The organism is Stenotrophomonas sp. G106K1 (assembly GCF_037969685.1).
Taxonomy (GTDB): Bacteria; Pseudomonadota; Gammaproteobacteria; order Xanthomonadales; family Xanthomonadaceae; genus Stenotrophomonas; species Stenotrophomonas lactitubi.
The window spans coordinates 1-57,140 of the sequence record NZ_JBBPFR010000012.1 but is presented as its reverse complement, the minus strand read 5'-3'; the positions used below and the strand labels follow the sequence as shown (position 1 = coordinate 57,140).

At 66.5% G+C, this 57,140-nt stretch carries 48 protein-coding genes, 1 pseudogene and 1 riboswitch (1 of these 50 running past the window's edge); of the genes and pseudogenes, 16 read left to right on the top strand and 33 right to left on the bottom strand.

Annotated elements, in window-relative coordinates:
• From WKB25_RS12235 to WKB25_RS12200, 8 genes are all read right to left on the bottom strand, one after another.
• Positions 1–238, bottom strand: the start of a protein-coding gene (locus WKB25_RS12235; protein ID WP_340570958.1) for a sensor histidine kinase. Its footprint begins 1,187 nt before the window's first position; 238 of the gene's 1,425 nt are visible here — the first part of the coding sequence; its start codon is at positions 236–238; its stop codon lies off the left edge, out of view.
• A gap of 22 nt (positions 239–260) precedes the next feature.
• Positions 261–944, bottom strand: a complete 684-nt coding sequence (locus WKB25_RS12230) for a response regulator transcription factor (protein ID WP_004136763.1) — start codon at positions 942–944, stop codon at positions 261–263.
• A 72-nt stretch (positions 945–1,016) separates the two neighbouring features.
• The gene (locus WKB25_RS12225; protein WP_340570956.1) at positions 1,017–1,385 is read right to left on the bottom strand and encodes a hypothetical protein; all 369 of its coding nucleotides are present in this window, start codon (positions 1,383–1,385) and stop codon (positions 1,017–1,019) included.
• A 212-nt stretch (positions 1,386–1,597) separates the two neighbouring features.
• A complete protein-coding gene (dusA, locus tag WKB25_RS12220; protein ID WP_340570954.1) occupies positions 1,598–2,629 on the bottom strand; it encodes a tRNA dihydrouridine(20/20a) synthase DusA in 1,032 nt (343 codons plus the stop codon).
• A gap of 109 nt (positions 2,630–2,738) precedes the next feature.
• Positions 2,739–5,507 (bottom strand): peptidoglycan-binding protein, encoded by a 2,769-nt coding sequence (locus WKB25_RS12215; RefSeq protein ID WP_340570952.1) that lies wholly within the window; start codon positions 5,505–5,507, stop codon positions 2,739–2,741.
• A 41-nt stretch (positions 5,508–5,548) separates the two neighbouring features.
• On the bottom strand, positions 5,549–5,953 hold the full coding sequence (locus tag WKB25_RS12210; RefSeq protein WP_340570950.1) for a lysozyme inhibitor LprI family protein: 405 nt from the start codon (positions 5,951–5,953) through the stop codon (positions 5,549–5,551).
• Positions 5,954–6,006: 53 nt separating this feature from the next.
• Complete coding sequence (locus tag WKB25_RS12205) at positions 6,007–6,876, bottom strand: lysozyme inhibitor LprI family protein (protein ID WP_340570948.1); 870 nt, start codon at positions 6,874–6,876, stop codon at positions 6,007–6,009.
• Positions 6,877–7,081: 205 nt separating this feature from the next.
• Positions 7,082–8,536: a SulP family inorganic anion transporter gene (locus tag WKB25_RS12200; protein ID WP_340570946.1), complete on the bottom strand. Its 1,455-nt coding sequence runs from the start codon at positions 8,534–8,536 to the stop codon at positions 7,082–7,084.
• A gap of 208 nt (positions 8,537–8,744) precedes the next feature.
• On the opposite strand from WKB25_RS12200, the gene WKB25_RS12195 reads away from it, so the two are divergent.
• Both WKB25_RS12195 and WKB25_RS12190 read left to right on the top strand, forming a co-directional pair.
• Positions 8,745–9,725 (top strand): cation transporter, encoded by a 981-nt coding sequence (locus WKB25_RS12195; RefSeq protein WP_340570945.1) that lies wholly within the window; start codon positions 8,745–8,747, stop codon positions 9,723–9,725.
• A gap of 111 nt (positions 9,726–9,836) precedes the next feature.
• A complete protein-coding gene (locus tag WKB25_RS12190) occupies positions 9,837–10,262 on the top strand; it encodes an organic hydroperoxide resistance protein (protein ID WP_004153735.1) in 426 nt (141 codons plus the stop codon).
• A gap of 152 nt (positions 10,263–10,414) precedes the next feature.
• Here the strand turns inward: WKB25_RS12190 and mmsB are convergent, their stop codons facing one another.
• From mmsB to WKB25_RS12165, 5 genes are read right to left on the bottom strand one after another with little or no spacing between them, the layout of a single operon-like run.
• A complete protein-coding gene (gene mmsB / locus WKB25_RS12185) occupies positions 10,415–11,305 on the bottom strand; it encodes a 3-hydroxyisobutyrate dehydrogenase (RefSeq protein ID WP_089241468.1) in 891 nt (296 codons plus the stop codon).
• Positions 11,302–12,480, bottom strand: a complete 1,179-nt coding sequence (locus WKB25_RS12180; protein ID WP_340570944.1) for an enoyl-CoA hydratase/isomerase family protein — start codon at positions 12,478–12,480, stop codon at positions 11,302–11,304. The genes mmsB and WKB25_RS12180 overlap by 4 nt, the downstream gene beginning before the upstream one ends.
• Complete coding sequence (locus tag WKB25_RS12175) at positions 12,477–13,274, bottom strand: enoyl-CoA hydratase (protein ID WP_340570942.1); 798 nt, start codon at positions 13,272–13,274, stop codon at positions 12,477–12,479. Before WKB25_RS12175 ends, WKB25_RS12180 begins: the two co-directional genes overlap by 4 nt.
• On the bottom strand, positions 13,271–14,437 hold the full coding sequence (locus tag WKB25_RS12170) for an acyl-CoA dehydrogenase family protein (protein ID WP_099819603.1): 1,167 nt from the start codon (positions 14,435–14,437) through the stop codon (positions 13,271–13,273). The genes WKB25_RS12175 and WKB25_RS12170 overlap by 4 nt, the downstream gene beginning before the upstream one ends.
• A 15-nt stretch (positions 14,438–14,452) precedes the next feature.
• Positions 14,453–15,958, bottom strand: a complete 1,506-nt coding sequence (locus WKB25_RS12165; protein WP_025875748.1) for a CoA-acylating methylmalonate-semialdehyde dehydrogenase — start codon at positions 15,956–15,958, stop codon at positions 14,453–14,455.
• 114 nt (positions 15,959–16,072) lie between these two features.
• On the opposite strand from WKB25_RS12165, the gene WKB25_RS12160 reads away from it, so the two are divergent.
• Positions 16,073–17,440, top strand: a complete 1,368-nt coding sequence (locus WKB25_RS12160) for a short-chain fatty acyl-CoA regulator family protein (protein ID WP_340570939.1) — start codon at positions 16,073–16,075, stop codon at positions 17,438–17,440.
• A 441-nt stretch (positions 17,441–17,881) separates the two neighbouring features.
• On the opposite strand, the gene WKB25_RS12155 is transcribed toward WKB25_RS12160, so the two are convergent.
• Complete coding sequence (locus tag WKB25_RS12155; protein ID WP_340570937.1) at positions 17,882–19,759, bottom strand: patatin-like phospholipase family protein; 1,878 nt, start codon at positions 19,757–19,759, stop codon at positions 17,882–17,884.
• 332 nt (positions 19,760–20,091) lie between these two features.
• On the opposite strand from WKB25_RS12155, the gene WKB25_RS12150 reads away from it, so the two are divergent.
• The 4 genes from WKB25_RS12150 (at position 20,092) to pncA (ending at position 24,464) form a co-directional block, all read left to right on the top strand.
• Positions 20,092–21,147 carry a bifunctional nicotinamide-nucleotide adenylyltransferase/Nudix hydroxylase gene (locus WKB25_RS12150; protein ID WP_180164849.1) on the top strand — a complete coding sequence of 352 codons (1,056 nt, stop codon included), beginning with the start codon at positions 20,092–20,094 and terminating at the stop codon, positions 21,145–21,147.
• 81 nt (positions 21,148–21,228) lie between these two features.
• Positions 21,229–22,638: a nicotinate phosphoribosyltransferase gene (locus WKB25_RS12145; RefSeq protein ID WP_340570935.1), complete on the top strand. Its 1,410-nt coding sequence runs from the start codon at positions 21,229–21,231 to the stop codon at positions 22,636–22,638.
• A gap of 115 nt (positions 22,639–22,753) precedes the next feature.
• Positions 22,754–22,968, top strand: a riboswitch (cobalamin riboswitch).
• Positions 22,969–23,108: 140 nt separating this feature from the next.
• Positions 23,109–23,780 (top strand): epoxyqueuosine reductase QueH, encoded by a 672-nt coding sequence (locus tag WKB25_RS12140; RefSeq protein WP_265953218.1) that lies wholly within the window; start codon positions 23,109–23,111, stop codon positions 23,778–23,780.
• A gap of 57 nt (positions 23,781–23,837) precedes the next feature.
• Positions 23,838–24,464, top strand: coding sequence for a bifunctional nicotinamidase/pyrazinamidase (gene pncA, locus WKB25_RS12135; protein ID WP_340570933.1), 627 nt, complete (start codon positions 23,838–23,840; stop codon positions 24,462–24,464).
• A gap of 70 nt (positions 24,465–24,534) precedes the next feature.
• Here the strand turns inward: pncA and purU are convergent, their stop codons facing one another.
• Positions 24,535–25,386: a formyltetrahydrofolate deformylase gene (gene purU, locus WKB25_RS12130; protein WP_340570931.1), complete on the bottom strand. Its 852-nt coding sequence runs from the start codon at positions 25,384–25,386 to the stop codon at positions 24,535–24,537.
• Positions 25,387–25,499: 113 nt separating this feature from the next.
• Here purU and WKB25_RS12125 point away from each other — a divergent pair, with 113 nt between their 5' ends.
• Entirely contained in the window at positions 25,500–26,408 is a 909-nt protein-coding gene (locus WKB25_RS12125) for a LysR family transcriptional regulator (protein ID WP_340570930.1), read from the top strand.
• Positions 26,409–26,411: 3 nt separating this feature from the next.
• Here WKB25_RS12125 and WKB25_RS12120 read toward each other — a convergent pair whose 3' ends face one another.
• The 3 genes from WKB25_RS12120 to WKB25_RS12110 all read right to left on the bottom strand — a co-directional run bounded on the left by WKB25_RS12120 (position 26,412) and on the right by WKB25_RS12110 (position 28,936).
• Positions 26,412–27,515 (bottom strand): NADH:flavin oxidoreductase/NADH oxidase, encoded by a 1,104-nt coding sequence (locus tag WKB25_RS12120; RefSeq protein ID WP_340570929.1) that lies wholly within the window; start codon positions 27,513–27,515, stop codon positions 26,412–26,414.
• 159 nt (positions 27,516–27,674) lie between these two features.
• On the bottom strand, positions 27,675–28,481 hold the full coding sequence (locus WKB25_RS12115) for an NAD-dependent protein deacetylase (RefSeq protein ID WP_340570927.1): 807 nt from the start codon (positions 28,479–28,481) through the stop codon (positions 27,675–27,677).
• A gap of 44 nt (positions 28,482–28,525) precedes the next feature.
• A complete protein-coding gene (locus tag WKB25_RS12110) occupies positions 28,526–28,936 on the bottom strand; it encodes an acyl-CoA thioesterase (protein ID WP_340570925.1) in 411 nt (136 codons plus the stop codon).
• A gap of 92 nt (positions 28,937–29,028) precedes the next feature.
• Here WKB25_RS12110 and WKB25_RS12105 point away from each other — a divergent pair, with 92 nt between their 5' ends.
• Positions 29,029–29,664, top strand: a complete 636-nt coding sequence (locus WKB25_RS12105) for a LysE family translocator (RefSeq protein WP_340570923.1) — start codon at positions 29,029–29,031, stop codon at positions 29,662–29,664.
• Positions 29,665–29,692: 28 nt separating this feature from the next.
• Here WKB25_RS12105 and WKB25_RS12100 read toward each other — a convergent pair.
• The 7 genes and pseudogenes from WKB25_RS12100 to WKB25_RS12070 form a co-directional block, all read right to left on the bottom strand.
• Positions 29,693–30,060, bottom strand: a pseudogene (locus WKB25_RS12100) (XVIPCD domain-containing protein).
• A gap of 434 nt (positions 30,061–30,494) precedes the next feature.
• Positions 30,495–30,833: a hypothetical protein gene (locus tag WKB25_RS12095; RefSeq protein WP_340570922.1), complete on the bottom strand. Its 339-nt coding sequence runs from the start codon at positions 30,831–30,833 to the stop codon at positions 30,495–30,497.
• Between the two features lie 29 nt (positions 30,834–30,862).
• A complete protein-coding gene (locus tag WKB25_RS12090; protein ID WP_340570921.1) occupies positions 30,863–31,462 on the bottom strand; it encodes a hypothetical protein in 600 nt (199 codons plus the stop codon).
• Between the two features lie 357 nt (positions 31,463–31,819).
• The gene (locus WKB25_RS12085; RefSeq protein ID WP_025875781.1) at positions 31,820–32,839 is read right to left on the bottom strand and encodes a ribonucleotide-diphosphate reductase subunit beta; all 1,020 of its coding nucleotides are present in this window, start codon (positions 32,837–32,839) and stop codon (positions 31,820–31,822) included.
• A 128-nt stretch (positions 32,840–32,967) separates the two neighbouring features.
• Entirely contained in the window at positions 32,968–35,379 is a 2,412-nt protein-coding gene (locus WKB25_RS12080; RefSeq protein ID WP_100461879.1) for a ribonucleoside-diphosphate reductase subunit alpha, read from the bottom strand.
• Between the two features lie 581 nt (positions 35,380–35,960).
• Positions 35,961–37,061 (bottom strand): cell division protein ZapE, encoded by a 1,101-nt coding sequence (zapE, locus tag WKB25_RS12075; protein WP_340570916.1) that lies wholly within the window; start codon positions 37,059–37,061, stop codon positions 35,961–35,963.
• Complete coding sequence (locus WKB25_RS12070; RefSeq protein ID WP_340570914.1) at positions 37,058–37,729, bottom strand: CocE/NonD family hydrolase; 672 nt, start codon at positions 37,727–37,729, stop codon at positions 37,058–37,060. The genes zapE and WKB25_RS12070 overlap by 4 nt, the downstream gene beginning before the upstream one ends.
• A gap of 43 nt (positions 37,730–37,772) precedes the next feature.
• Here WKB25_RS12070 and WKB25_RS12065 point away from each other — a divergent pair, with 43 nt between their 5' ends.
• Positions 37,773–38,630, top strand: coding sequence for an EamA/RhaT family transporter (locus WKB25_RS12065; RefSeq protein ID WP_340570912.1), 858 nt, complete (start codon positions 37,773–37,775; stop codon positions 38,628–38,630).
• 57 nt (positions 38,631–38,687) lie between these two features.
• On the opposite strand, the gene WKB25_RS12060 is transcribed toward WKB25_RS12065, so the two are convergent.
• The 3 genes from WKB25_RS12060 to WKB25_RS12050 form a co-directional block, all read right to left on the bottom strand.
• A complete protein-coding gene (locus WKB25_RS12060; protein WP_340570910.1) occupies positions 38,688–40,127 on the bottom strand; it encodes an ExeM/NucH family extracellular endonuclease in 1,440 nt (479 codons plus the stop codon).
• A 162-nt stretch (positions 40,128–40,289) separates the two neighbouring features.
• Complete coding sequence (locus WKB25_RS12055; protein WP_088100772.1) at positions 40,290–40,808, bottom strand: c-type cytochrome; 519 nt, start codon at positions 40,806–40,808, stop codon at positions 40,290–40,292.
• Between the two features lie 205 nt (positions 40,809–41,013).
• On the bottom strand, positions 41,014–41,622 hold the full coding sequence (locus WKB25_RS12050; protein ID WP_089241525.1) for a TetR/AcrR family transcriptional regulator: 609 nt from the start codon (positions 41,620–41,622) through the stop codon (positions 41,014–41,016).
• A gap of 159 nt (positions 41,623–41,781) precedes the next feature.
• On the opposite strand from WKB25_RS12050, the gene WKB25_RS12045 reads away from it, so the two are divergent.
• From WKB25_RS12045 to WKB25_RS12030, 4 genes are all read left to right on the top strand, one after another.
• Positions 41,782–42,945 (top strand): isovaleryl-CoA dehydrogenase, encoded by a 1,164-nt coding sequence (locus WKB25_RS12045; RefSeq protein ID WP_340570908.1) that lies wholly within the window; start codon positions 41,782–41,784, stop codon positions 42,943–42,945.
• Positions 42,946–42,953: 8 nt separating this feature from the next.
• The gene (locus WKB25_RS12040; protein WP_340570906.1) at positions 42,954–44,564 is read left to right on the top strand and encodes a carboxyl transferase domain-containing protein; all 1,611 of its coding nucleotides are present in this window, start codon (positions 42,954–42,956) and stop codon (positions 44,562–44,564) included.
• Between the two features lie 26 nt (positions 44,565–44,590).
• Positions 44,591–46,573, top strand: a complete 1,983-nt coding sequence (locus tag WKB25_RS12035; protein WP_340570904.1) for an acetyl/propionyl/methylcrotonyl-CoA carboxylase subunit alpha — start codon at positions 44,591–44,593, stop codon at positions 46,571–46,573.
• 222 nt (positions 46,574–46,795) lie between these two features.
• On the top strand, positions 46,796–47,110 hold the full coding sequence (locus WKB25_RS12030) for an NHLP-related RiPP peptide (protein ID WP_049465413.1): 315 nt from the start codon (positions 46,796–46,798) through the stop codon (positions 47,108–47,110).
• A gap of 64 nt (positions 47,111–47,174) precedes the next feature.
• Here WKB25_RS12030 and WKB25_RS12025 read toward each other — a convergent pair whose 3' ends face one another.
• Positions 47,175–48,332, bottom strand: a complete 1,158-nt coding sequence (locus tag WKB25_RS12025; protein ID WP_340570900.1) for a putative peptide maturation dehydrogenase — start codon at positions 48,330–48,332, stop codon at positions 47,175–47,177.
• A 147-nt stretch (positions 48,333–48,479) separates the two neighbouring features.
• On the opposite strand from WKB25_RS12025, the gene WKB25_RS12020 reads away from it, so the two are divergent.
• Positions 48,480–48,776: an NHLP-related RiPP peptide gene (locus tag WKB25_RS12020; protein WP_099819686.1), complete on the top strand. Its 297-nt coding sequence runs from the start codon at positions 48,480–48,482 to the stop codon at positions 48,774–48,776.
• Positions 48,777–48,784: 8 nt separating this feature from the next.
• Here the strand turns inward: WKB25_RS12020 and WKB25_RS12015 are convergent, their stop codons facing one another.
• The 4 genes from WKB25_RS12015 to aceB form a co-directional block, all read right to left on the bottom strand.
• Complete coding sequence (locus WKB25_RS12015) at positions 48,785–51,280, bottom strand: putative peptide modification system cyclase (RefSeq protein ID WP_340570899.1); 2,496 nt, start codon at positions 51,278–51,280, stop codon at positions 48,785–48,787.
• 15 nt (positions 51,281–51,295) lie between these two features.
• Positions 51,296–52,336: a GGDEF domain-containing protein gene (locus WKB25_RS12010; RefSeq protein ID WP_340570897.1), complete on the bottom strand. Its 1,041-nt coding sequence runs from the start codon at positions 52,334–52,336 to the stop codon at positions 51,296–51,298.
• Between the two features lie 366 nt (positions 52,337–52,702).
• Positions 52,703–54,004 carry an isocitrate lyase gene (aceA, locus tag WKB25_RS12005; protein ID WP_108266746.1) on the bottom strand — a complete coding sequence of 434 codons (1,302 nt, stop codon included), beginning with the start codon at positions 54,002–54,004 and terminating at the stop codon, positions 52,703–52,705.
• Positions 54,005–54,072: 68 nt separating this feature from the next.
• Entirely contained in the window at positions 54,073–55,710 is a 1,638-nt protein-coding gene (gene aceB / locus WKB25_RS12000; protein ID WP_340570895.1) for a malate synthase A, read from the bottom strand.
• Positions 55,711–55,819: 109 nt separating this feature from the next.
• Here aceB and WKB25_RS11995 point away from each other — a divergent pair, with 109 nt between their 5' ends.
• A complete protein-coding gene (locus WKB25_RS11995; protein WP_099819576.1) occupies positions 55,820–56,788 on the top strand; it encodes a LysR family transcriptional regulator in 969 nt (322 codons plus the stop codon).
• Positions 56,789–57,140: the final 352 nt, after the last annotated feature.

The following is a 57,140-nucleotide window of genomic DNA, read 5'->3' as shown; positions in this document are numbered from 1 at the left end:
GCTGCTCGCGGATGTACAGCGAGCGGTCGCGGGTGAAGTCGATGCCGGCCGCGTAGGAGGTGGCGTAGTTCTTCAGGCGCTCACGCAGGTTCGCCTTCGCCGTGTCGGCGAAGGCGGCATCGAGCGCGTAACCGGCCAGGGCCAGGAACGCGACCAGACCCACGGACGCGGCGAACATCTGGCGCGCCTGCAGAGAGCGCGGCCGCCAGCGTCGGAAGAACCACAGACGGCCGGACATCGTTTATCGCCTGCTGAAGGCCTCAGCCCTCGTTGCGTGGAATCGCGAAACGGTAGCCACGACCGCGCACGGTCTCGATCGGCTTCAGTTCGCCATCCGGGTCCAGCTTCTTGCGCAGGCGGCCGATGAACACTTCCAGCACGTTCGAATCACGATCGAAGTCCTGCTGGTAGATGTGCTCGGTGAGGTCGGCCTTGGAGACCAGTTCACCGGCATGCATCATCAGGTACTCCAGCACCTTGTACTCGTAGCTGGTGAGGTCGACATTGCTGCCGGCCACGCTGACGGTCTGCGCTGCCAGGTCCAGAGCGACCGGGCCGCATTCCAGGGTCGGCTTGCTCCAGCCTGCGGCGCGGCGCAGCAGCGCGTTGACGCGGGCAAGCAGCTCTTCCACATGGAACGGCTTGACCAGGTAATCGTCGGCGCCCTGCTTCAGGCCCTCGACCTTGTCCTGCCAGCTCGAACGCGCGGTCAGGATCAGCACCGGGAACTTCTTGCCTTCGTCGCGCAGGGCCTTGATCAGCTCCATGCCCGACATCTTGGGCAGGCCAAGGTCGATGATGCCGACGTCGAACGGGACTTCGCGGCCCATGTACAGGCCTTCTTCGCCGTCCTGCGCTGCATCGACGGCAAAACCTTCGCGCTTGAGCCGGGCTGCCAGGGTCTCACGCAGCGGGGCTTCGTCTTCGACCAGAAGGATACGCATGAACTCTCCCTAGTGTGCTGGGTGCGGCCCGGAGGCCTGTGGGTACGGGTTGATAGCGACAACTATCCCTGTTCAGGGGTTATCGCCGCGTAGTGATGACATATCCGACCGCGGCGTGCGCGGTTGTGAACGTGCCGGGGCGGGGTCGTCCATGTAGCGGACCCGACCGCGGTCGTCCATGTATTTGACCCGGTTGATGTCACGACCATCGAACGGCACCCGCTCGGCGCCCAGGATGTGGCCGCCGGTGGTGCGCTGCACGCGGCGCACGGCATCGGACAGCGAACGCTCGTTGCTGGCGCCACGGCCACCGCGCTCCATCATTTCAGCGCGCCCCTGTTCCCGCTGCGGGTCCTGCGCCAGCGCCGAAGACAGCGGGGCAGACGCCAGGACCACGCAGGTGGCCAGGGCAATACAGCGGTGGAAGGGAGCGGAAGACATCGATGCGATCCTAGCCGAGCACGGCGATTCGTTCAAAAGTCGTAAATCCGGGCACCGGAATGGAACCCGGCGTTTTACAAATCTTTTGCAAATTCTTGGTTTCGGGCGGTGAATCCGGTCTGAACTTTTCGGGAGGCTCCGTCGCGTCGTTCAGTTAAGTGAACATTCGGAACGAATCCGCTCCGCTTGTCAAGTCAGGAATGTGACGACGTTCACGCTGCAGCGCGATCAGCACCGCGATCAGTCACTTCCAGCGCCTGCTCGATCAGGGCCCAGCCGGCGCCCGGGCGGTGTGCGCCCTCGCTCAGTACCTGGCGGAATACGCGGCCACCGGGCTGGCCGTGGAACAGGCCGAGGATGTGGCGGGTGATGTGCTTCAGGGCCAGGCCCTCGCCCAAGCGGGCTTCGACGTAAGGACGCAGGGCGCGCAGCAGTTCGCCGCGCGGTCGCAGCGGCGCGCCGGTGTGCAGGGCCTCCAGCTGATGCAGCAGATAGGGGTCGTGGTAGGCCGCGCGGCCGAGCATCACGCCATCGACGTGCGCGGCCTGCGCCTGCACTGCCTCGATGCTGGCCAGGCCGCCATTGAGCACCACCGGCAGCGCCGGGCGCTCCTGCTTCAGGCGATAGGCCCAGCCGTACTTCAGCGGCGGAACCTCGCGGTTCTCCTTCGGCGACAAGCCCTTCAGCCAGGCATTGCGCGCGTGCACCACCACCATTGCGGCACCGGCATCGACCTGGCGGTCGACGAAGCTGGCGAATACGTCGTAGTTGTCGTCCTCGTCCACGCCCAGGCGGCACTTCACCGTCACCGGGATGTCCACCGCCTCGACCATGGCCGATACGCACTCGGCCACCAGCACCGGCTCGCGCATCAGGCAGGCGCCGAAACGCCCGGCCTGCACGCGGTCGGACGGGCAGCCGCAGTTGAGGTTGACCTCGTCGTAGCCCCACTCGGCGGCGATACGCGCGGCCTGTGCCAACAGGGCCGGATCGCTGCCACCCAACTGCAGCGCCAGCGGCTGTTCGATGGCATCGAAACCTAGCAGGCGCTGGCGATCGCCGTGGATCACCGCGTTGGCGTGCACCATTTCGGTATACAGCCGCGCGCCCGGCGCCAGCAGGCGGTGGAACACCCGGCAATGGCGGTCGGTCCAGTCCATCATGGGGGCGACGGACAGGCGCAGGGAATCAGCGTAACGGGCGGTGGCGAACGTCATCGGGCGGTTGATCGTGGAGACTGGCATTGCCAGTGAGATCAATAGTTTACACCGCCGGGCTGAACGGCGACGGCGGGGCCCGGAGTACTGCCCGGAGCCGGCGTACGACCGGTCCCGGGAACCCACCGCGGCGACCTTACTGCGCGCGCCCCTTCATCTGCTCCTGCTGCTGTTCCTGCACGCGCTGGTTGAACTGGATATCCAGTTCCTCGGTCTGACGGGTGCTGGCCTCGACCGACTGCGACACGGCCTGACGGCTGTCGACGAAGGTGCGCTGCGCGGCCGGGTCGCCGACGTTGCCCTGCACGGCGAACAGACCGCTGCCATCCGGGCGCGCGACCACGTGGTCGATCTGGCGCATGCCGGCGACCTTGCTCTCGTAGGCCAGCTGGCCGGCGGCGCGTTCGGTGTCCTGCGCGTTGGCGAACAGCGGGCAGAGCCCGGCCTGCACGCGCTGCTGTTGCAGCACCTGCAGTTTCTCCAGCGCCTGGTTGAAGCGCGGATTCTCGGCGTGCGAAGGGTCGCGCATGCTCGGGGCCGCCGGTGCGGTCGGTTCGGTGCGTGCCGGGGCGGCGGCGGTCTGCGCGCCGGCTTTCACTGCAGCCGGGTCGTCCAGGCGCGCCAGGGTCTGGCGGCCGGCCTTGCCATCCTGCTCCAGGCCGTTGTTGGCCTGGAACTGCTTGACCGCTGCCAGCGTGTCCTTGCCAAAGATGCCGTCGGTGCCCAGCGCCTTGCCGTCGGCTGCGGTGTACCCCAGCGCGGCCAGCTTGCCCTGCAGAACCTTGACCTCGTCGCCGCGTTCGCCCTTCACCAGCATGCCATCGGCCATCGGCGCCTGCTGCGTGGCACGTGCGGCCTGCGCCGCTTCGGGCCCCTGCGCGTGCACCTTGCCACCGAGGGTGATGCGGTCGTTGAGCATGTCGCCGAGATAGCGCCGGAACTGCGCCGGCTCCACTTCGATATGTGCGTGCACCGCACCGGGTGACCCCACATCGGACTGGCGGACCAGCGGCGCACCGTACTCGACGAAATCGCCGGTCTTGTACGGGATGGAGCCGACGGCGCCGTGCAACACCTGGCCCACCAGCTCGCGGCGGGAATCGCCGACCGGATGGCTGTAGATGCTGATGGAATTGGTGCCGTCGTTGTTGAGCTTGACGTAGCCGGCCACCGGACTGGGAATCATCAGGCTGCGCCCGCCGGCACGGTCGGTGAGGATCAGGTCCTTCTGCACCAGCGGAATGCCGTTGATGTCCCCACGCTTGCGCACGGCCTCCAGTTCACCGTCGACCATGTCCGCGGTGCGGTCAACCTTGCTGGCATCGCCGGCGCGCACGGCGGCGGCATTGGTGTTGGGATGGTGGATCTTCAGCTCGCGGAACGCGTCCTCGCCGCTGATGCCGTGGCGAAGGACGCGATTGCTGCTGCCGTTGCCGAAGGGTTCCACTACGGAAATGCGCTCGCCACCGGGCGCTGCGGCGCCGGCAGGATCGGTGTGCTGCTGCGCTGCGGGTGGCGCAGCTCTCGTCGGGGCTGCCGGCGCGGTCGGCGCGGTCGGCGCAGCAGGCGAAGGCGCGGCAGGGCGATGCTGTGCGGCCTCGGCATCGATGGCGCGGCGCGTCTGTGCGTCGGCCATGCCGGTCGCCGGCAGATGGTGCTGCTGCTGGAACACATTGATGGCGTGCTGGCTGCCGGCCCCCAGGTAGCCATCGGCGGTGATCGCTTTGCCATGCGCATCGGTCAGGCCGAGCGCGGCCATGTCACGCTGCAGCGCGCGCGCCTCACGGTCGATCGCACCCAGCGTCGCAGGCCCCACCTTGCCATCGACCGGATTCAGACGGTGGTCGCGCTGGAAGGCTTCGACGGCCTGCCGGGTGCTGGCATCGAACTGGCGATCAGGATGGATCGCCTGGGCACCCGCGCCGCCATAGCCCAGCGCGTGCAGGTTGTGCTCCAGCTTTTCCACCGCGCGGCCGGTAGAGCCCTCTTTCAGCACCTGCGGGCCACCGCCACCGTGCTTGTGCGAGCGCGCCTGTTCCAGCGCTACGCGGATGTCGGGGTCGTTGCCTTCGTTGGCAGGCGCGAAGTCGCGGCGACCCACTTTCAGATGCGCGCGATCCATCTCCGCCGAATGGCTGGGATAAGCCTCTTCATAGCCAGCGGCGACGTCAGCGGCCGCCAGGCCGGCATAGTACTTCTTGTCCTGGCGGATCTCGGCCGCCTTGTCGCGCAGGTCCTGGTAGTCGCCGCCCCGCTTCAGCACGGCTTCCAGCTGCGGTAGTGTCCCAGGCAGTTGGTTGGCGGACTTGGCGATCAGCGCGATCGCTTCGAAACGCTTGTCTTCTGCAATGCCACTACCGTGCTTGTCCAGCATGGTCATGGCGATGCGGGTGGCGTTGCGCACCTGCGGGTAGTCCACGTGGGTGTGGATCCACTGCTTGCCTTCGGGCGACCCGGCCCAGGCGTTGATGCTGTCGCGGGTCGGGACATCAATGAAGCGGATCGAGGAGCGCTTGCCCTGGCCGTCGCCGTGGCTGAGCAAATCGGCGCGCAGGTCGGCATGGTCGTTGGTGAAGGGCAGATGGTGCGCCTTGGCATAGCTGCTGGCCTGCTGGATGACCGCGTCCACGTAGGTCGTCTCGCCGGGCTTCAGCGCACGCTCTTCGGTGGCGCCCAGCGGCCATTTGCCACGCTGGCCGAAGTCGACCTGGATGGTCCCCAGCGAATAGCCACTGTTGGCGGCAACCGCGCTGACCGTGCCCCACTTCGGCTCATCCAGTCCCTTGGTGATGCCGGCGATGCTGAGGTGGTACGACGATCCGCCACCTTCGGTGCCGCGTCCGACGGCGAAAAACACTGCGCCGGCGGTTGCGTCCAGGTTACGGGTATCGATGTTGTTTGGCATGGCTCACTTCCTGGTCCGTGGAGGGATGACCGTGTTGCGGATTACGGACCGATCAGGCGCAGGTAGGTTTCCAGCTGATCGGCGCGCGCGCGCAGGCGCTCGGTGTCATTCAATTTCTGTTGCAGGTTGCCCGGCTGCGAATCGTCGTACAGCGCGGTTTCCAGTTCGCCATCGCGCTGGCGCGACTGCAGCCACGCCCGTTGCGCGGCCTGCAGATGGGCCTTGGCCGTGACGTCGAGGCGTTCCCGCAACTGCTGGTACGCCTGGTTCAATCGGCGGTCCTGCCGGTCCGATTCGCTGGACAGGCAGGCGGCTTCTTCGATGGTGCCCTGCGCGTGGCCTGAGCACGCCTGATAGGCCGCGCTCAGCGCGGACGCCGCATGCACCTGGCCGGTGCACAGCACCGCCATCGCCGCCACCACAATGCCCAAGGTCCTGCTCGCCATGGTCTGCTTCCTACCGATCAATGCTTCGATGCGCTGCACACGCCGGAGGCCCGTCAGGGGGCCAGCATGCGCTTGCGCAGTTCCACTGCGCGATTGGCGTAGCGGTTGATGCGGCACGACTGCGCGTCCAGCGCCTGACCCACGCTCTCCGTGGCCGCACTGCAGCGCTTGTCGGTGTCCTCGGCCCAGTTCGCCTGCTCGTCCATCCAGCGATCCTTGGCCGGGCCGTCGGGGCTGTCCATCAATCGCGCGACCTGTGCTTCCAGCAGCGCTTTGTGGTGGGCGAGCTCGGTCGAGTCGCAGACTTCCAGCTGGTCGTCCATGCCCCGGGCATCCTGCACGCAACGGGTGTATTCGGGCCGCAGCGTTGCCTGGGTATAGGAGGTATCCGGGGGCGCACTCTGCGCGAGCAGTTGATCGGCACGATTGGCCACGCGGAACAGGCGGCATTCCTGCGCCTTCTGCAGGTCATGCCCCCCGGTAGTGGCCGGAGCGACGCAATGGCGATCGGTATCGCTGCGCCAAGTCGCCTGGGTGGCCAGGAACGCATTCTTCGCCGCCGCATCAAGCCCGGCGACGACCTTGCTGGCAGCCTCCTGCAGGCGCCCCTCCTGATAGGCCAGTTCGTCCTTGCCGCAGGCCTGCAGCTTGCCCGCATCCTCCATGCCGTCCACGCACCAGCCATAGGCCGGGCGCAGGCGACCGTCCGTGTAGGACGCATCGGGGTACCCGGAGGAATCACCAGGCGCTGGGCCGAGGGAGGCTGTCGGCGATGCCGCGACAAGCGATGCCGGGGTGGGCGCGGCTTCGGCCGATGCAGGGGAAGAAGGTGCCTGGCAGGCGGTGAGCGCCAGGCACAGGGCCAGCACCCTCCAGTACCGACGGCCGGAGACGATCTGTTCATTGCCCCGACGGGCATCCATTGCCTGCATTGCGTGTATCTCCCTTGCGTGTCGCCAGCGGGCGCCGGCAGGGAGGGGCCGTCCATCGGCCCCATCACGGTGGCAATCCTACGACAGCGGCGGTTTCAGATGGCTGACTGGATTCAGCTTGCGCGGACGGCGTCGCAGAAATCGCCTGCCAGACCGAGGCATGGAGCCCCGGCACAGACCTCGACAGGGCGCGCGGTCAATGTGCGCCGCCGCGCCCTCCCACCTGTTCGATCAGCGTCTGGCTGGCGGCGTTGAGGCCGACAACGCTGACCTCGGCGCCGTGCGCGGCGAGCTTTTCCTGCGCGCGTTGCAGCGCTGCGACCGCGGTCAGATCCCACAGGTGGGCCTCGCGCAGGTCGATCTCGACCTTCGCCGCCACGCGTTGGTAATCAAACGCCGCACCCAGCTGCCCGGCGGAGGCAAAGAACACCTGGCCCCGCACGCGGTAGACCTGCGTGTCACCGGCCTCCTCGCGCTGCACATCCAACATGCGGCCCACCTTGCGGGCGAAGAACAGCGCCGACAACAGCACACCGCTGAGCACGCCCTTGGCCAGATCGTGGGTGGCCACGGTGACCACCACGGTCAACAGCATCACCGCCGACGAGCTGCGTGGATGCGTGCGCAGGTCGCGCAGCGAGCGCCAGCTGAAGGTACCGATGCTTACCATGATCATCACCGCCACCAACGCCGCCATCGGAATCTGCCGCACCAGGTCGCTGCCATACACCACCAGCACCAGCAACAGCACGCCGGCCACCAGGCAGGACAGGCGGCCGCGGCCACCGGAGGTCACGTTGATGACCGACTGGCCGATCATCGCGCAGCCGGCCATGCCGCCGAGGAAGCCGGTGACCGTGTTGGCCAGGCCCTGGCCGACGCATTCGCGGTTGCGCTCGCTGGGCGTCTCGGTGATGTCCTCGACAATCTGCAGGGTCATCATCGATTCGAGCAGGCCGACCACTGCCAGCGTGGCCGAGACCGGCAGCAGGATGCGCAGGGTGTCCCACGTCAGCGGCACGTCGGGGATGAAGAAGTGCGGCAGGCTGTCGGGCAGCTGCCCCATATCGCCAACCGTGCGCACGTCGATGCCGAACCCCATCACCACTGCAGTGAGCAGGCCAATGGCCACCAGCGGTGACGGCACCGCACGGGTGAGGCGTGGCAGCAGGTAGATGATCGCCAGACCGGCTGCACACAGTACGTAGACGGTGGGCCCACGGCCGACCAGTTCCGGCATCTGCGCCAGGAAGATCAGTATGGCCAGTGCGTTGACGAAGCCGGTGATGACCGAGCGCGAGACGAAGCGCATCAACGAACCGAGTTTGAATACGCCGGCCACTACCTGCAGCAGGCCGGCCAGGATGCTGGCGGCGAACAGGTACTGGAGGCCGTGATCACGAACGAGGTCGACCATCACCAATGCCATCGCACCGGTGGCAGCGGAAATCATGCCCGGCCGGCCACCGGCGATGGCGGTGATCACGGCGATGGAGAACGCGGCATACAGGCCGACCTTGGGGTCGACGCCAGCGATCAGCGAGAACGCGATGGCTTCGGGAATCAGCGCCAGGGCGACAACGGCACCGGACAGCAGATCACCACGGAGATTGCCGAGCCATTGCTGGCGCAGGGGATAGGACGCTTGCATGGAAAAGCTCCGCGCACACGCGGGCGGGGCCACGTGGCGCTGCAGTGGAAAGACACGGGCTACTGAGCCGGATGGGCCGGCTGCCGAAGGGCGGCAAGGTTCAGGGTGGCGTGATCACTGCAGGCGGGCGTTGGTACATGGGAGGGACGCAGTCTACGGGAGGCGGCTGCATGAGGGTAGCGCGGTCGGCCGCGAAAGGCAGCGGAGCATGGCTCCGCTCTACAATTGGGTCATGGCTACCGACCGCCCGCATTTCTTCGATCCCTCAACCGAACAGGGCGTGCTGCGCCTGTCCATTGTCGGCTCGCTGCTGTTGGCTGCAGCGGCGGTGGTGTTCGGCCTGCTGGCCAATTCTTCGCTGATCATCTTCGATGGCATCTACGGACTGATCGACGTGGTGATGACCTGGCTGTCATTGCTGGTCGCGCGGCTGATCGCGCTGTCCACCCAGACCGACGCCCTGCAGTCACGCCTCAACCAGCGCTTCACCATGGGCTTCTGGCACCTGGAACCGATCGTGCTGGGAGTGAGCGGTACGTTGATGATCGGCGCAGCGCTGTATGCACTGGTCAATGCGGTCGATGCGCTGATGTCCGGTGGCCGCCAGATCGCGCTTGGCCCCGCGATCATCTTCGCGGCACTGTCGATCGTGGCCGAGAGCGCACTTGCCTGGTTCGTGCTGCGTGCGAACCGGCGCATCGGCTCGGAGTTCATCGCACTGGATGCGAAGAACTGGGTGATCGCCGCGAGCATGTCGGCCTGCTACCTGGCGGCCTTCCTTGGCGGTGTGCTGGTCCACGGCACGTCGTGGGCATGGGTCGGGCCGTACATCGATCCGGCCATCCTGGCGTTCGTCTGCGTGCTGGTGATGATCGCGCCGCTGGGCACGGTGCGGCGCGCGCTGGCCGGCATCCTGCTGGTCACGCCGCCGGAACTGCAGGCGCACGTGGATGCGGTAGCGCGGGCGATCGTTGCAAAGCACGGCTTCGTCGAACACCGCAGCTACGTGGCCCAGGTAGGCCGTGGTGAACAGATCGAGCTGTTCTTCGTGGTGCGCGAGGACGACCCGCCGCGGCCCCTGCTGGAGTGGGATCACCTGCGCGACGAGATCGGTGATGCGCTGGGCGAATCATCGCCGGACCGCTGGCTGACCATCATGTTCACCACTGACCGGGAATGGACGATCTAGGCTGACAGGACGTTCAATCAAATTTTTCGGATTTGTTGTAACCAAACGTGTAGAGAATCCGGGCAAAGTAGGCTCCAACGCACCACCCACCCACTGACCAGGAGCATCCCGATGTCCATCGAAAAGGTTCTGTACACCGCCCAGGCCACCTCCACCGGCGGCCGCGAAGGCCGTTCCGTGTCCTCCGACAACGTGCTGGACATCCAGCTGTCGACCCCGCGCGAGCTGGGCGGCGCTGGCGGCCCGGGCACCAATCCGGAACAGCTGTTCGCTGCGGGCTATTCGGCCTGCTTCCTCGGCGCACTGAAGTTCGTCGCCGGCCAGGCCAAGGTCGCACTGCCGGCCGACACCACCGTGACCGGCAAGGTCGGCATCGGCCAGATCCCGACCGGTTTCGGCATCGAAGCCGAGCTGACCATCAACGTGCCGGGCGTGCCACGCGAGCAGGTGGAAGAACTGGTGCAGAAGGCACACATCGTCTGCCCGTACTCCAACGCTACCCGCGGCAACATCGACGTGACGCTGATCGTTGCCTGATGCGGCAGGGGTCAGAGCCCTTTCGCGCTGCGAAAGGGATCCGACCCCAAAAAAATGGGCGGATGCCGGTCGAAACCGGGCATCCGCCCATCCCACCTTCGTTGTCCCACAAGGGGGCATGAGGTTGCCGGCCAGCGGCCGGCACTACCAGGTCACTTTTCGCTCGTGATCAACTGCACGACGCTGGAGAAATCCAGCTTGCCGCGGCCGGCCTGGTGATTCATCGAATACAGATTGCGGGCCACTTCGCCCAACGGGATCGAGGCGCCGACGCTCATCGCCGCTTCCACCGCCAGGCCCATGTCCTTCAGCATCAGGTCGCTGCCGAAGCCGCCGCTGTAGCCGCGCGACGCCGGTGCGTTCTCCAGCACGCCCGGCCACGGGTTGCACACTTCGGTGGCCCAGCTGCGGCCGGTGCTGACCGCCATCATCTGCGACAGCACCTTCGGGTCCAGCCCGTGCGCCACGCCAAGCGCGATGGCTTCGCCGGTGACGGCCATGATCACGCCCAGCGCCATGTTGTTGCAAAGTTTGGCGACCTGGCCGGCGCCACTGGCGCCCACATGGAAGATGTTCTTGCCCATCGCCTGCAGCACCGGGCGGGCGCGTTCCAGCGCGTCCTCTTCACCACCGACGATGAAGGTCAGCGTGCCGGCCTGCGCGCCAGCAGTGCCGCCGGACACCGGCGCGTCGATCATCTGCAGGCCTCGTGCGGCGGCCGCTTCGGAGACCTTGCGCGCGCTGGCCGGGGCGATCGTGCTGCAGTCGATGACCAGCGCACCGGCGGGAATCGCGGCAAGGATGCCGTCGTCGCCCAGGTACACGCCTTCGACGTGGCGGCTGGCCGGCAGCATCGAGATAACCACCTCGGCGTCAGCCAGGGTTTCGCGTGCCGATGCAGAAGCACTGGCACCGGCGTCGACCGCCGCCTGCACTGCGGCCGGCACCAGATCGAACACGCGCACGGTGTGGCCGTTCTTGACCAGATTGGCGGCCATCGGGCCACCCATGTTGCCCAACCCAATGAATGCAATGCGGCTCATGCCAGGCTCCTTTCAGCGACAGGGGTACCCAGGTCGGCCAGCGGATGTGCGGCATCGGCCCAGGGGGAAGCGAAGAACGTGTCGGCCCATGCGCGGCTGGCCTCGGCCAGCGTGGCCGGCTTCCACTGCGGGTTGCGATCCTTGTCGATCAGCAGCGCGCGGATGCCTTCGGCGAAATCGCCATGGGCGGCGCAATGCAGTGCGGTGATGTATTCCAGCCGATAGACGCTAGCCAGATCCTGGCCGACGCTGCGGCGCTGCAGTTCAAAGGCCAGCCGCGCCGAACCCGGCGCACCCGCGGCGAGGGTCTTCTGTGCCGCCTGCAACCAGGCATCATCGGTCTGCAGGGTGCTGATGCGTTCGACGATGGCGGCGAGATCATCGCCTTCGCACAGCGCATCGACCTGCGCGGCATTGGCCAGCAGCGGGCCGGTAGCTGCGTCGCTGGCGAACGACAGCAGCAGCTGCGACAGACGTTCGTGGTTGCGTGCGGCATCGGCCGACCACGCCACCTGCAGCAGCGCATCGAACACCGCGCTGCGGCGTTCCTCGGTCACGTGCACGTCGGCCAGGCCGGCGTAGATCGCATCGCCCGGGTTGAGTAGTGCACCGGTCAGGGCCAGGAACAGGCCACCGTTGCCCGGTACGCGCGGCAGCAGCCAGCTGCCACCCACGTCAGGGAACAAGCCGACAGTGATTTCCGGGAAGGCCAGCTTGGAACGCTCGCTGACCACGCGATGGCTGGCACCGGACATCAGGCCGATGCCGCCGCCCATCACGATGCCATGGCCCCAGCACAGGATCGGCTTGGCGTAGGTATGGATCAGGTAGTCGACGCGGTACTCGACGTCGAAGAACTCGGCGGCATAGTCGTTCTCGCGGATGTCCGTGCGGCCGGCCCCGCGGTAGACGAGCATGCTCTGGTACAGGCTGTGCAGGTCACCGCCGGCACAGAATGCCTTTTCACCCGCGCCCTGCAGCACCACCAGCGCGATGCCGTCATCGTCGGCCCACGCGTTGAGCTGCTTCAACAGCAGATGTGCCATCGGCAGCGAGAAGCCATTGAGCGTACGCGGTGCGTTGAGCGTGGCGATGCCGATGCGCGCGCCGTTGCCAGCGGCGCGTTCTTCGAACAGTACCGGTGCTTCGGCAACGTTCGTGTCGACCGCGGTCATGCGTTCTTCCACTGCGCGGCGCGCTTTTCAAGGAAAGCACTTACGCCCTCGACCTGATCGGCGGTGTCGAACAGATCGACGAAAGCCTCGCGCTCGGCCACCAGTGCCGACGCATGGGTGCCGGTGCGGGTGGCCTGCACCAGGATCTTGCAGGCGGCAATGCTGGTCGGACTCTGCTTGCCAGCCTTCTTCGCCCAGTCCAGTGCCAGTGCCTTGGATTCGCCCTTGCCGACCTTCTCTTCGGCAAGACCAATCCGCACCGCCGTCTCGGCGTTGATGCGCTCGCCGAGCAGGATCATGCGCTTGGCCCAGCCCTCACCGACCAGGCGCGGCAGGTTCTGGGTGCCACCGGCGCACGGCAGCAGGCCAACGGTAGCCTCCGGCAGCGCGACCTGGGCGTGGTCTTCGATGATGCGCAGGTCGCAGGCCAGCGCGCATTCCAGGCCGCCGCCCATGGCGTAGCCGTTGATCGCAGCGATCGACACGCCACGGAACGCGGACAGCGCCTCGAAGGCTTCACCGAAGCGGCGCGCCGCTTCGCGTGCGGCAGCCTTGTCGCCAGAGGCGAACTGGTTGAGGTCGGCACCGGCAGAGAAGAACTTCTCGCCGTCACCGGTGATCACCAGCGCGTAGATATCGCGGTCTGCGTTGAGCGCGCCTATCAGGTCGCGCAGCGCCGACAGGCTGTGCACGGTCCAGGTATGCGCCGGCGGGTTGTGCAGGGTGACCACGGCGGTGTGGCCATCGGCCTCGACCTTCAGGCCCACGTGCTCCTGGGTACGCCAATCCTTCATCGCAGTTCCTCTTCGGTGTTGAGCAGGTGACGGGCAACGATCACCCGCATGATCTCGTTGGTGCCTTCCAGGATCTGGTGCACGCGGCTGTCGCGCAGCAAGCGCTCGATCGGATATTCGCGGATGTAGCCGTAGCCCCCGTGGATCTGCAGGGCTTCGTTGCAGATGTTGAAGCCGGCATCGGTGGCGAAACGCTTGGCCATCGCACACCACACGTTGGCATCGCTGGCGCCGGCATCGAGCTTGCGTGCAGCGGTATGCACCATCTGCCGCGCCGCGACCAGTTCGATGGCCATGTCGGCCAGCTTGAACTGCAGCGCCTGGAATTCGGACAACGCCTTGCCGAACTGGCGGCGCTCGCCCATGTAGCGGCGCGCTGCATCCAGCGCACCCTGCGCAGCACCCAGCGAGCAGGCGGCGATGTTGATGCGGCCGCCATCGAGCCCCTTCATCGCCAGCTTGAAGCCGCCACCTTCCTCTCCCAGAAGGTGGCTGACCGGCACGCGGACGTTTTCGAAGGTGATGCCGCGGGTGGGCTGGCTGTTCCAGCCCATCTTCTCTTCCTTGCGGCCGTAGCTGATGCCCGGCAGGTCAGCCGGCACCGCGATCGCGCTGACCCCGCCTGCACCGGCACCGCCGGTGCGTGCCATCACCACCAGCAGCTCAGTGGCACCGGCGCCGGAGATGAAGGCCTTGGCGCCATTCAACACATAGAAATCGCCATCGCGCACGGCGCTGGTCTTCAGCGAGGCTGCATCCGAACCGGCACCCGGCTCGGTCAGGCAGTACGAGGCCAGCTTGCTGCCCGACGACAGGTCATTGCCCCAGGCATCGCGCAGGGCCGGCTGGCCCCACTTGGACACCATCCACGACGCCATGTTGTGGATGCTGATGTAAGCCGCGGTCGACGGGTCGACGTTGGCGAGCTCCTCGATGACGACGGCGGCGTCCAGTCGGCTCAGGCCGCTGCCGCCCACTTCCGGGTCCATGTACAGACCGCAGAAGCCCAGTTCACCGGCCTTGGCGATCGCCTCGCGCGGAAAGATGCCCTCCGCATCCCACCGTGCGGCGTGCGGCGCCAGTTCGGCCTGTGCGAAGTCGCGCGCCGCTTCGCGGTACGCCTGCTGCGCTTCTTCCTGTTCCGTCGTCATCGAGTGGCTCATGGCTGCTCCCTGCGGTTACTTCAGGCTGATCGTGGTGTTGACGCCGTGGCTCAGCGTCTCGTCGTCGAACCAGCGCGCGGTGACGGTCTTGGTCTGCGTGTAGAACAGCACCACCTGCTTGCCGTACGGACCCAGGTCGCCGAGCTTGGAAGCGCGCGAACCGGTGAACGAGAACAGCGGCACCGGCACCGGGATCGGCACGTTGATGCCGACCTGGCCGACGTCGATGTCTTCCTGGAAGCGGCGTGCAGCGGCGCCGGACTGGGTGAACAGCGCGGTGCCGTTGCCGTTCGGGTTGCTGTTGACCATGGCGATGGCCTCATCCAGCGTTTCCGCTTCGAGGATGACCAGCACCGGCCCGAAGATTTCTTCCTGGTAGATGCGCATGTCGGTGGTGACACCGGCAAAGATGGTCGGGCCGACGAAGTTGCCCTTCTCGAACCCATCAACCTGCGGCTTGCGGCCATCCAGCACCAGCTTGGCGCCCTGCTCCACGCCCGAAGCGATCAGGCCTTCGACGCGATCACGCGCGCTGCAGGAAATGACCGGGCCGACGTCGGTGCCGGCAACCGTGCCACCGCTGACCTTCAGGGTCTTGGCCTTCTCAACCAGGTCCTGCACCCAACCGCGCGCTTCACCCACCAGCACCAGGGTGGAGGCGGCCATGCAGCGCTGGCCGGCCGCACCGAAGGCAGCGCCGACCATCGCGTTGAGGGTCTGCTCCTTGTTGGCGTCCGGCAGTACCACGGCGTGGTTCTTGGCGCCCATCATGCACTGCACGCGCTTGCCGGCCAGCGAGGCGCGGTTGTACACGTGGGTGCCGACGCGGGTGGAACCGACGAACGAAACGGCCTTGATGTCCGGGTGGTCGCAGATGGCGTTGACCACTTCCTCGCCACCGTGGACGACGTTCAGCACGCCCTTCGGAATACCGGCTTCCAGGGCAAGCTCGACCAGGCGCATGGTGACCATCGGGTCCTGCTCGGACGGCTTGAGGATGAAGGTGTTGCCGGTGGCAATGGCCATCGGGAACATCCACAGCGGGATCATCGCCGGGAAGTTGAACGGGGTGATGCCTGCGCACACGCCCAGCGGCTGCATGATCGAGTAGGTGTCGACACCGTTGGCCACGTTGTTGGCCAGTTCGCCCAACTGCAGGTTGCCGATGGCGGCCGCATGCTCGACCACTTCCAGGCCGCGGAACACATCGCCTTCGGCGTCCGGCAGGGTCTTGCCCTGTTCGGCGGTGAGGATGTGCGCCAGCTCGCTCATGTTTTCGCGTATCAGCTGCTGGTACTTCAGGAAGATGCGCGCGCGGGTACCGATCGGGGTCTTGCGCCAGGTCTTGAAGGCTTCCTTGGCGGCGGCAACGGCCGCGTCGACTTCACCTGTGGTGGCGAACGGCACCTGGGCCAGCACGTCCTGGGTGGCCGGATTGATCACGTCCTGCCAGTGGGAGGTGGCCGATTCAACGAACTGGCCATCGATCAGCATGCGGATACGGGGCGCTGCAACAGTCATGACGACAATCCACGGGGTGCGAAAGATGCTTGGCATTATTCACAGCAGCCAACTCGATTTCCGGCCTGAATCCGCTTAATCTGGCCAATGCCCGCCACGATTCCTGTTAATTTTGTGAATTATTCAGCCCCCCAGCGCCAACTTGGTCTGCGTCTGCTGCGCCTACGCGAGCAGCGCGGTTACAGCCAGGCCGACCTTGCCCGCGCTCTGGGGCTCTCGGCCAGCTACCTGAACCAGATCGAGCGCAACAAACGTCCGCTGACGCCTGCGGTGCAGAAAAGGCTGGGCGAGGTGTTGGGCGATGTTTCCGCCCTGTTCGACGACAATGAGCCCGCCGCGCTACAGGAGTCGCTGGGCGAGACCTTGCGCGACCTGGGCCTGGCCGACGTCAGCGCCACCGAACTGCGGGCGTTGGCCGGCAACCTGCCGCAGGTCAGCCGCGCGCTGCTGGACCTGCACCGCCGCCACCTGGCATTGCGCGAGCATGCCGCCGCGCTGGAATTCCAGTTGGGCGAGCCAGGCGCGGGCAGCACGCTGCCGGCCGGGGACCAGGTGCGCGAGTTCTTCAACCGGATGCACAACCACATCCCCGAACTGGATGAACTGGCCGAGCAGCTGTTCGCCGAATGGGGGCTGGCGCCGGGACACGTGGCACCACGGCTGCGCCAGTTGCTGGCCGATCGCCACGGTGTGCTGGTGGAAGTGGCCGCGCTGCAGGCAGGCCGAGAGAAGCGCCAGTACGATGCCGGCAGCCGCACGTTGTGGCTGCCCGATTACCTGGAGCCGGGCCAGCAGGCGTTCCAGATGGCGGTCGAGCTCGCACTGCGCGGCTACCTGCCGCAGATCGACGCGGTGATCGCGCGCACCGGCTTCACCGACGAGGCCCGCATCGCGCAGGCACGCGTCGGCCTGTCCAACTACTTCGCCGGCGCGCTGGTGATGCCGTACATGCGCTTTCTGCGCGCGGCCGAGGCCAGCAGCTATGACATCGAGCTGCTGGCGCACCAGTTCGGCGTGGGATTCGAGGCGGTCTGCCATCGCTTGAGTACGCTGGCACGCCGCAGCGCCCCGGGCCTGCCGTTCTTCTTCATCCGCGTAGACCGCGCCGGCAATGTGTCCAAGCGTCACTCGGCCACCGATTTCCACTTCTCGCAGGTAGGTGGTTCGTGCCCGTTGTGGATCGTCTACGAGGCATTCAACCAGCCCGGACGCATCCTCACACAGACCGCGCGCATGCCCGATGGCCGCCGTCATTTCTGGCTGGCGCGGCAGGTCAGCAGCGGCCCGGTGGGCCACGGTCAGCCACGCAAGACCTTCGCGGTGGCACTGGGCTGTGACCTGCAGCATGCGGACAGGCTGGTGTATTCGCTGGGGCTGGACGTGCAGAGCCCGGGCAATTCGGTGTCGATCGGGCCGGGCTGCCGGGTGTGCCCGCGCGAGGACTGCATGCAGCGCGCGTTTACCCAGTTGCCGGGAAGGTAGGGGTTGGTTCGGCAGGGCTGCGCCCTGCACCTGCAGAGGCAACGTCAACGTCAACGTCAAAAGCTGCCTATCCGTGGCGGGGTGGGTCCGGTTGCGGGGGACGCCGTGAATCCGTCCCTGGAGGCTTGGGCGCGCCATCCATGGCGCTTACACCCCCGCAACCGGACCCACCCCGCCTTCGACAGATTTTCGCTATCTGCCGCTGTTGGTGGGTGTCGACCTTGGTCGACACGGTAGATCCACGCCATGCGTGGATGCTCTTCGATGAATTGTCGACTATTCGATTTCGATGGAGATTCATCCACGCATGGCGTGGATCTACTAAACCATGTGGCTTTCCAATGATGCGATCATCCGCGCCGAGCAGCAGTGGGAACGCGGTGACATTGCGCGGCGATGCGATAGCCCGAGTAGATCCACGCCACGCGTGGATGCCTCCACTCAATAGATCGGCGTCACCTTCATCTGCGGCAACGGCCGTGGCGAGCCGTCGGTGAGGTCGGGACCGAGGTCATCCCAACTGCGCCCCTGCTCCACCATCAGCCCCCACAGCTGCTGCGACGCCATCCGCTTGTCTTCCGAACCCAGTTTGTAGGACGGCGGCGGCGGCGCGCCGGTGGCCACCATCGCATAGGCCGCGCGATAGGCCAGCACCTGCTGCGCCGGATCGTCGGTGCGCGAAATCTCCAGCGTGTAGCGCTGGTAGGCCGAGGCCAGGTTGCGCCAACGGATCCAGTAATGGTTCTCGAACGAAAACGAACAGAAGCGTGCGCCGGCGAGGCTGCCCTTGTCGGCGATGCGGGTCAGCACCTCCTGCGGCATGTCCAGGTTCATGCCGCCCTCGTCGCCCTGCAGGCTCACATGCACGATGCGGTCGCGATACCCGGGCGCACGCGCCTGCAGCAGGTCGCGCCAGTTCTGCATGGTGGCTACCACCGCAAACAGGAAGCGGCCCAGTTCGCCGGCCGCCAACGGCGTGGCAATGGACTGGTAGTGCCGCTGCCATCCATGGCGGTTCTCGGTGGGCAGGAACACCGAGCGTTCCAGCGCCTGGCGGCTGTCGCTCTCGCGCACCACCGGCTCGGGGCGTTGCGGGTAGACCAGATTGATGGCGAAGGTCGGCCAGCGCGGTAGCGCCGCATCGAACAGGTGGATCGGGAAGTTGCTGCTGATGCCGCCATCGGAGAACCAGCACACCCGGAACGCGGTGATCACCGGACCGCAGGCCTGGCCTGCACTGGTCAGGCCTTCCATGCTGTCGGCCACGTTGTGCCCGGCCTCGCCTGTAGCCGTCGATGCCGGCTCGCAGCGACGCTCGCGACGCGAGGGTTCATGCAGCGGCACCGCGCTGATCAGCAGCGGGAAGCTGAGGCTCATGCGCGTGGCCACCAGTACCGGCAGCGACGCGCCCTGCGGCAGGTGGTAGTAGTTGCGGCCCTCAACCTCGCGCGGTGGACCAGCATGGTCGACCATCCACTGCACAACGCTGGCCGGGAACAGCTGCTCGAACTCCTCGCGCAGGAACCAGAACTGCGCACCGCCCAACGGCAGCGTGCGCGGTTCGTTGTGCGACACGCAGGTGGTGATCATCTGCAGCGTGATCGCATGCGGGCTGTCAGGCTCGCCCGCATAACGCGGCGCGTCGTGCAGATCGGCGAAGGTCAACGGTGCATCCATCGGTTTGCCTGACAACTGCTGCAGGCTTTCATGCAGCCACTCGGTCAGCGCCGGCGTGCCTGCGTCCCGGCTCATTCCACTGCACAGCCCCAGCAGGTTGCGTCGCGCCACCCGTGCCACGCGCAGCGCCGCCCCGGCTACACCTGCACCATAAGCACACAACAGCGACGGCAGCAGGGTCGCCGCCACGCCGCTCCAGCCACCGCCCCACCAGCCCAGGCCGAGCAGCAGTGCAAGCGACACCAGCACTTCCAGCGGCGCGATCTGGAACACCGCGATGGCCAGGCACAGCAGCTTGCGCGGCCAACCGGCGTTGCCGGTCAGCACCACCAGCAGCCGGTACGCTGCGCGCGCGCCAGCGGCGGGTTGGAACAGGCTGTAGATGAATCCACGCCGCGACAGCTGTGCCGACACCGCCGACAGGCCGCCATATCCCGCATCGCCCGGCAGATGTTCGCCCCGTTGCTGGCGGCGGTCGCCGTATGCCGCAGCGGCGGCCACGGCAGCGGCGATCGCACCGGCCGAGGTGCCGCCGATGCTCTTGAAACGGTATTCGCGGGCCAGTGCGAGCACCGCGTTGGGATACACAATGCCGCTGGTGATGCCGCCTTTCATGACCAGATCGCAGTACTTGTCTGCCACTACCCTTCCTCCGCTTGCCAACGGCGCGCCGCAGCGCGTATTGCCATCCCTGGACCGGTGAGACCTGCCTGTCATTGCCATAGCGCTTGGACGCGGGGCACGGGAACGTGTGAAAGGTTCCCATCCAACGCCAGGAATGCAGTATGACGTGGAGCCCTCTCACTGCCTGAGACCACCGCCGCAGTTGTGCAGGCACGTGGCCGGCAGGCAGCCGCCATACCGTGCTGGCAGCTGTCTGGCACCACTGGCGGATACTTGACCGGCGGCACCGAAGGCGTAGCATCTGCAGCAAGCCAAGGGACAGACCCTTCGCTGCCACAACGACATGAGGGATTCTCATGGAATTCGACTATCTCGTCTTCATCGGGCGTTTCGAGCCCTTCCACAACGGCCATGCCGCCGTTGCCCGCCTTGCCCTGAGCAGGGCCCGCAAGCTGATCTTCCTGGTCGGCTCTGCCGATACCCCCCGCAGCCTGCGCAATCCCTGGACCGTGGCCGAACGCGCCGTGATGATCCAGGCCGCCCTCGATGGCAACGCCGATCGCCTGCTGATCCAGCCGCTGCGCGACCACCTGTACAACGAAGCACAGTGGATCGCCAGCGTGCAGCGCCATGTGGCCGAAGCCCTGCGCAACGATGGCGCCGCATCCGATGCGAAGGTCGGCCTGATCGGCATGGACAAGGATGCTTCCAGCTACTACCTGCGGGAGTTCCCGCAATGGCCGCTGGTCGACGTGCAGCACACCGCCACGTTGTCGGCCACCGAGCTGCGCCGTTACCTGTTCGAAGCCGGCGACGTGGACTTCCACGGTGCACTGCTGATGCTGCGCGGCAATGTACCGGCACCGGTGTACGACATGCTCGAGGCGTTCCGCAGAAGCTCGCCGGCGTATGCGCAGCTGGTGGCCGAGTACCGTTTCATCGAACAGTACAAGGCCGCCTGGAAGGATGCGCCGTACGCGCCCACCTTCGTCACCACCGATGCAGTGGTGGTGCACTCGGGCCACGTACTGCTGGTCCGCCGTCGTTCGGCACCGGGCAAGGGCCTGTGGGCGCTGCCGGGCGGCTTCGTCGGCCAGGAGCAGAGCCTGCTCGACAGCTGCCTGCGCGAACTGCGCGAGGAAACCCGGCTGAAGATTCCACTGCCGGTGCTGAAAGGCTCGCTGAAGGGCCAGCAGGTGTTCGACCACCCCGAGCGCAGCCAGCGCGGCCGCACCATTACCCATGCCTTCCACTTCGAATTCCCCGCTGGCGAACTGCCGGCGGTGCGCGGTGGCGACGACGCCGACAAGGCCCGCTGGATTCCGGTCAGCGAGGCGCTGGACATGGGCCCGCAGCTGTTTGAAGACCACCTGCACATCCTGGAGTACTTCCTGGGCCGGGGCTGATCGCACTGGACTCTGCAGAACCCGTTTTTCCCCACCGGCGGACAGACCGCCGGTGCCACTCGACGCGAAGGAGCTTCCGTCATGCATTACCTCGATAACCTTCTCCTCAACACCGACAGCTACAAGGCCAGCCACTGGCTGCAGTACCCGCCGGGTACCGACGCCACGTTCTTCTACGTGGAATCGCGCGGCGGCCTGCACGATCGCACGGTGTTCTTCGGCCTGCAGGCGATCCTCAAGGATGCCCTGGCACGGCCCGTCACCCACGCCGACATCGACGACGCCGCAGCGCTGTTCGCCGCGCATGGCGAACCGTTCAACGAAGCCGGCTGGCGCGATATCGTCGACCGTCTCGGCGGCCATCTGCCGGTACGCATCCGCGCCGTACCCGAGGGCAGCGTGGTGCCCACGCAGCAAGCACTGATGACCATCGAGTCGACCGACCCCGCCGCCTTCTGGGTGCCGTCCTACCTGGAAACCCTGCTGCTGCGCGTGTGGTACCCGGTCACCGTGGCGACCATCAGCTGGCATGCGCGGCAGACCATCTCCGCTTTCCTGCAGCAGACCAGCGATGACCCGCAGGGGCAGCTGCCGTTCAAGCTGCACGACTTCGGCGCACGCGGCGTCTCCAGCCTGGAATCTGCCGCACTTGGCGGTGCCGCGCACCTGGTCAACTTCCTTGGCACCGATACGGTATCGGCGCTGTGCCTTGCACGCGCGCACTACCACGCGCCGATAGCGGGCTATTCGATTCCGGCCGCCGAGCACAGCACCATCACCAGCTGGGGCCGCGAGCGCGAAGTGGATGCGTACCGCAACATGCTGCGCCAGTTCGGCACGCCCGGTGCGATCGTGGCCGTGGTGTCGGACAGCTATGACATCTACCGCGCCATCAGCGAACACTGGGGTACCACCCTGCGCGATGAAGTGATCGCTTCCGGTGCCACCCTGGTCATCCGCCCCGATTCGGGCGACCCGGTCGAGGTGGTCGCCGAGAGCCTGCTGCGGCTGGATGCCGCGTTCGGTCACACGATCAACGGCAAGGGTTACAAGGTGCTCAACCACGTCCGTGTCATCCAGGGCGATGGCATCAACCCGGACACGATCCGCGCGATCCTGCAGCGCACCACCGATGATGGCTACTCGGCCGACAACGTGGCCTTCGGCATGGGCGGCGCCCTGCTGCAGCGGCTGGACCGCGATACGCAGAAGTTCGCACTGAAGTGCTCGGCAGCGCGGGTGGACGGTGCCTGGATCGACGTCTACAAGGATCCGGTCACCGATGCCGGCAAGGCCAGCAAGCGCGGCCGTATGCGCCTGCTGCGCCGTTTGGGCGACGGCAGCCTGCATACGGTGCCGCTGCCGGCCGATGGCGATGACACCCTGCCGGTCGGCTTCGAGGACGCGATGGTGACCGTGTGGGAGAACGGCCGCCTGGTGCATGACCAGCGGCTGGATGACATCCGCGCGCGGGCGGCTGCGGGGCGTTGAGGACCCGTCCACGCATGGCGTAGATCTACCTGGGGGTCAGAGCCCGTTGCGGGGCAACGGGGTCCGCCCCCCAGGGCCTTGACCGGCGCCGTCAACACGTCCACCGTGGGCGCGCCGAAGGTATCCCTGCCGTGGCTGGATGGTGGCAGGGATTTGAACGGGAATCCGGTGAAGGCGCCTCGCGCGCCCATTCCGGAGCTGCCCCGCAGCGGTGAATGGAAACGAATCCTGCCAACAGCACTGGGCTCGCGCCTGGGAAGCGGCAGGTAGTAGGTGGGCCGCGGCCCGTGTCCATCAGCCCGAATACCGGCCCCGGCCGGGGGACACGACCGTCCCCTGATTCGACCTGGAATCTCCGCGGGGAGGTTGCCGGGGCCATCGTCGTCCTGCACGTGCAGGCGGTGTGGTCGCGCGCGTCCTGTTCACGGTTTCCGGCCAGACCTGCTGCCCACGCCCACACGCACCCTACGATGACCGAGCTCCAACGCCCAACCTTGACCCTTCCCGACAACGGCCAGCGCCTGCTGCTGCACTCGTGCTGCGCGCCGTGCTCGGGCGAAGTGATGGAGGCGATCACCGCCTCCGGGATCGACTACGCGATCTTCTTCTACAACCCCAACATCCATCCGGTGAAGGAATACGAGCTGCGCAAGCAGGAGAACATCCGCTTCGCCGAGCAGCACAACATTCCCTTCATCGACTGCGACTACGACACCGACAACTGGTTCAGCCGTGCGCGTGGCATGGAGAACGAACCCGAGCGCGGCATCCGCTGCACGATGTGCTTCGACATGCGTTTCGAGCGCACCGCGCTGTACGCGCACGAGCACGGCTACGACACCATCAGCTCTTCGCTGGGCATCTCGCGCTGGAAGAACATGGCGCAAATCAACGACTGTGGCGTGCGCGCCGCCTCGCGTTACGAAGGCCTGCAGTACTGGGACTACAACTGGCGCAAGGGTGGTGGTGCCAGCCGCATGGTCGAGATCAGCAAACGCGAGCAGTTCTACCAGCAGGAATACTGTGGCTGCGTGTACTCGCTGCGCGATGCCAACCGCCACCGCCGCGAGAACGGCCGCGAGCGCATCAAGATCGGCCTGCTGTATTACGGGCAGGACAATGACGCCGCCAGCAGCGATTGACGTGCGCGCGAGGGGCGGCCACGCTGGTCGCCCTTCTTCCGTTGTGCCGGACCTGCCATGACCGCCCTGCCCGCTGATGTCGCCCTGCTGGTGATCGACCTGCAGCCGGACTTCATGCCCGGTGGCGCCCTCGCCTGCGAACAGGGCGATGCACTGGTGGCGCCGATCACGGCACTGCTGGCCGAGCGCCGCTACCGCACCGTGGTGGCGACCCAGGACTGGCATCCGGCCGACCATGCCTCGTTTGCCAGCCAGCATCCGGGGCATCTGCCTTTTGAAGCGATCCTGCTGCACGCACAGCCGCAGACCCTGTGGCCGGACCACTGCGTGCAGGGCAGCGCGGGCGCCGCACTGCACCCGGGTGTGGACTGGACCGTGGCCGACCTGATCCTGCGCAAGGGCACCCGCCAGCAGGTGGATTCGTACAGCGCCTTCCGCGAAAACCACGGCCCCGACGGCACGCGCCCGGCGACCGGACTGGCCGGCTGGCTGCACGAACGTGGGATCCGCGAGGTGCACGTGTGCGGGTTGGCACGCGATTACTGCGTGCTGTGGAGCGCGCAGGACGCGATGAAGTCCGGCTTCCGGGTGAAGTTCCTGTGGGAGCTGACCCGACCGGTGACCGATGCCAACGACGGCATGGTGCGCGAGGCCCTGGCGAAGGCGAGGATTGCGGTCGCCTGACGCGTGGCGGTAGTGCCGGCCGCTGGCCGGCAACCCTTGGATCCCCGCAGTTGCCGGCCAACGGCCGGCACTACCTGAAGACCACCGTGCGGTGCCCGTTGAGCAGGATACGGTGCTCCACGTGCCGGCGTACCGCGCGCGCCAGTACCTGCGATTCGGTATCGCTGCCCAGCCGCACCAGCTCGCGGGGAGTCATCGCGTGATCCACGCGGGCCACGTCCTGCTCGATGATCGGGCCTTCGTCCAGGTCTTCGGTGACATAGTGCGCGGTGGCGCCGATGATCTTGACCCCGCGCGCGTGCGCCTGGTGGTACGGCTGGGCGCCCTTGAAGCTGGGCAGGAAGCTGTGGTGGATGTTGATTGCCCTGCCCGCCAGCGCACGGCACAGCGTGGGCGAAAGAATCTGCATGTAGCGCGCCAGCACCACCAGGTCGATGCGCTCGCGCTCGACGAGGTCGATGATCTGCTGTTCCTGCGCCGCGCGCGTGTCGGCGTTCACCGGCAGGTGGTGGAACGGCACCTGGTAGGACGCCGCCAGCGCTGCGAAGTCTGCATGGTTGGATGCCACCGCAGCGATATCCACCTTCAGCTGGCCGCTGTGTGCACGGAACAGCAGGTCGTTCAGGCAATGGCCCTGCTTGCTGACCAGTACCATCAGGCGTGGCCGGCGGCGCCCGTCATGCAGCTGCCAGTCCATGCCGAAGTCCGCTGCCAGTGCGGCCATCGCGTTGTGCACGGTGTCCAGCGGCAGACCCGCATCGCGGTCGAAGTGCACGCGCAGGAAGAAGCGACCGCTCTCCTCGTCGCCGAACTGCTGGGCGTCGAGGATGTTGCAGCCGTGGTCGAACAACAGGCCCGACACGCGGTAGACGATGCCGGTGCGATCGGGACAGGAGAGGGTGAGGATGGAATCGGGGCGCATTGCCCGAGTGTAGGGCAGCATGGTTGCGCGGTGGACTATGGTCACCGATGCAACCGACTGCTTGGTACAGACCCAAGCGATACTTGGCCTTCCGCATGGCAAGCTGGTCGGTCATGAACCTGTTGCAGCTCATCCGCAGCTTCACCCGCACCGCAGAGACCGGCAGCATTGCCGCTGCGGCACGCACCCTTGGCATCAGCGCCACCGCCGTGGGCCAGAACATCAACCGCCTGGAAGCTCACCTGGGCGTGCGCCTGCTGAACCGGAGTACGCGCCAGCTGGCGCTGAGCGAGGCCGGCACGGTGTACCTGGCACAGGTGCGCCATCTCGAAGCCGATCTGGCACGCGCGCAAGCCATGGTTACCGGCGATGTCGAACCGGCCGGGCCCCTGCGCATCGCCAGCAGCAGCGCGTTCGGTCGGCACGTGCTGGCACCGCTGCTGCCCTCACTGCAGCAGCGCTACCCGCAGCTGCAGCTGGAGCTGCGCCTGACCGATCGAGCCGTGCAACACGGTGCCGAGGCGGTGGATGCCAGCATCCGCATCGGCGCGCAGCTGGAGGACGGGCTGGTGGCGCGCCCTCTGGCACGCATTCCGTTCGTGTTCTGCGCATCGCCGGCGTACCTGCAGGCGCACGGCACGCCGCTGGAACCGGCGCAGCTGGCAACCCATCGCGGCCTGCTGCACCGCTTCCCCACCGACGGCCGGCCACTGCGCTGGGGCCTGCTGAAAGAGGGTCAACGCGTGGACGCAGCACTGCCGCCGAGCATGGTCTGCGATGACATCGATGCGCTGGCCGAACTGGCCGCCGCCGGTGCCGGTGTCACCCGGCTGGCGGCGTTCGTGGCCGAACCGTACCTGCACGACGGGCGCCTGCAACCGGTGTTCGGGCCCGCTACCGACTGGAAGCCGGAACCGATGGACGTCTACTTCTGCGTGAGCGATCGCCGCGATTTCACCGCCAAGATCCGCGCGCTGTTCGAGCACCTGCAGGCCGGTCTGCCGCCGGCCTGGCAGGTGTAGTGCTCAGCGCGGACTGAACACGCCGCGTGCGTCGCGCGGTTCGCAGCGCAGGTACTGCGGTGCCGGCACAACGCTGTCGCCCAGTGCCGCAGCGGCGTGCCACGGCCAACGCGGGTCGTACAGGATGCCGCGGGCCAGCGCGATGGCATCGGCCTGGTTGTGGCGCAGGATCGATTCGGCCTGCTCCGGCTCGGTGATCATGCCTACCGCGATCACCGGCATCCGCACCTTCTTGGCCTTGATCGCCGCTGCGAACGGCACCTGATAGCCCGGGCCGACGCTGATCTTCTGGCGCTCGTGCAGGCCGCCGCTGGACACATGCAGGAAATTGCAGCCGCGTGCGTCCAGCACCTGTGCCAGCGCCTCGCTCTGCACGATGTCCCAGCCACCCTCGACCCAGTCGCTGGCCGAGATGCGCACGCCCACGGCGACCTTGTCCGACACCGCGGCACGCACCGCATCGAACACTTCCACCAGCATCCGCAGGCGGTTCGGCAGCGAGCCGCCGTAGCCATCGGTGCGGCGGTTGCTCAGCGGCGACAGGAACTGGTGCAGCAGATAACCGTGCGCGGCATGGATCTCGATCAGCTCGAAGCCCAGGCGCTCGGCGCGCACCGCGCTGGCGGCGAAGGCGGCAACGATCCCGGCGATGCCGGCCTCGTCCAGTTCCTGCGGCGCCGGGTCGGCCGCATGGAACGGCAGCGGCGACGGGGCCACGGTCGTCCAGCCGCGCGCATCATCGGCCGGCAGCTGGCCACCGCCATCCCACGGGCGCGCCGTAGAGGCCTTGCGGCCGGCATGGGCCAACTGCACGCCCAATGGCATCGGCGACCAGCGGCGCACGCTGGCCAGCACCTGCGCCAGGGCCGCTTCGGTACCGTCATCCCACAAGCCCAGATCGGCCCAGCTGATGCGGCCTCGCGCTTCGACCGCGGTGGCCTCCAGGATCAACAGACCCGCACCGGACTGCGCCAGGTTGCCCAGATGCATGGCATGCCAGTCGCTGGCGCGGCCGTCTTCGGCGGAGTACTGGCACATCGGCGCGACGACGATGCGGTTGGACAGGGTCAGGGGGCCGAAGGAGATCGGCGAAAACAGCTGGCTCAAGACGGTAAGGACATGCGGAGGGGGTGCGTATTGCACCGCTGCACGGCCTGCGGATCAACCGTCTGGATGGATCGCTGTTTCGCGCGACCTGGCGCAGCCGAGCGTGGGCTCGGCTCTACAGACGCCGGCAGCCCTTGTAGAGCCGAGCCCATGCTCGGCTCACGGCATGGCCCAGCCAGCCAATGCCTCTGCGCAGTCCCGTTCATCCTTGAACTGCAGCAGGTCATCTGCGCGGGTGCGGCCACGGTTCAGCGCGGCCACCGGCAGGCCAGCCTTGGCCGCAGCCTGCACGAAGCGGAAGCCGGAATAGACCATCAGCGAAGAGCCGACCACCAGCACCGCATCAGCCTGCTGCAGGTGCTCATGCACCGCATCCACGCGCTCACGTGGCACGTTCTCGCCGAAGAACACCACGTCCGGCTTCAGCAGGCCGCCGCAGTGCGGGCAGTCCGGCACCGCGAACGCCGAGAAGTCGGTTTCCAGATCGGCGTCGCCGTCGGGCGCGATACCGGCCTCCAACAACTCCCAGCCGGGGTTGGCGTCCAGCAGCTGCTGCTGGAAGCCCTCACGCGCGCTGCGACGTTCGCAGCCCATGCAACGCACCAGGTCCAGGCGACCGTGCAGGTCGATCACGTTGCGGCTGCCGGCACGCTGGTGCAGGCCATCCACGTTCTGGGTCAGCAGCACCTGCAGCTTGCCGCTGTCCTCCAGTGCGGCCAGCGCCCGGTGGGTGCCGTTGGGCCGGGCCCGGCCGAAGCGCGGCCAGCCCAGCAGGCTGCGCGCCCAGTACCGCTGGCGGGTGGCGGCCTCGTCCATGAAGGCCTGGTAGGTCACCGGTGGCGTGCGCTTCCACTGGCCATCGGCATCGCGGTAATCGGGGATGCCCGAAGCGGTGCTGCAGCCGGCGCCGGTCAGCACGAACAGGCGTTGGGCGCGGTCGATGAAGTCGGTGAGCGGCGGGGTCATGGCAGCCAGATGGGGGCGCGCGGGCGCCCCCGCAAGCAGGTGGCTCAGGCGGTCGACGCGCCGGGCAGCTGCGGCACGGTCACCGGGTGGCCATCGTCGCCCAGCGCGATCATCACGAAGTGACCGCGAGTGCACAGCTTGCGCTCGCCGCTGTGCAGGTCCTCGGCGATCAGCTCCACCTCGACCTTCATCGAGCTGCGGCCGACTTCGACGATGCGGCCGATGGTCTCCACCATCTGGCCGATGCGGATCGGCAGCTTGAAATCGACCTGGTCGCTGCGCGCGGTCACCACGGTGCGGCGCGAGTAGCGGGCGGCGGCCAGGAAGGCGGCCTTGTCCATCCATGCCAGCGCCTGACCACCGAACAGGGTGCCCATGTGATTGGTGTGGTTGGGGAAGACGATTTCGGCCATGCGCACTTCGGTCGGCGGCACGGTCTCGGGAATGGGGGTCATGGGGGCGGTTCGGGTGTGGGGTAAGACGGATTTTAAGGCAGGTGGCGTGCAGGCAGCGCTACACTTCGACACCCCCACTGCGTGAGCCCACCATGCCCGCCACGTCCGACCTGCTGGCCTTCGCCCTTGTCTCGCTGGCCATGGTGCTGACACCCGGGCCGAACATGATCTACGTGATCTCGCGCTCGATCTGCCAGGGCCGCGTGGCCGGGCTGATCTCGCTGGGCGGGGTGGCGATGGGCTTCGTCTTCTACATGCTGTGCGCGGCGCTGGGCATCACCGCGCTGCTGATGGCCGTGCCGTTCGCCTACGACGCGCTGCGCATCGGCGGCGCGCTGTACCTGCTGTACCTGGCCTGGCAGGCGTTGAAGCCGGGCGGCCGCTCGCCGTTCGCGGTGCGTGACCTGCCGGTGGACGGCCCGCGCAAGCTGTTCGCGATGGGCTTTCTGACCAACGTGCTGAACCCCAAGGTCGCGGTGATGTACCTGTCCCTGCTGCCGCAGTTCCTGCACCCTGACAGCGAAGGCGGCGTGCTGATGCAGTCGCTGGTGCTGGGTTCCACCCAGCTGCTGGTCAGCGTGAGCGTGAACGCGGTGATCGCGATAATGGCCGGCAGCATCGCCGGCTTCCTCGCCGCCCGCCCCACCTGGCAGGCGGTGCAGCGGTGGTTCATGGGCACGGTGCTGGCCGGACTGGCCGTGCGCATGGCGGTGGATGGGCGGCGGTGATGACCCTTCCGATGCTGCAGCGATACTCCTATCTCAAGATCGATGGGCCGTCCTGCGTATGAACATGCTGTGCCGGCTGTAGTTCAAGGATCGCTGCTTGCGATTGACTCAATGCATCAGCACGATGAAGCGACTCCGCTTCAGGCGCACGAAGCGCATCCATCGTATTCATGTGTCCTCGGCGATGGGCTGGATCATCCATTGCTCCCTCCACTATGAAGACCCTCTCACCACGAGCCAGGCTTTCTGTCGGGTTATTCAACACAGCATGGTCAACCGCGAAAGCCCCTGCTCCTTCGCCAGTACCAGCAGGCTTGCGGACATGCGCTGACTCGACTCGTCCCACGGCTTCCCATGCTCGGTGTCCAAGCGTTCCACACCAGCCCTGATCTGCATATAGAGAGCACGGTCTGCATCGCCAAGTTCAGCTGTTGAAGAAGGCACTCGATGTAGCGACGGCGAGTCGTCGATGGAAGTACCAACTCTCTCCGCAACCGCAGTGCGTTCGGCGTCAAGATCTGGCTCCGGCCTGCGCCGTCGCTGCCGCTGCGAGGGCGCTATGTGCTGGTCATAGTGTGCGCCGTAGTAAAGCTCGTAGTTCGCATGAGGACCAACAGACGGAGCCTCTGTCTTGAACACCTCAGCGATCTGCCCCAGTGCTTGGTTACGGTTGATCTGTCCGGCCTGGAGTTCCGCCGCAATGGCTCCATACTGCTGCGGCCGATTACCCGTGCCCGATACGCCAATGTCCGGCCCCCCGGCCGCGACAATTTCGCGCTGGACCTGGACATTGCTGAGGGTCGCAGCGGCTTCTCCTCGCAACTTGCTGTTCACATAGGCTTGCTTAGAAGTTCGATTTTCGGGTTCGGTGAAGAGATGGTGCCAACTTCGTGAGAAAGAGAACGTGCGATTCTGGAGCCTTGCCCGATTGCGTTCTCTTCAATAACGATCTTCACACCGGGAATAAGATAGGTGCCGTCACCGACTCGCCCCCATTCGACACCCAGGTTGTCGCGATCAGCCTGTGCGAGACCCGCTCGAAGTGTTGGGGATTTCGCCAGAAGCGGCGCCAGCGATGGGTCAACCAATGGCGAAGCCGGACGGCGTGCAGCTCCTGGCCGACTGGCCTCCCGCTGCTGTGGCAGTGCAAAGTCTTCAGTACGTTCCATGGTGTGGCTCCTGCGCCATGACAGGGCGGTCAGCGCTGACTGATCAGTACATGGGTAAGCGTTTTTTGGTCAGGGGCGAGCTGGAGCACGACCTTGACTCCGTTCACCTGAGCGGACCAGTAAGCGCGGGAGCCAGGCGCATCGGGGTGAGGTGGCTCTATGGTGGAGTCCTCCCAGATGATCTCCTCGAGCGCAATGCTTGGTGGCGCGACATCGAAGGTCAGCTTTGCAAGCGCAGGATTGTCGACATCACTTCTCAGCGTGATGTTCCGGACCTCAAGGTCGCCCAACCTTCCGCGTTCTGCGGTCCGCTCGTCCCTCAGGCCCTGTCGCGTCGGCGCACCCAGGTGCGTGTGAAGTTGTTCATTCAATGCGTCGACATCATCAAAACGCACGCTAGCCAAACGCTCGATATCGTTCTTGAATCGCTCCGTACCAATTTCACTCCCTGATTTGACGGACTGTCTTTGATTCAAATGATGCGAGGGGGTTGGGCGTGCACCGCTCGAACACGCTGACAGTACCAACGCTGCAATAGTGATTGTGAGGCAGCGATACCCTGCTACCCAGGGGCGGCGCCGAAGTCCACCTTTTGATGAAGAAGCGCATTTCTCGACCGATGCATCCATGAAAGTACCTCTCGCGGGAGTCCCACTTTCGCGAATCTAGCACGACGTCGGAGTCAAGCAGGTCACTGGCCGTGGGCACTCAGGCGCCGATGTGGAAAGTCGGCTCGGTAAATCGATCCACGGTCTTCACCGCTGGCGAAAGCGGTATGTGAATCCATCATCCACGCGCCCGGTGGCAACGGCTCGGAGATGGATGACCGACATCCGGGCACGGTGCTGGCCGGGTTGGCGGTGCGCACGGCACCCTGAAAACCTTCCGCGCTGCGCGCTCGCCGGGCATGGCCCGGCGCTACCGTAAAAACGAAAAACCCCGGCGTTGGCCGGGGTTTCTCGTTGCGACAGACCTGACCGGTTCGATCAGAAATTCATGTCGAAGGCGACTTCGCCCTTCACGCCCACCTGGTAGGCCGAGGCGCGGCGTTCGAAGAAGTTGGTCAGTTCCTGCACGTCCTGCAGTTCCATGAAGCTCAGCGGGTTGCGCACGTTGTACTTGCGCTCCATGCCCAGGCGATGGAAATGGTTGTCGGCGCAGTGCTGCAGGTACTGGCGCATGTCACGGGTGGAAATGCCTGCCACGCCACCGGACAGCACGTCCTCGGCGAACTGCACTTCACACTCGATGGCTTCGGCCAGCATGTCGTAGACATCCTGCTTCATCTTGTCGTCGAACAGATCCGGCTCTTCCTCGCGGATCACGTCCACGCACTCGAAGGCGAATTCCATGTGCGCGCTTTCGTCGCGGAACACCCAGTTGGTGCCCGAGGCCAGGCCGTTGAGCAGGCCGCGCGAACGGAAGTAGTACACGTAGGCGAACGCGGCGAAGAAGAACAGGCCCTCGATGCACGCAGCGAAGCAGATCTGGTTGAGCAGGAACTGGCGGCGCTCTTCGCGGGTCTCGATGCGCTTCAGGTCCTGGATCGAGTCGATCCACTTGAAGCAGAAATCGGCCTTCTTCTTGATCGAGTCGATGTTCTCCACCGCAGCGAAGGCTTTGACGCGCTCGTCCGGATCCGGCAGGTAGTTGTCCAGCAGGGTCAGGTAGAACTGCACGTGCAGCGCTTCTTCATACAGCTGGCGCGACAGGTACATGCGCGCTTCGGGCGCGTTCAAGTGCTGGTACAGGTTCAGCACCAGGTTGTTGGACACGATCGAATCGCCGGTGGCGAAGAACGCGACCAGACGATGGATCAGGTGACGCTCGCCCGGCGACATCTTGCTGTGCAGGTCGCTGATGTCGATCTGGAAGTTGATCTCTTCCACCGTCCAGGTGTTCTTGATCGCGTTCCGGTACATGTCATAGAACTGCGGGTAGCGCATCGGGCGCAGGGTCAGTTCAAAACCGGGATCGAGCAGCATCTGCTTGGGCTTGTCGGCCATGGGTGTTTCCTTGAATTCCTGGGTGAGCGGCCAGGCATGGCCCGGCGCTACCGTGGGTGTCTCTCTGCAGACGAGCATGGCTCGGCTCTACAGGTATGAGGTGCCGGCGATCGCCGGCACGGCGCGTCTTACTGGCAGGCCTCGCAGGCTTCCGGGTTCTCCAGCGAGCAGGCGATGGCCTCTTCCGGGCTGAACACCTTCTCCGGGCCGGCGGTGGCCACGTGGCTGACGGTGGTCTTGGCGATCTTGGTGGCTGGACGCGAACGCAGGTAGTAGGTGGTCTTGATGCCCTGCTTCCAGGCGTACATGTACATGGACGACATCGCGCCGATGCTCGGGCTTTCCATGAACAGGTTGAGCGAGGCGGACTGGTCGATGAAGGCACCACGATCGGCGGCCATGTCGATCAGCGAACGCATCGGCAGCTCCCACGCGGTGCGATAGACGTGGCGCAGCGTTTCCGGAATCTGGGTGATGGCCTGGATCGAGCCGTCAGCCAACTTGATCGCATCGCGCATTTCCGGGGTCCAGTGGCCCAGCTTCTTCAGCTCGTTCACCAGGTAGCGGTTCACCTGCAGGAAGTCACCGGACAGGGTCTCGCGCTTGAACAGGTTGGACACCTGCGGTTCCACGCACTCGTAGCAGCCGGCGATGGAGGCGATGGTGGCGGTCGGGGCAATCGCGATCATCAGCGAGTTGCGCAGGCCGTGTTCCTTGATGCGCTCACGCAGGGCGTCCCAGCGTGCGGCATCTTCCGGTACCACGTTCCAGGCATCGAACTGCAGCTCGCCGCTGGCCGCACGGGTGTCGGCGAAGGACGGGTGCTTGCCGCGTTCCTGGGCCAGTTCCACCGAGGTTTCCAGCGCGTGGAAGTAGATGGTCTCGGCAATCTTCTTCGACAGCGCGCGGGCTTCGGCGCCATCGAACGGCAGGCGCTTGCGGAAGAACACGTCCTGCAGGCCCATGCAGCCCAGGCCGACCGGACGCCAGCGCAGGTTGCCGCGGCGTGCCGATTCGATCGGGTAGAAGTTCAGGTCGATCACGCGGTCCAGCTGGCGCACGGCCAGGCGCACGGTGTCGGCCAGCTTGTCGAAATCGAACTCGCCGTTGCCGTCGAAGTGGTTGCCCAGGTTGATCGAACCCAGGTTGCACACTGCGGTCTCTTCGGCCGAGGTGACTTCCAGGATCTCGGTGCACAGGTTGGACAGGTGGATCACGTTGCCGGCGCGCAGGGTCTGGTTGCTGGCGCGGTTGCACTTGTCCTTGAAGGTCATCCAGCCGTTGCCGGTCTCGGCCAGGGTGCGCATCATCCGCGAGTACAGCTTGCGTGCGGAGATGGTGCGGTTGGCCTTGCCCTGTGCTTCGGCCTGCAGGTAGGCAGCCTCGAAGGCTTCACCGAACAGGTCGGTGAACTCGGGCACCACGCGCGGATCGAACAGCGACCATTCCTGGTCCGACTCGACGCGCTTCATGAACAGGTCCGGGATCCAGTTGGCCAGGTTCAGGTTGTGCGCACGGCGCGATTCGTCGCCGGTGTTGTCACGCAGCTCGAGGAAGTCCTCGATGTCGGCGTGCCAGGTTTCCAGGTACACACAGGCCGCGCCCTTGCGCTTGCCACCCTGGTTCACCGCAGCCACCGACGAATCCATGGTCTTCAGCCACGGCACGATGCCGTTGGAATGGCCGTTGGTCGACTTGATCAGCGAGCCACGCGACCGCACGCGGGTGTAGCTGACGCCGATGCCGCCGGAGAACTTGGACAGCTGGGCGATGTCGCCGTACTTGGAGTAGATAGATTCCAGCGAATCCTGCGGCGAGTCCAGCAGGAAGCACGAGGACAGCTGCTCGTGGGTGGTGCCGGAGTTGAACAGGGTCGGGCTGGACGGCAGGTAGTCCAGGTTGCCCATGCGCTTGTACAGCGCCAGGGTTTCCGGCACGTCCTCGCTCAGCGCGCTGGCGATGCGCAGGAAGAACTGCTGCGGGGTCTCGATCACCTTGCGGGTGTGCGGGTGGCGCAGCAGGTAGCGGTCGTACAGGGTACGCAGGCCGAAGTAATCGAAGTTCAGGTCCAGCGAGATGTCGATGGCATCGTTGAGCTTGCGTGCGTTGGTCTGCACGAAGTTCAGCAGGCGGTCGTTGATCAGGCCCACTTCGTGGCCACGACCCACCGACTGCGAGAACGCGTGGATTTCCTGGTTGGACACTTCCTTGGCGATGAAGTTGGCCAGCAGGCGCGCGGCCAGGCGGCCGTACTCGGGCTCTTCGCCGATCAGCAGCGCCGCGGTGCGGATGGACAGTTCGTCCAGCTCCTGGGTGGTGGCGCCGTTGTACAGGCCGGAAATGGTGCGGGTGGCCACGCGCATCGGATCGACGGCGTGCAGGCCTTCAGAGGAACGCTGCACCGCGCGGACGATCTTGTTCAGATCCACCAGCTCGGTCGTGCCATTGCGCTTGGTCACACTCATCGCGTTGGACGTCGGCGGCGACGTCAACAGGAACTCGCTTTCCTTCTCGATGGTGGCGCTGGTCTCGGTGGTCACGGCGTGTGTCCTCTTGGCGTGATGGATGGTGGCTCGGTGCATCGGATGACGCGGCCCGGGACGTGACACCCCAGGGTGGCAGACCGGTGTCGCAGGAATTGAGACCCTGCGCCCGTGGCTGCTGCTGGCAGTGCTGACCGGTGCCGCTGCGGGCATGGAGGGCGTATCACCGGAGGGTCCGGCGATCCATTCCATGGACCCGGCGGCTTGGGGTCCCCACAACCGACAGCCACAAGATAGTGGGGGTAGTTGGGTCCGTCAACGCCAAATGTAGTGAAATTCGGCAATCCCTTGCGCCGCAAGGATCGTGCCATAGGCGCCCGGTTTGGACGCTTTGGACCTGCTGGATCGGGCTGCGCAGTCAAGCCCGAAAAGCGTCGTGGTGGCGGTAATCAGCACCCCACCAGCGGAACAATGACAGCTTCACATGACAGGGCCATGCAGGCGAGGGACAACTCTGTGGATAGGTGGTGGGCAGCCGGTGGACGGGCGGCACCGGGTAGTGCCGGCCGCTGGCCGGCAGCCCATGGGCCCGGTTGCATCGTGCAGATGCCGGCCAGTGGCCGGCACTCCCCCTGTTGTCACGCCCGGTGCGGAGTGCCCAGGTACTCGGCGCTCTGCATTTCGATCAGGCGCGAGGCCGTGCGCTCGAACGCACCCTGCAGGCGGGTACCGGTGTACAGCTCGACCGGCGAGGTGCTGGCGGTGCAGACCAGGTTGACGTGGCGGTCGTACAGCTCGTCGATCAGGTTGACGAAGCGGCGCGCGGCATCTTCGTTCAGCCGGTCGAAGGCCGGAATGCCGCCCAGCAGCACGGTGTTGAACTCGTGCGCGATCTCGATGTAATCCGACGTCCCACGCGGGCCTTCACACAGGGCGGCGAAGTCGAACCAGGCAATGCTCTTGCCACGCGCGCGCACCGGGATCTTGCGGCTCTCGATCTCGATGTTGCCCGTCTTGGCCGGATGGCCACCGCTCAGTTCGCCCCAGCGCGTGGCCAGCCAGGTGTCGCTGTCGGCGGCCAGCGGCGCGCGGTACACCGGCGAACGGGTCAGCGCGCGCATGCGGTAGTCCTCGGTGCCCTCGGCGTACAGCTCCACGCAGTAGCGCTGCAGCAGGCCGATGGCCGGCAGGAAGCTCTCGCGCTGCAGGCCGTTGAGGTACAGGTTCTCCACCGCCGTGTTGGAGGTGGTGACCAGGGTCACGCCCTCGGCGAACATCCGCTCCAGCAGGCGCGCCAACAGCATGGCATCACCGATGTCAGTGACGAAGAACTCGTCCAGCACCAGCACGCGCAGGTTGCTGCGCCATTCCTGGGCGATCTTCGCCAGCGGGTCGCTCTGGCCCTGGTGCTCGCGCAGGCGCTCGTGGACGCTGCGCATGAAACGATGGAAGTGGGTGCGGTACTTCTGCTTGATCGGCAGGCCGTCGTAGAACAGGTCCACCAGGAAGGTCTTGCCGCGGCCGACGCCGCCCCAGAAGTACAGGCCCTTGACCGGCTCGGGCTTCTTCCAGAACGAGGACAGGCGGTCCAGCCAGCCATCCTCGGCGCTGTCCACCAGGGCCAGGTGGATCCGGTCCAGCTCGGCCAGGGCCGCATGCTGGGCCGGGTCATTCTGCCAATCGCCGCGTTCCACCCCGGCCGCGTAGCGCTGCGTCGGGGTCAGTTCCACCTCGCTCATGCCGCCGTGCCCAGCCAATGCTTGACGCCGTGGGTGAGCGCGCCGCGCAGGTCGATCAGCTTGCGGTGGAAGAAGTGGCTGGTGTCCGGCATGCGTACCAGCTCATGCGGCGCATCGAGGGTGTCCAGCCACTGGTAGACCGCCTGTGGGTCGACGATTTCATCCTGCTCGCCCTGGATCACCAGCCAGCGCGCCGGCGGCGCGATGCCACCGAAGTCCCAACGGCCCGCCGGCGGCGCGATCGAGATCAGCGCTTCGGGCTGCAGCTCGGCAGCGGCCTTCAGCGAAACGAACGCGCCGAAGCTGAAGCCGGCCAGCCACAGGCGGTCGTCCGGGCGCTGCTGGCGGACCCAGGCGGTGACGGCCTTCAGGTCCTCCTGCTCGCCCACGCCATGGTCGAATTCACCGGCAGAACCACCGACGCTGCGGAAGTTGAAGCGCACCGTGGCGATGCCCAGTTCACGCAGGGTGGTGGCGGTCATGGTGACCACCTTGTTGTGCAGGGTGCCGCCTTCGGTGGACAGCGGATGGCAGATGACGGCCACGATCGGCTGCACCGGCACATCGGCCTTGGGCAGGTCGACGAGCACTTCCAGCGGGCCAACCGGGCCTTCCAGTGAGATGCAGGCGGTTTCGCCGGGGGCGACGGGGAACGAGGGCTTGTGCATGGCACCATGATAGCGTCCCCCGCCGCTGCCCTGTGCCCGCCCCATGCTCTACCTGTCCCTGGCCGTGATCTGCAGTGTGCTGGTTTCGGTGGTGTTGAAGCTCGCTGGCCGTCGCCAGCTGGATGTTGCGCAGATGGTGACCTGGAACTATCTGGTCGCCGCGACGATGACGGCGGTGGTGCTGCAGCCGCCGCTGGATGCCTTGCGCGCACCGCATGCACCGTGGGTATCACTGCTGGCGCTGGCGGTGGTGCTGCCCTCGATCTTCCTGGTGCTGGGCCGCGCGGTAGCGGTGGCCGGCATCGTCCGCAGTGATGTGGCGCAGCGGTTGTCGCTCCTGCTGTCGCTGGCGGCGGCGTTCCTGTTCTTCGGGCAGACTGCCACGCCGTGGAAGCTGGTCGGGCTGGGCCTGGGCCTGCTGGCGATGGTGGCCATCAGCCTGCGTCCACGCGGCCCGGCAGTGGCCGCTTCCGCCGGCGGCTGGGGCTGGTTGCTGGGCGTGTGGGCCGGCTTTGCGGTGGTGGACGTCCTGTTGAAGCAGGTGGCGCTGTCGGGCACGCCGTCGATGGCGGCGGTGCTGGCCAGTTTCAGCGTGGCCTTCGTACTGATGCTGGCGCTGCAGCTGTGGCGGCATTTCAGCGGGCGCAGCCGCCTGGCCTGGCGCAACGTCGGTGCCGGCGCGCTGCTGGGCCTGCTCAACGGCGGCAACATCCTGTTCTACGTGCATGCGCACCAGTCGATGCCGGACAGTCCGGCCACCGTGTTCGCCGGCATGAACATCGGCGTGGTGGTGCTGGGTGCGCTGGTGGGCGTGTTCGCCTTTGGCGAGGTGACCACGCGCTGGAACCGTGCCGGCCTGGCGCTGGCGGTGCTGGCGATTGGTTTGATCGCCTGGGGGTAAGTGATGCCCGGGGTCGGATCCCATTCCTGCGGAATGGGCTCTGACCCCGGCGAGGGCTTACTTGTCGAAGCCCAGCAGCAGCGGGTCGTGGTCGGAGCTGCGCCACGGGCCCTGCACGTTGCGGCCCTGGTAGCCGCTGGCGTCCTGCTCGTCGGCGTTGCTGTGCCACTCGGCAGCGCCACGCAGGCGCTTGGCCATCGTCGGGCTGAGCAGCGCGTGATCGAGGCGACCGGTATAGCCGTTGTAGACGTAGCTGTAGGGCTGTTCGACCTTGGCCACCTTGAAGGCATCCTGCCAGCCCAGGTCATGCAGGGTGCGGATCGGGTCTTCCATGGCGTAGGCGTTGAAGTCGCCCATCAGCACCACGTCCTTAACCTTCAGGCGCGCGGCTTCGGCCTGCGCCCAGGTGTTGAGCTGCCTGGCCGATTCCACGCGGGTGGCGTTCCAGCAGCCCTGACCGTCGTTGCGGTCGGCGTCGGCGCCACTGGCATCGCGGCAGCCCTTGGACTTGAAGTGGTTGGCGACCACCATGAACGGTGCGCCCTTGCCCTGGAACGCCTGCGCCAGCGGCGCACGGCTGTGCTCGGCGAAGGGACCGTCGAGCTTGGTCAGCGGCGTGCCGAGCGGCTTGAATTCGCCCCTGCGGTAGATGATGCCGACGCGGATCGGATTGCTGCCGGGGCCTTCACCGGCGTCGACGAACGCCCACTGTTTGTCGGCCGCGAGACCGATATTGAGTGCGTTTACCAGTTCGGCGATGGCCGACTGCGGGCCGTAGCCGTCGTTCTCCAGTTCCATCAGTGCGGCGATGTCAGCGCCAAGCGCGTTGACGGTGGCGACCAGCTTGCCGACCTGCGCCTTGTGCTCGTCCAGCGTGCGCGCACCGCGCAGGGTCGGGAACCCACCGCCCTGGCCGTCACCATTGAAGAAGTTCTCCAGGTTGAAGGCGGCGATATGCAGGCTGCCGGGCACGCTCGGCACGGCCGGCCGCTGCAGTTCCGGCAGCTTCAATGTGCCGTCGACCAGCAGGCTGGGGCGGCCCTGTGCATCCACGCGCACGGTGCCTTCCACGTTGCGCAGCTGCATGCCGGTACGCAGCACCGGGTTGCCCGGTAGATAGGCGACGCTGGCCGGGTCACGTGCATCGCTGCCGTCGTCCAGCACCAGGCGGCGGCGCTGGTTGTCGGCCATCACCTGTTCGATACCGGCGCTACCGGGCACGGCCACTTCGGTCGGCTGCCAGAGGCGGCCATCGAAGGCGACGGTGAGCTGGCCGAAACGTTCCAGGCCATCGGTGCCGGCCAGGGTGAGCGGCGCGGCGATGCGCACGTGCTGGCCCTCCAGTGCACGCCAGTCGGCCGGCGCGGCGGCCAGGGTGACGGTGGCCGGGCTGCGCGGCGCGGGCGCCGGGGTCGGCGCAACCTGCGGCTGGGCCTGGGCGAAAGCGGATGCCGGCAGCAGCAGGGACAGGGCAAGGGCGAGGGAACGGCGACGCATCGACAGACGACTCCACGGAAGAGGCGCACAGACTAACCCTGAAATGCGAAACCCCGCCTGCGCAGCGGGGTTTCGGCCTTGGTGGGCAAAGGGAGTGCCGGCCACCTGAGCGGGCACGCGTATCCGTAGTAGATCCACGCCATGCGTGGATGCGGCCGCGCGCTACTTCAGATTGCCCAGCATCCAGTCCACGGTGGCGTGGATCTGCTCTTCGGTGAGCGCCGGGTTGCCGCCCTTGGGCGGCATGATGCCGCCGTCGGGGCCGGTATAGCCCTCGATGGCGTGCTTGTAGAGGGTGTCCTTGCCCTGCGCCAGGCGCTTGTCCCAGTGCGAGTGGTCCAGCGTCGGCGCCATGCCCACGCCGGTGGTATGGCAGGCGGTGCACAGGTTGTCGAAGATCACCTTGCCGTCCTTGGTACCGCCGTAGGCCACCTGCGAGGCGGCCTTGGCCAGCGCGGCGGCATGCGCTGCAGCCTGCGCGGCCGCGCCGGTGCTGCCGGCGTACACCGCACCGGTGGGCGAAATGCGCTGTTCGGTGCGTTTGGCGGCGGTAGGCGACACCTCGGGCGGAATCCGGGTGTGGATGAACGCGGCCAGCAGGATCAGACCGAGGGTGATGGCCATCAACAGCGCGATCACCATGGAGAAGCGTTTCAGGAACTCCAGATCGTAATTCCGCACTCTTCGTTACCCCTGGCTGATAGTCGTTGGACCACGGCTGAGCGACTGCGTGATGGGCCGAGTATAGAACGCACGCCGCGCCCGACAACAGGCATCAGGGCTGGTGCGGCGCAGCATGCGGCCGTGGCCGCATGCGGGTAGCGCCGGGCCGCGCCCGGCGAGCGCGAAGCGCGGCAGAAGCCGCCCGGCACCCGCAACAGTGGCATCACCCTGCGCCAACAGCCCGCAGGCAGAAACTGCAGATGGCCTCGACCAGTGCGTCCTCGTCGCGATGCGCTTCGCGGCTGGGCGCGGTCGGGCCGACCATCGCTTCGGTGAAGGCACCCACCAGGCAGGCGGCGGCAGCGTGCGCGTCCTGTGCCGGCAGTTCACCGGCCGCCACGCCCTCTTCCACCAGGCGCAGGAACACGTCGCCGAAGGCACGGCGGCCGCGCATGCGCTCGGCTTCCACGTCCGGATCCACCGGCTCGACGATGAAGGCATGGGCCAGACCCGGGCCGGCCAGGGCACGGCGGACGAAGGCGGTGATGGCCTGGCGCAGGCGCACGCTGGCCGGCTCCGGCGCACTGGCGATGCGCTCCATGATCGCCACCTCATGGGCCACGGCAGCGTTGAGCACTTCCACGAACAGCTCGGCTTTGGACGGGAAGTGGCGGTAGATCAGGCCGGTGGAGACCCCGGCCTGGGTGGCCACGGCGGTTACCGGCGCGTTGCGCCAGCCGCCGGTGGCGACCAGTTCGCGGGTGGCCAGCAGGATCCGTTCACGGGCCCCGGCCAGGCGTTCTTCCATCAATGCTGAGCGTTTGTAGGCCATGTTCTGAGTCTGGTTTCAATTTTTGAATTTGTATTCACTTCTTACCCGAACCCCGCTACGCTGGGGTCCAATCGCCCGCGCGGGCCGCTGCTGTGAACAGCCGCCCGCTTCCCTTTCCGGGTGCGTCCATTCCCCACCTTCCCTCGTGGAGCCATCGCAATGCACGTGCCATCCCTGAACTTCGACCTCGGCGAAGATATCGACCTGCTGCGCCAGAGCGTGGCCCATTTTGCCGCTGCCGAGATCGCGCCGCTCGCGGCCGAGGCCGATGCGACCAACCAGTTCCCGTTGGCACTATGGCCCAAGTTGGGCGAACAGGGCCTGCTGGGTCTGACCGTGGAAGAAGAATACGGCGGCACCGGCATGGGCTACCTGGCCCACGTGGTGGCGATGGAAGAAATCTCCCGCGCCTCCGGCGGCATCGCCCTGTCCTACGGCGCGCATTCGAACCTGTGCGTGAACCAGCTGCGCAAGAACGGCACCGAGGCGCAGAAGCAGCGCTTCCTGCCGGACCTGTGCAGCGGCGCCAAGGTCGGCGCGCTGGCGATGAGCGAACCGGGTGCGGGTTCGGACGTGGTATCGATGAAGCTGCGCGCGGACAAGCGCGGCGACCGCTACGTGCTCAACGGCAACAAGATGTGGATCACCAACGGCCCCGACGCCGACGTGCTGGTGGTGTACGCCAAGACCGATGTCGAGGCCGGTGCCAAGGGCATCACCGCCTTCCTGGTCGAGAAGGGCATGAAGGGTTTCTCCACCGCGCAGAAGCTGGACAAGCTGGGCATGCGCTCCTCGCCCACCTGCGAACTGGTGTTCCAGGACTGCGAGATTCCCGAAGAGAACGTGCTGGGTACGGTTGGTGGTGGCGTGCGCGTGCTGATGTCCGGCCTGGACTACGAGCGCGTGGTGCTGTCCGGCGGCCCACTGGGCCTGATGGCCGCCGCGATGGACGTGGTGATGCCGTACGTGCACGAACGCCACCAGTTCGGTGAGCCGATCGGCAGCTTCCAGCTGATCCAGGCCAAGATCGCCGACATGTACGTAGGCCTGGGTGCCTGCCGCGCCTATGTGTATGCCGTGGCGCGCGCCTGCGACCAGGGCCGTACCACCCGCCAGGATGCAGCCGGCGCGATCCTGTACGCCGCCGAGAAGGCGACCTGGCTGACCGGCCAGGCGATCCAGATCCTCGGCGGCAACGGCTACATCAACGAGTACCCGACCGGCCGCTTGTGGCGCGACGCCAAGCTGTATGAAATCGGCGCCGGCACGTCGGAGATCCGCCGCATGCTGATCGGCCGCGAACTGTTCCAGCGCACCCTGTAAGGCACCCCATGAGCATCCTAGGCAGCCAGCTGCAACCGGGCAGCGAAATGTTTGAAAGCAACCGCGCGGCAATGCAGGCCGTAGTCGACGACCTGCACGCCACTCTCGCCCGCACCGCACTTGGCGGCAGCGAAGCGGCGCGCGCCAAGCACACCGCACGCGGCAAGCTGCTGGTGCGCGACCGCATCGATGCACTGCTCGACCCGGGCAGTGCGTTCCTGGAAATCGCGCCGCTGGCCGCGCACGGCATGTACGACGATGCCGTGCCCGCTGCTGGCGTGGTCGCCGGCATCGGCCGCGTGAGTGGCGTGGAGTGCGTGATCGTGGCCAACGATGCCACGGTCAAGGGCGGCACCTATTACCCGGTGACGGTGAAGAAGCATCTGCGCGCGCAGGAGATCGCCGAGCAGAACCACCTGCCGTGCATCTACCTGGTCGATTCCGGCGGCGCCTTCCTGCCGCTGCAGGATGAGGTGTTCCCCGACCGCGACCATTTCGGCCGCATCTTCTACAACCAGGCCAATCTCTCCGCGCAGGGCATTCCGCAGATCGCCTGCGTGATGGGCAGCTGCACCGCCGGTGGCGCCTATGTGCCGGCGATGAGCGACGAGACGGTGATCGTGCGCGAGCAGGGCACGATCTTCCTCGGCGGCCCGCCGCTGGTGAAGGCGGCCACCGGCGAAGTGGTGACGGCCGAAGAACTGGGCGGTGCCGATGTGCACACGCGCATTTCCGGCGTGGCCGACCACATGGCCGACAACGACCTGCAGGCGTTGGCACGGGTGCGCGCGATCATCGCCCAGCTCAACTGGCGCAAGCCCGAAGCCGCGATGGCGCTGCAGCCGGTGGAAGAACCGCTGCTGCCCGCGCACGAACTGTACGGGGTTATCCCGGCCGATACGCGCAAGCCCTACGATGTGCGCGAAGTGATCGCGCGACTGGTCGACGGCTCGCGCTTTGACGAGTTCAAGCCGCGCTATGGCGCAACGCTGGTCACCGGCTTCGCCCATCTGCACGGCTATCCGATCGGCATCATCGCCAACAACGGCATCCTGTTCTCCGAGTCCGCACTGAAGGGCGCGCACTTCATCGAGCTGTGCACCCAGCGCAACATCCCGCTGGTGTTCCTGCAGAACATCACCGGCTTCATGGTCGGCCGCAAGTACGAGCAGGGCGGCATCGCCAAGGACGGCGCCAAGCTGGTGATGGCGGTGGCCTGCGCCAAGGTACCCAAGTTCACCGTGGTGATCGGCGGCTCGTTCGGTGCCGGCAACTACGGCATGTGCGGCCGCGCGTACTCGCCCAACTTCCTGTGGATGTGGCCGAACGCACGCATCGGCGTGATGGGCGGCGAACAGGCGGCCAGCGTGCTGGCCACGGTCAAGCGTGATGGCATCGAAGCCAAGGGCGGGCAGTGGCCGGGCGGGGAAGAGGAGGCGTTCAAGGCACCGATCCGCGACCAGTTCGAACAGCAGGGCCACCCGTATTACGCCAGTGCGCGCCTATGGGACGACGGTGTGATCGATCCGGTCGATACCCGCCGGGTATTGGCCCTGGCCCTGTCGGCCAGCCTCAACGCTCCCCCGCAGCAGACGCGCTTCGGCGTGTTCCGCATGTGACCTGTGCCATGACCGAGTCTGTTGCCATGTTCAGCAAAGTCCTGATCGCCAACCGCGGCGAGATCGCCTGCCGCGTCATCGCCACCTGCCGTCGCCTCGGCATCGCCACCGTGGCGGTGTATTCCGATGCGGACCGCAATGCACGCCATGTGCGCCTGGCCGACGAGGCCATCCACATCGGCCCGGCCGCTGCGCGCGAGAGCTACCTGCGCAGCGATGCCATCCTCGATGCCGCACGCCGCAGCGGCGCGCAGGCCATCCATCCCGGCTACGGCTTCCTGTCCGAGAACGCCGATTTCGCCGACGCCTGCGTCGCGGCGGGGATCACCTTCATCGGTCCGCCCGCCAGTGCGATCCGCGCGATGGGCGACAAGAGCGCGGCCAAGGCCCTGATGGCCAAGGCTGGCGTGCCGCTGACGCCGGGCTACCACGGCGACCAGCAGGCGCCGGAGTTCCTGCGCACCCAGGCCGATGGCATCGGCTACCCGGTGCTGATCAAAGCCAGCGCCGGCGGCGGCGGCAAGGGCATGCGCAAGGTCGAGCGCAGCGAGGACTTCGTCGATGCGCTGGCCAGCTGCCAGCGCGAGGCAGCCTCGGCGTTCGGCAACGACCACGTGCTGGTCGAGAAGTATGTCGAGCGCCCGCGCCATATCGAGATCCAGGTATTCGGCGGTGGCCATGGCGAGGCGGTGTATCTGTTCGAGCGCGACTGCTCGGTGCAGCGCCGCCACCAGAAGGTGCTGGAAGAAGCACCGGCCCCGGGCATGAGCGCCGACCGGCGCGCAGCGATGGGCAAGGCCGCCGTCGATGCCGCGCGCGCGGTGGGCTACGTTGGTGCGGGCACGGTGGAGTTCATCGCCGGCCCGGACGGCGATTTCTACTTCATGGAAATGAACACCCGCCTGCAGGTCGAACATCCGGTCACCGAGTTCATCACCGGTACCGACCTGGTGGAATGGCAGCTGCGCGTTGCAGCCGGCCAGCCGCTGCCCAAGCGCCAGGACGAACTGACCATCCACGGCCATGCGCTCGAAGCGCGCTTGTACGCCGAAGATGCCGACCGTGGCTTCCTGCCGTCCACCGGCACCCTGCGCCGCCTGCGCCTGCCGACTCCGTCGGCGAACGTGCGGGTGGACACCGGTGTGGAGGAAGGCGACAGCATCACCCCGTACTACGACCCGATGATTGCCAAGCTGATCGTCTGGGACGTGGACCGCGACGCCGCGCTGCGGCGCATGAGCCAGGCCCTGGCCGACTGCCAGGTGGTGGGCGTGACCACCAATGCCGGCTTCCTGCGCCGCCTGCTGCACACCGATTCGTTCGCCAACGCAAAGCTGGATACCGCACTGATCGAGCGTGAGCAGGCCGCACTGGCGGCGACCGGTGACGGTGAGCAGGCGCTGTGGGAACTGGCAGCGATCGCCGCGGTAGCAAGCACACCGGCCGCTGCCGCCGATGTGCGCGACCCGCATTCGCCGTGGCAGGCACAGGATGGCTGGCGGCTGGGCGCGCCTGCCGCACGCGTGGTGCCGCTGCAGCAGGGAGAGCGGGCGCACACGCTGAAGGTGTGGGCCACGGCCGATGGCTGGCGCGTGCAGTGCGATGACGCCGCGCCGAAGCAGGTCGTCGGCCATGCCGATGGCCACACCCTGTCGGTGCAGCTGGACGCGCGTCGCTGGCGGTTGCAGCTGCAGCGCGATGGCGACCAGCTGTACCTGTTCGGCAGCGATGGCCAGCACCGCTTCACCCTGCACGACCCGGTGGGCGAATCGGAACAGGCCAGCGCCGACGCCGGCAGCCTGCTGGCACCGATGCCCGGCAGGATCGTGGCAACGCTGGTGGCGGCAGGCAGGCAGGTGAAGCGCGGCACGCCGCTGGTGGTGCTGGAAGCGATGAAGATGGAACACACCCTGCAGGCACCGGCCGATGGCACGGTGAAGGGTTATCGCGCCAAAGCCGGTGACCAGGTGGGAGATGGTGCAGTGCTGGTGGATTTCGAAGCGGCGTGATGGAGGGTGAGCCGGGCGCTGCCCGGCTCACAAATCGTTGGGCGTCTTGCGCCTGCGGACCACAGACTGCCTTGCACGGCGTTGCTTCGCGGACAACCTGCAAGGCGCCGGCGTCGCGGCACCATGCAGTGCGTTGATCATTTCAGCACGTCGCCGCCAGCTGATAGTCTTCGTTTGCCGCTCTGCGGCGCATCCATCACTTCGGCTATCACAGGAGTCACCATGTACCGAAAGCCCCCGCTGTCCGCCGACAACGCCGTACGCCTGCTCGATCTGCTGTGCGACGATGACGCGTTCCGCAACGAATTCTCCGTTGATCCCAGTGCAGCGTTGGTTCGACATGGCCTGCAGCCGATGGCGGGTGGCAGCCCCTGTGCAATCCATGGCGTGCTGGCCAGCAAGGAGGAGTTTTCCGCCGTCCGTTCCCAGCTGGTGGCATCGCTGATCTGCAGTGGCCCCTTCAAAGTCCCCTTCATGTTCGAGTCGGAGCAACTGGGATTGGTCCTGGCTCCTGAGGCCATGAAACAGGTGGCCTGACGGCGCATCAGACGACGAGCCGAACGCGCCTGGCCACTACGGCAGGCGCTGGTGTCTCAGCGGCCTAGCTGCGCCAGACCTGCTGCAGCGGGTCGAATTCACTGGTGACCTGGACGGCCGCGCGCCACCCCAGGCCACATATCATCACCGGGCTGGCGTCGATGCCATCCAGCCCCAGCGCCTTCTCCACGTTGATTTCGTTGATCGCCGCAGTCACGTACGCGGCCAGCCCAAGTTCGGTGGCTGACAGCATCCACTGTTGCGAAAGGTGCCCCGCATCAAGCAGCACGGCCCTGTAGGCCTTTGGATGGCTGCGGTATTTCCAGAAGCTGCGTGGGAAGCGTGCCACCTGGATGATGTGCAGCGGAGCATCGGCGAACCAGTCCTGCCCGGAAACAAAACCCAGCACCATGCTGCGCAGGTCATCGGTGGCGACGGCGACCGGTCGCAACGCGTGTTCCATCGGATGGTAGTGATAGACGCCTGGTGCAAGACCGTCGACAGCCAGGGCGACCACATAGGTTTCCAACGGATGCAGGCCGCCGCCGGAAGGAATGTTCTTCTTCAGGAACTCCATGCCGTCCCCCGGCCGCAGAGCAGCGTGTGCCTGCACGGTCCGCTTGAGCACCTGCGCCACCAACGGAAGCGCCAGCGCACGCTGCGCATCGAAGTTGCGGCAGGTTGCACGCTTTCGCAGCAGCTGGTCACGCGCATCGTCAGGCGTATCGGGTAACACCAAGGGATCGGTATCGGGCGCGTCCACTGCGACGGGCGGTGCACCGAACCTGGCATGCAGATCCTGCGCCGTGACCAGCTTGTGTTCACGCATCTCACGCGCGCTGTTGATATCTCCCCAGCGACCCATCCGGTGCTGCAGCGCCGACAGAGGCCACCAGTTGGCGTCGCGCACGCGCTGGTCGCGGTCCCGATGAGCCGCCTCGCCAGGCTGCTGACAGATCACCAGACCAACCTCCAGCAGCCGTGCCAGCAAGGCGCCTTCGATGCCGACCTGTGCAGGCTCCACCCAGCGATCCGACGCGATGCGGCCCAGCACGTCGATTTCCTCGATGCTCACCTCCACGGGTGCCTCCAGGTGGGCAGCAAGGGCCTGCCAATGCATGCGCGTCGCCAGGCCCGCCTGGCCCTGCAGCAACAGGGAGAGGTCCAGCGAGACTTCGCTACGGGGTTCGAACATCACGATCGCGCAACGTCGGATCTGCATCATGGGGCTTCCACCAGTTGAACCCATAGTATGCGGGTTGCCCACACCCGCCGCGGTACTGCGACCGTGTTCGTGTGCAATGCACACGTCGCCCTAAATGCCGGGCGCTGGTGGCCGATACCGTAGGTTCAACTCTGGATGATCGACATGGCTACCGACCCCCGCCTTTCCGCTGAAGACGCCGGCGTACTGCTGGACAACCTCATCAACGATGCCGCGTTCCGCGAACGCTTCGCCGAATCACCGGCTCAGGCCCTCTCCAGCATCGGCCTGGACGCCGCCCTGGGTGAGAAGGACTGCATGAAGATCGACTCGCTCGCCTCGGTGGAAGAACTCACCCGCGTTCGTGACGGCCTGCAGAAGCACCTGGCCAGCTCGCTGACCGCGATGAATGTGGTGTTCTGCTTCGAAGCCGGCAAAGTCGACGAGCGCATCGGCGGCTGATTACTGCCTCAGGGCGCGCCGACCGCTTTGGACGGTGCGGCCCAGGTCGATACATCGTGCACGTTCAGCGGCTGCCAGACCTGCATCGCCGTGACCTCAGCAATGGCCTGACCACGGTGACGGGCCAGCCATTCCTGCTCGCGGCGCACGCCGGCGTCATCGCGCTGCGCACGTAACGCATGCAGCAGCACCACGTGTGCCTGCACCGGTTCGCTGCCATCCAGCATCGGCTCGATCAGCGCGCGTGCGGCATCAGGCCGTTGTCCCTGCAGTTCGCCCATCGCTGCAACCACGCGCATCCATTTACCGACCATCGGGCTGCGCTGGGCGCGCAGCAGCGCCTCGTTGGCATGCAGCCAGCCTTCGGCGACATCGGTCTGTCCCTGCCGCTGGGCCAGATAGACAAGGGCCAGCCACTGCAGGCTGCGGGCCTGCTGCATGGGATCGTCGCGATCTTCCAGCAGCGGCTGCAGCTGCGCTGCGATGGCCTGCAGCTCGGCTTTGTCACTCGCCGCGCACAACGTGGTCACACTGGCGTGCTGCAATCGCTGCTGCACCTGCATGTCCGCAAGCTCAGGTGCCGGCGCATCCTCGCGCACGGCCGCCTGCATCGACGCGCAATCACCCTGGTCAGCGGCCAGCAGCAGCTGTGCACGCAGCCGCATACGCTGCGCCAGCGCATCACCGGTGCGCAGCTTCACTACCAGCTGTCCGGCCTGCACATAACGGCGCTGCGCCACCAACACATCGACCCCGGTGTCATCGGGATCATCGCGGCCGCGCAGCCCTTGTGCCTGCACCAGCGTTTCGGCGGCGAGCTGTGGTTGGTTGTGCGCGATCTGGATGCGTGCCAGCTGCACCATCGGATACAGCCTCAGCGGATCCTGTGGTACGGACGCCGCATGGGCGTAGGATTCGGCTTCGCTGAAACGATTGTCTTGCAGCAGCAGCCAGGTCGTGTTGGACAACCCGGCGAAGGAATCGGGATAGACCTTGGCCAAGGTCCGCCATTGTTCAAGGGCCCAGCCACCCGGCTCCAGCTCCGCCTGCCAGGCCTTCAGGTACAGGCGCTCGCGCGGTGGCAGGCGTTCCTGCTGGGCGAGCGCGTGCTGCATCGCCTCGCGGGCCTGCCGCCCTTCTTCGGTGCGGGCCAGCAGCTTGGCCACGCCCATGTAGGCCAGGGCAAAACCAGGATCGATGTCGATCGCCGCCTGGTAGAGATTGCGTGCTTCCTCGAAGCGGCGCTGGCCCAGGGCATTCTCGGCCAGGGCATAGGCGCGCAGGGCGCGCAGATCGCGGGTGGAAGCCTTCGGCAGCGGCAGGGACTGTTCCAGGCTGGCCACCGATTCGCCAAGACCGCGGCGCAGACGACCGACGACATCGTCCACCGCGAACATCATCTGGTCAGGGCCGTCGGCGGCGACGGTGAAGCTGCGCACCACCTGCCCGCTGCCGGGCGCCACCACATCGATTCCCAGCTGATAGCCCCCTGCCTTGGGGCGTACGGTCGGCAGCAGGACCGCTCGTGCACCTTCGCGCATGGCCACATCGATGGCTGCACCGCGGTTCAAGCGGGTATCGCCGGACAAGCGCGCCATTTCCAGGCTTTCGCGGATCTTGCCTTCGGACAGCACATTCACGTAGCGGGACTGTTCCAGCGCGATCAGTATCGCGTGGCGTGTCGATTCATCGAACACCGGCTCGCCGGTGAAATTCTCAAGGTCGGCCAGCACCACCCAATCGCGTTCTGAGAATGCGATAGCCGGCTCCGGGCGCAACAGAAACCAACCACCCACCACGACAGACGCCAGGATCAGGCTCTCCGCCAGCAACACCACCGGCTGCCGCCACAACGGCAGATCACGCCGCGCCTTGGCGTTGCCGCGTGGCAGTCGCAGCGGAGCAAAGCCGATCTCGCCAACCTCAATCACTTCCTGGACGGTCGGCATGCCCTTGAACCGCCAACGCCCGTGCGACTTCCACAGCAGGCGTTCGCCACGCTCGCCCAAGGCATCGGTGGCGCGTCGGGTCAGTGACTCGGCAACCGCGGACATCAGGATCTGGCCAGGACGCGCCAGCGTCATCAGGCGCGCGGCCATCGGCTTGGCCAGGCCTTCGACTTCCATCGACTTTGCGCCGACCTTGACCGCCTCGGGACTGTTTTCCCAGGTCAGCACATCACCCACATGCAGGCCCGCCCGTGCACGCAGTTCAACTCCACGCTGTTCGCCCAGCGCCTGCAGGTCGCGCTGGTAATCCAACGCAAAACCGAGCGCGTCCACCGGGCGTTCGAACAGCAGGAACAGACCGTCGGAACGGTCGATCAACTGCCCGTTCCAGCGATGCTGCAGCACCAGCACCAGACGGTCGTGTTCCTGGAAGAGGGTGGCCGCGGCGGCGTCGCCGATACGCTCCACCAGCTGCAGCGAATCGCACAGGTCGGTGAACAGCAGCGCCCGCAGCTGGGCGTTATGCGGGGCCGACGTTCCGTTGTCGCCATTCATCGCCAGGGTCTCCGCTCAGTGTCCATCCGGACCATCGGTCCACCGCAGGCAGTTGCCGCCTGCGCGCTTGGCTTGGTACAGCGCACGATCGGCGCGAGCGTACCACTCGCTCCAGTCCGCGTCAGGGGCCAGCAGGCTGGCACCGATGCTGGCCAGGCTGACGTGCGGGGTGCCATGGCTGCGTTCGAGCAGGCCGTGCACCGCACTCTGGATGAACTCGGCGGCGTGCTGCACGATCTCGACATTGGCCCGGCGCAGGATCAGGCAGAACTCGTCGCCGCCCAGGCGGCAGGCCAGGTCGTGCTCGCCGGCCATCGAGCGCAGGATGTTGCCCATACTCTGCAGCACCCGGTCGCCGGCCTGGTGGCCGTGGCGGTCGTTGATCTGCTTGAAGCGGTCACAGTCGATCAGCAGCAGGGCCTGTGGCGGCCCTTCTTCCTGCGTTCGGCATTCCTGCAGGTACAGGGCCAGGCCGCGGCGGTTGTGCAGGCCGGTCAGTTCGTCGGTGCGCACCAGTTCGCGGGTATGGGTGAGCTGGTGGGTGGTGATGTACAGGTTGTCCAGGGCGGCTTCCAGGTCATGGTTGCGCCGCCGCAGCTGGCTGATCAAGGCCTGCTCGTTGGTCAGCACGCGCAGGATCGTGCGCCGCAGGAAGTAGGCCACCAGGCCCGGGTCGGACTCGACCAGGCGATGGAAATCAGCCGGCCCCAGTTCCAGCACGTGGCAGTCGGCCATCACCCGCGCGCTGGCGCTTCGGAGATGGTCGCCCATCAACAGGCCGAGCTCACCGAAGAACTCATGCCGGCCAAGCGTCTTCAGCACCAGGTCCTCGCCGAAATCCAGCTCGATCAGGCCTTCGAGGATGATGTACATGCACTCGCCGCGGTGGCCGCGATGGAACAGCCACTGGCCCGTCTGCAACCTGCGGGGCTGGGCGAACCGGGCGAACAGGGCAACCTCTTCTTCGGAAAGCAGCGCGTGCACGATCTCGGCCATCGCCACTTTGGCGATACCGGTTGTCGTGTCCATGTTCTCGGCCGCACCCCTGCCGGTCATTCCCTGCACCCGCCGCCAGCGTCCCCTGGTGAGCCGCGGAGCATATCAGTGAATCAAACTGTGCGCCGCTTCTCATTTTTGTGAAGACGCAGCGCTCCGCCTCATCCACAGGGAAACGCCCCATTCACGCGTATTGGCGGCAGAAGGAAAGCAAGCCATTTCAATATCTTGGCGTGGCCGGCGCCGATTGTCGCAGCGGCCACAGATACAACGACGCCGGCAGATCCCCCGATCTGCCGGCGTCGTCTGGCCCTTCCCTGGCCACCCTGATCGGATCCGCAGGCCCGGTAGAGCCGGCCGCTGGCCGGCTGCCACGCAGGGCCCGGAGCATCGTGTGGTTGCCGGCCAGCGGCCGGCCCTACCGGATCACGCGGCGCGTTCGCTGCGCCCGCCGTGGAACTGCTCTTCCTCGGTCGAGCCGGTCAGCGCGGTGGTCGAGGACTGCCCCTGCTGGATCGCCTGGGTCACCGCATCGAAGTAGCCGGTGCCGACCTCGCGCTGGTGCTTGACCGCGGTGAAGCCGCGCTCGGCCGCTTCGAACTCGGCTTCCTGCAGTTCCACGAAGGCGCTCATCTGCCGGCGTGCGTAGCCATGGGCCAGGTTGAACATGCCGTAGTTCAGCGCGTGGAAACCGGCCAGGGTGATGAACTGGAACTTGTAGCCGTAGCTGCCCAGCTCCTTCTGGAACTTTGCGATGGTGGCGTCGTCCAGGTTCTTCTTCCAGTTGAAGCTGGGCGAGCAGTTGTAGGCCAGCAGCTTGCCCGGGAACTTCGCATGGATCGCCTCGGCGAACTTGCGCGCGAATTCCAGGTCCGGCTTGCCGGTCTCGCACCACACCAGGTCGGCATACGGTGCATAGGCCAGGCCACGGCTGATGGCCTGGTCCAGGCCGTTGCGGGTCTTGTAGAAGCCCTCCACGGTGCGCTCGCCGGTGGCAAACGGCGTGTCGTTGCCATCGATGTCGCTGGTCAGCAGATCAGCGGCCTCGGCGTCGGTACGCGCCACCAGCAGGGTCGGCACACCCAGCACGTCGGCGGCCAGGCGCGCGGCGTTGAGCTTCTCGATCGCCTCGCGGGTCGGCACCAGCACCTTGCCACCCATGTGGCCGCACTTCTTCACCGAGGCCAGCTGGTCTTCGAAGTGCACGCCGGCAGCACCGGCTTCGATCATCGCCTTCATCAGCTCGAAGGCGTTGAGCACGCCGCCGAAGCCGGCTTCGGCGTCGGCCACGATCGGCTGCAGGAAGTCGATGTCATCCTTGCCTTCGGCATGGTGCAGCTGGTCGGCACGCAGCAGCGTGTTGTTGATGCGCTTGACCACTGCTGGCACCGAATCGGCCGGGTACAACGACTGGTCCGGGTACATCTGCCCGGCCAGGTTGGCATCAGCGGCCACCTGCCAACCGGACAGGTAGATCGCCTTCAGCCCGGCCTTCACCTGCTGCATGGCCTGGTTGCCGGTCAGCGCGCCGAGCGCGTTGACGAAGTCGCGCTCATGCAGCGATTTCCACAGCTTTTCCGCACCCAGCCGGGCCAGCGAATGCTCGATATGGACGGTGCCGCGCAGGCGCACCACGTCGGCGGCGCTGTAGTTGCGCTGGATGCCTTCCCAGCGCGGATTGGTGTCCCAGTCGTGCTGGATCTGTTCGGCAGTGGGCAGCGTGCTCATGTCTATCTCCAGTTCGGTTCGTGCGGATGCAGCGGGGAAGGAAACGGCAGGGAAGCGGCATGCAGCGATCAGTCGATGCGCGCGTACGCCGGCAGGGTCAGGAAGTCGGTCAGTTCATTGCTGCGGCTCAGCTCGGCCAGCAGGGTGATGGCTTCTTCGATGCGGCCGCCACCGGGCAGCGCCGAGGTATCGCCAAGGCGCGCGAGCAGCTGCGCCAGGGTGGTATCAAGCAGTGCCAGATCAATCGCGGTGCCGTCGTCCAGCTGCTGGCCCGGCGTGTGCAGCCACTGCCACAGCTGGCTGCGGCTGATCTCGGCGGTCGCTGCGTCCTCCATCAGGTGGTGGATCGGCACGCAGCCGTTGCCGTCCAGCCACGCGGCCAGGTAGCGCACGCAGACTTCGACATTGCCTTCGAAGCCAGCGCGGGTGATCGTGCCCGGCGGACGCGCGATCAGTTCATCGCGGCCCACGCGCACATCCTGGCGCAGCACGTGGTGCTGGTTGGGCGTGGGCATGTGTTCGTCGAAGATCGCCATCGCCACCGGAATCAGCGCCGGGTGCGCGACCCACGTGCCATCGTGGCCGGCGGTCACTTCGCGCAGCTTGTCGGCACGCACCCGCGCCATCGCCTGCTCGTTGGCGGCCGCATCGTTGTTGATCGGAATCTGCGCGGCCATGCCACCCATCGCATATGCGCCGCGGCGATGGCAGGTCTGGATCAGCAGTTCCGAATACGCCTTCAGGAACGGCTGGGTCATGGTCACCTGGCCGCGCTCGGGCAGCACGCGGTCAGCGTGGCGGCGGAAGGTCTTCAGGTACGAGAAGATGTAATCCCAGCGCCCGCAGTTGAGGCCGACGATGCGATCGCGCAGGGCGTGCAGGATCTCGTCCATCTCGAACACCGCCGGCAGCGTTTCGATCAGCACGGTCACCTTGATCTGCCCGTGCGGCAGGCCGAGCATGCCCTCGATGTGCGACAGCGCGATCTCCCACAGCGCCGCCTCTTCCATGCTCTGCAGCTTGGGCAGGTAGAAGTACGGGCCACGGTCCCTGGACTGCAGCGCGCGCGCATTGTGGAAGGCAAACACCGCCGCATCGAACAGGCCGCCGGCGAGGAACTGGCCATCCACGCGCACATGCTTTTCGTCCAGGTGCCAGCCGCGCGGACGCACGATCAGCACCGCCTGCTCGTCGTAGGGGCGCAGCGCGTAGTGCTTGCCCGCCTTCCCGTTGGATGCCGGCGCGGTGTACTGCAGGTCGCCGCGCACTGCGGCAGCCAACGACTGCTGGCCAGCCAGCAGGTTGCGCCAGGTCGGCGAGGTCGAATCCTCGAAGTCGGCCATGAACACCTTGGCGCCGGAGTTCAGCGCGTTGATGACCATCTTCGGGTCGGTCGGCCCGGTGATCTCGACGCGGCGGTCCTGCAGCGCGACCGGCAGCGGCGCCACGGTCCAGTCACCGGCACGGATGTTGGCGGTGTCCTCGCGGAAGTCCGGCAGGCCGCCCTGGTCGAAGAACGCTTGGCGCTCGCGGCGGGCCTGCAACCGCGCCTGCCGGCCGGGTTCCACCGCCCGGTGCAGGGACACCAGCAGGGCCAGCAACGGCGCCGGCAGCACGGTGGCCTGGCCCGCCACCCGGGTCGCCAGGGCGATGCCCGGCGTGGCCTTGGCAGCGGTGGAGGGAACAGCGGAAGCGACGGCGGACATGGGAGGACTCCAGCGTGGGGGAACGACTCCACCGTGCGGCCGCAGCCCCGTATTTGGCAAAACAGTTTTTGCAATGCTTTACATAATTTGTGCTAATACTTGTGACGCCATGACCACGCGCACCTCGCCAAGTCCTCGTTTTTCCTACAAATCCGATCGGCTGAAGCCGCTGCGCGCGTTCTGCCAGACCGTGCGTCTGGGCTCGGTCTCACGGGCGGCTGAGGCGCTCTTCGTCAGCCAACCGGCCATCAGCCTGCAGTTGCAGGCGCTGGAGCGTGAGTTGGGGGTGCCCCTGTTCGAGCGTAGCGGCCGGCGCCTGGTGCCCAGCCGCGAGGGCCAGCTGCTGTATGAAATGGCGCAGCCGCTGGTGGAAAGCCTGGACGGCCTGGAAGCGCGCTTCCGCGACAAGGTGCGCGGGCTGGACGCGGGCGAGCTGAACATCGCCGCCAACAGCTCGACCATCCTGTACCTGCTGCCGAAGATCGTCGAGCGCTTCCGCCAGCATTACCCCGATGTGCGCCTGACCCTGCACAACGCCATCAGCGCCGACGGCACCGACCTGCTGCGCGAGGATGCCGCCGATCTGGCGATCGGCTCGATGACCGATGTGCCGGCCGACCTCAGCTACGCCCCGGCCTACCGTTTCGAACAGGTGCTGATTGCCCCGCATGACCATCCACTGGCCAGCGGTGGCGAGCTGGAACTGGCCGACATCGCCCGTTACCCGCTGGTGCTGCCGCCGAAGCGGCAGATCACTTACCGGCTGGTCGACCAGGTGTTCCAGCGCCACCGCATCGCCTACACCGTTGCGCTGGAAGTGGGTGGCTGGGAGGTGATCAAGCAGTACGTGGCGATGGGCATGGGCATTTCCATCGTGCCGGCGCTGTGCCTGAACGATGCCGACCACGAGCGGTTGGCCGCACGCTCGATGAAGCGTTGGTTCCCCGAGCGCAGTTACGGGGTGATCGTGCGCCGCGGCAAGGCGCTGTCGGCGCAGGCACGGGCGTTTGTCGAGCTGATCCAGCCGGAGCTGTTCAGTCCGCGCGATTACGACCAGAGCGGACATTCGGAGCGGTGAGGGTTTGCCGGCAGGGCTGCGCCCTGCACCTGCCGAGGCCAGGGCAACGGCAACAGCATGCATTCCGTGGATGGCGGGGCGGTGTGGGTGGGCAGGACACGCCGTAAGCCCTTCCATGGGGCTCGATGGCGCCATCCATGGCGCCAACGGTCCTGCCCACCCACACCGCCCCGCCTCTGACAGATTCCCGCGAACTGTCGGGGTCGGATCCCGTTGCTGCGCAACGGGCTCTGACCCCTGCCTCGTTCTGTGCTGCTGTTGGTGGGTGTCGACCTTGGTCGACACGGTAGATCCACGCCATGCGTGGATGGGGACACGTGGGCTCGGGCTGGATAGACTGCACGCATGTCCA

Bases quoted from the DNA above. Each gene is read 5' to 3' on its own strand.
- WKB25_RS12210 (WP_340570950.1), bottom strand. From the start codon at position 5,953: ATGGCGAGCAGGACCTTGGGCATTGTGGTGGCGGCGATGGCGGTGCTG.
- WKB25_RS12115 (WP_340570927.1), bottom strand. From the start codon at position 28,481: ATGACCCCGCCGCTCACCGACTTCATCGACCGCGCCCAACGCCTGTTC.
- mmsB (WP_089241468.1), bottom strand. From the start codon at position 11,305: ATGAGCCGCATTGCATTCATTGGGTTGGGCAACATGGGTGGCCCGATG.
- WKB25_RS12095 (WP_340570922.1), bottom strand. From the start codon at position 30,833: ATGGAACGTACTGAAGACTTTGCACTGCCACAGCAGCGGGAGGCCAGT.
- WKB25_RS12070 (WP_340570914.1), bottom strand. From the start codon at position 37,729: ATGCACAAGCCCTCGTTCCCCGTCGCCCCCGGCGAAACCGCCTGCATC.
- WKB25_RS12035 (WP_340570904.1), top strand. From the start codon at position 44,591: ATGTTCAGCAAAGTCCTGATCGCCAACCGCGGCGAGATCGCCTGCCGC.
- WKB25_RS12020 (WP_099819686.1), top strand. From the start codon at position 48,480: ATGGCTACCGACCCCCGCCTTTCCGCTGAAGACGCCGGCGTACTGCTG.
- WKB25_RS12105 (WP_340570923.1), top strand. From the start codon at position 29,029: ATGCCCGCCACGTCCGACCTGCTGGCCTTCGCCCTTGTCTCGCTGGCC.
- WKB25_RS12030 (WP_049465413.1), top strand. From the start codon at position 46,796: ATGTACCGAAAGCCCCCGCTGTCCGCCGACAACGCCGTACGCCTGCTC.
- WKB25_RS12145 (WP_340570935.1), top strand. From the start codon at position 21,229: ATGCATTACCTCGATAACCTTCTCCTCAACACCGACAGCTACAAGGCC.
- WKB25_RS12175 (WP_340570942.1), bottom strand. From the start codon at position 13,274: ATGAAGGATTGGCGTACCCAGGAGCACGTGGGCCTGAAGGTCGAGGCC.
- WKB25_RS12125 (WP_340570930.1), top strand. From the start codon at position 25,500: ATGAACCTGTTGCAGCTCATCCGCAGCTTCACCCGCACCGCAGAGACC.
- WKB25_RS12045 (WP_340570908.1), top strand. From the start codon at position 41,782: ATGCACGTGCCATCCCTGAACTTCGACCTCGGCGAAGATATCGACCTG.
- WKB25_RS12110 (WP_340570925.1), bottom strand. From the start codon at position 28,936: ATGACCCCCATTCCCGAGACCGTGCCGCCGACCGAAGTGCGCATGGCC.
- WKB25_RS12010 (WP_340570897.1), bottom strand. From the start codon at position 52,336: ATGACCGGCAGGGGTGCGGCCGAGAACATGGACACGACAACCGGTATC.
- WKB25_RS12085 (WP_025875781.1), bottom strand. From the start codon at position 32,839: ATGGCCGACAAGCCCAAGCAGATGCTGCTCGATCCCGGTTTTGAACTG.
- dusA (WP_340570954.1), bottom strand. From the start codon at position 2,629: ATGCCAGTCTCCACGATCAACCGCCCGATGACGTTCGCCACCGCCCGT.
- WKB25_RS11995 (WP_099819576.1), top strand. From the start codon at position 55,820: ATGACCACGCGCACCTCGCCAAGTCCTCGTTTTTCCTACAAATCCGAT.
- WKB25_RS12140 (WP_265953218.1), top strand. From the start codon at position 23,109: ATGACCGAGCTCCAACGCCCAACCTTGACCCTTCCCGACAACGGCCAG.
- WKB25_RS12180 (WP_340570944.1), bottom strand. From the start codon at position 12,480: ATGACCGCGGTCGACACGAACGTTGCCGAAGCACCGGTACTGTTCGAA.
- WKB25_RS12230 (WP_004136763.1), bottom strand. From the start codon at position 944: ATGCGTATCCTTCTGGTCGAAGACGAAGCCCCGCTGCGTGAGACCCTG.
- WKB25_RS12165 (WP_025875748.1), bottom strand. From the start codon at position 15,958: ATGACTGTTGCAGCGCCCCGTATCCGCATGCTGATCGATGGCCAGTTC.
- WKB25_RS12065 (WP_340570912.1), top strand. From the start codon at position 37,773: ATGCTCTACCTGTCCCTGGCCGTGATCTGCAGTGTGCTGGTTTCGGTG.
- purU (WP_340570931.1), bottom strand. From the start codon at position 25,386: ATGCGCCCCGATTCCATCCTCACCCTCTCCTGTCCCGATCGCACCGGC.
- WKB25_RS12060 (WP_340570910.1), bottom strand. From the start codon at position 40,127: ATGCGTCGCCGTTCCCTCGCCCTTGCCCTGTCCCTGCTGCTGCCGGCA.
- WKB25_RS12025 (WP_340570900.1), bottom strand. From the start codon at position 48,332: ATGCAGATCCGACGTTGCGCGATCGTGATGTTCGAACCCCGTAGCGAA.
- aceB (WP_340570895.1), bottom strand. From the start codon at position 55,710: ATGTCCGCCGTCGCTTCCGCTGTTCCCTCCACCGCTGCCAAGGCCACG.
- zapE (WP_340570916.1), bottom strand. From the start codon at position 37,061: ATGAGCGAGGTGGAACTGACCCCGACGCAGCGCTACGCGGCCGGGGTG.
- WKB25_RS12015 (WP_340570899.1), bottom strand. From the start codon at position 51,280: ATGAATGGCGACAACGGAACGTCGGCCCCGCATAACGCCCAGCTGCGG.
- WKB25_RS12050 (WP_089241525.1), bottom strand. From the start codon at position 41,622: ATGGCCTACAAACGCTCAGCATTGATGGAAGAACGCCTGGCCGGGGCC.
- pncA (WP_340570933.1), top strand. From the start codon at position 23,838: ATGACCGCCCTGCCCGCTGATGTCGCCCTGCTGGTGATCGACCTGCAG.
- WKB25_RS12195 (WP_340570945.1), top strand. From the start codon at position 8,745: ATGGCTCCGCTCTACAATTGGGTCATGGCTACCGACCGCCCGCATTTC.
- WKB25_RS12205 (WP_340570948.1), bottom strand. From the start codon at position 6,876: ATGGATGCCCGTCGGGGCAATGAACAGATCGTCTCCGGCCGTCGGTAC.
- WKB25_RS12200 (WP_340570946.1), bottom strand. From the start codon at position 8,536: ATGCAAGCGTCCTATCCCCTGCGCCAGCAATGGCTCGGCAATCTCCGT.
- WKB25_RS12090 (WP_340570921.1), bottom strand. From the start codon at position 31,462: ATGGATGCATCGGTCGAGAAATGCGCTTCTTCATCAAAAGGTGGACTT.
- WKB25_RS12170 (WP_099819603.1), bottom strand. From the start codon at position 14,437: ATGAGCCACTCGATGACGACGGAACAGGAAGAAGCGCAGCAGGCGTAC.
- WKB25_RS12040 (WP_340570906.1), top strand. From the start codon at position 42,954: ATGAGCATCCTAGGCAGCCAGCTGCAACCGGGCAGCGAAATGTTTGAA.
- WKB25_RS12225 (WP_340570956.1), bottom strand. From the start codon at position 1,385: ATGTCTTCCGCTCCCTTCCACCGCTGTATTGCCCTGGCCACCTGCGTG.
- aceA (WP_108266746.1), bottom strand. From the start codon at position 54,004: ATGAGCACGCTGCCCACTGCCGAACAGATCCAGCACGACTGGGACACC.
- WKB25_RS12215 (WP_340570952.1), bottom strand. From the start codon at position 5,507: ATGCCAAACAACATCGATACCCGTAACCTGGACGCAACCGCCGGCGCA.
- WKB25_RS12190 (WP_004153735.1), top strand. From the start codon at position 9,837: ATGTCCATCGAAAAGGTTCTGTACACCGCCCAGGCCACCTCCACCGGC.